Genomic DNA, 55,643 nt, shown 5'->3' on the forward strand with positions numbered 1-55,643 from the left:
TGGCAACCGCCCAGATTGTTCAGGCCAACAATAAAGAATCTGTCGGTATCCAGTGGTCGCCCGGGGCCGACGATGTTGTCCCACCAGCCGATATTTTGCGGCTGGTCCGCGTAATGGCCAGCGACATGATGATGGCCGGAGAGCGCGTGGCAGACCAGAATGGCATTCGACTTTGCCACATTTAGCGTGCCATACGTCTCATATACCAAGTCGTAGGCCGGCAAAACTCCACCGCTACGCAAATGCAACGGCTGATCGAAGTGAGCGCGCTGTGATTCGACGGCGCCGACGGATTGTCCTGGCATGCTGTTCCTGAATACAAAAACCCAGTTGGCCTTAAACGTGAACTCGTCGGGCGAACTGGGTGGTTCCCGTTTTAGCTGAATTTATTTGGCGCCCGCAATCAGAGCTCAAATCGGCGCGGCTGGAGTGTTTCCAGCGTCGGGAGACGATACCGAGCAGGGCGCAAAAAGTCAATGTGGTGATCTACTTATGCAATAGGTGGTAGCGTGCTCAACATTTGATAAAATCCCGACAAAACAAATTTCTAGAAAGCTTCGGCCACAATGCTGGATCAACGGCGGCATCAACGGATTCGTTTCGGCAACTTGCCTAAAGTCAGAATTGGCTTCGGGGGGGCGATTGGCGAAGGGCTAATCGAGAATCTATCCTTGTCCGGGCTGATGGTGCGGACGGAGATGCCGCTCGAAATTTCGCACAACATCGGTTGTGAATTTCGGGTTTTTGGCTCGCCGTTGATTGACGTTCCGGCAGCGGTTGTCAGCCGGGTCGGCAATATGTTCGGCGTTCGCTTCCAAACCGGGCCGATCAATCAGATTCTTATAGATGATGCCATCAACGCCGCCCTGGCATCCGGGAATGCCTCGATTCTCGGCGTTCGCGAGTTAGGGGGGAAAAAAATCATGCGCATTACTGGCGGCCTTGGCAACTCCTTGCGCAATGATTTCATGCATGCCTTGACGAGGGTGGGGGTCGACGAAATTGATCTCGAGGGCGTTACCGTGGTCGATCAGGCAGGGTTGGCCCTGTGTCTGGTGGCTTGTAACAGGCATGGAGTGAAGCTCGGCGCGCAGTCAGAGTGTTTTTCTGAGGCCTGGAAGCTGGCCTTGGCGGTGCCCGGTGAGATCGAAAAAATGGAGACACCGGGCTTGTGACCCGTAAAACAGACAATTTACCAAGCGCCTCGTTGGCTATCGTGCTGGCAGGGGTGTGGATGACCGGCAATGCCTGGTCGGCGGATGAGGATGCTTATTTCAGCGAGTTGCCGATCGTGGCTTCGGTCAGTCGCTTGCCGCAGAAATTGGCCGACGTACCTGCTGCGGTAACGGTTGTCGACCGCGACATGATCAAGGCCTCCGGGGCGCGGGATCTGAACGATATTTTCCGTTTAGTGCCAGGTTTCCAGACTTATCCAAACAACACCGAGGCCGCGCGGGCTACCTACCACGGTTTGGGTGATGGCGATTACGCGCCACGGGTACAGGTACTCATTGATGGGCGTTCAATGCTGTCGCCTCTATTCGGGAGCGGTGTCAATTGGGTCACGTTGCCGGTCGCGCTGGAGGATATTGAGCGGATTGAGGTCGTGCGCGGCACTAATGCTGTTTCCTATGGCAGCAATGCCTTTCTTGGTGTTATCAATATCATTACGGTTGATCCTGCGCTGGTTCGGGGAACTTCTGTGTCCACCGGTTACGGCAACCAGAATGTCCGCGACTACACATTCAGGACAGGCGGCAAGATAGGCGAGATTGGGGATTTTCGTTTTACCTATCGGCATCAGAATGATGATGGGCTAACCGACCGGCATAACTGGATTGACTCTTATAGGACTCGATTGTTCGATTTTCGTGCGGATTTTGTCCTGAGTGAAAGAGATAGTCTGCAATTCAGCGCGGGGCAAATCGAAGGTGTTACGCAGAGTGGCCGACTGGACAAGGCGACATTGTTGCCGGACCCGACGAATCCCTTTCGTGACGTAAAGCAAACCGACAGTTACGCGCAACTATTGTGGCGTAGGGTCCTGTCGAGCGATTCGGACATTCAGTTACGCTATTCGTATGTGAATGACGAGTCTACTGACGCATTTATTGTTGCTTTGCCGTTTTTGGCGCCCGTAAACGTCAATCAGTCTGGCGATCAGGGAACGCGGCATGAAATCGAGTTGCAGCATAGCTTGCATGCTTTCGAGACTGCGCGATTGGTCTGGGGGGGTAGTTGGAGAGCTGACGCGCTGCGCTCGGAGTGGACGCTGCGTGATCAGGGAACGGTGCGGCGTGATGTTGGACGAATTTTCGGCAATGTCGAATGGAAACCGGTGAAGTGGTTTACCGGTAACGTTGGCCTTGCCGGTGAGAGTGACTCGTTGGCTGGGGCGCATGTTTCTCCCCGGATCAGTTCCAATTTCCACTTCAATAGCCAGAATACGGTGCGCCTCGGCGTTTCGCGTGCCTATCGGACCGGAAGTATCCAGAACTATCGCGGGCACGAGGAAACGCCGATCCCGAATGCGGGCCCGTACCGCCCCTACTATGAGTTCATCTATCGAGGAACTCCGGATATGGCGGCGGAACGGCTCGATACCTTGGAGGTCGGCTATCTCGGTGACTGGCGCGACTGGCGGTCCAGTCTGGACGTCCGGCTATTCAGTGAGAGGGTTTCAAATCGTCTGTACAGGATGGATTTGGGCGCCAGCGATCAGGATGTCCCAAAATCGACGGTGCCGATTCAGGATGTCAGGATTGCAGGTCTGGAGTACCAGTTCAAATGGCAACCTTTTGAGTCGACTCGGCTGGTGTTGAATCAGACATTTGCGCGAATCACCAGTGATTTTCTGGCGTCGGCGCTGGCGTACCCGAATTCCGACTTGTCGTCTTCCGCGAAGCGGCTTGATGTGGCTGAGTTCACTGAAAACTCTATGCCCAGCCGTGCAACGTCGTTGATGTGGATGCAGAAATTGCCGCTGGGCCTCGAATTTTCCCTGATGGGCTACGCGCAGCAGGCCATGCAGTGGTCGAGCAATACCGTATCGCTCAAGTACCGTCGGCTGGATGCACGCCTGGGTTACCAGTTTCGCGTTGGGGTAATCGGCGGAGAACTCGCTCTGACCATTCAGAATCTGAACGGTGCGCACAACGAGTACAAATCGCCAAAACCCACCGATAGCCAGCTTGATGGACGCATCGTCGAGCGTCGTCAGTGGGTCAGCCTGCGCCTCGATTTTTGATTGAATTTCCCGGCTAGGCAGAGCGCATGACTGCGCCCTCGAGCCAGACGTCAAAGGGTTCGCTGGGGGCGATGGCCTTGCCTTCGGCAAAATCCACTCCCAGACTGCGAAGTTGTTCCAGCGTCTCCAGATCGTCAACACCGTCGGCGATCGTGTGGATGTTCTGATCTGTGGTGATTTCTTGAACGGCCCTTAAAAGTGCCGTGGAGGCTCGATTTCCACCCAGTTCGCGGGTCAGGCTCCGGCTGAGTTTGACGTAGCTCGGCGTGATGCTGCGCAAGTGGGTGAATGATGACAAGCCACCACCGAAATCGTCCAGGCCAATCTGGCAGCCGAGGGCACGCATCTGGCGGGAAAACTCCATGGCGTGGCTGGTCTGGAGCGTCAGCGTGTCCTCGGAAAATATGAAGCACAGCCGGTTTCCCGGCAGGTTGCGGCTGCTCAGGCTGCGCGTGATGAACTCGACCGTTTCGCGGTTACCAACTGAGGCGCGGGAAAGAGGGACAAGGCAGTGCAGCAATTTATGCTGATTCTTGGCGCGCGACAGTGCTGCGATGGCAGTTTCGATCAGGCGTTGGTCAATGGCTGGTGCTAAATCGTAGCGCTCTGCCGCATCGCTTAGTGCAGAGAGTGTCACCGGCGGTTGACCGGGCTCGTTGAGCCGTGCTGTCAATTCGACGAGATGGTTGACTGATGGATGTTGCAGGGCGCGCAAGGGCATGGCTTCGACAAGGAGTCTGTCATCGGCCAGGGCGCTGGCAATGCGGCTGGCCCAGTTGGCAGTTTCCTGGCGGCGATCCGGGGTGAGTTGTGCCTCCTGCTCGCAAACGCGGTTACGACCGCTTTCCTTGGCTCGATGGCAGGCGGCGTCGCCGGCAGCGAGCACTTCATTGATGTTGCGAACCTTGCGGTTGACTGTGGTCAGCCCGATACTGGCGCCGATCGCGAAGACCTTGTCTTGCCATATAAAGCGATAGGCAGCGGCGAGGCCACAGATATCCTCTGCCACCTGGTTGGCGCGTGGGCCGCTGCAGTTGGCCAGCATGATGCTGAATTCGTCGCCGCCGAGGCGGGCCAGGGTATCTTCTTCGCGCAAACGACCCTGGAAGAGCAGGGCCATCTGACGTAGCAATTCGTCACCGGCCAGATAGCCGCAATTGTCGTTGACCTGCTTGAAGCGGTCGAGGTCGATGAAAAGTACGGCGAATTCATCGCCGCCGGCCTGAACACTGGCCAGTGCCTTCTCCAACCGATGTTCGAATTCACGACGGTTGAGCAAGCCGGTAAGCGCATCGTGCCGCGCCTGGAAGGCAAGCTGGGCCGTCGCTTCCTCGATGCGGGATTGCATCGAAAAATGAACTTCCTCGATATGCGTAGCCATCTCGTTGAAACCGTTTTCGAGAATGCCGATTTCGCCGCTCGATGTTGCGGGCACGCGGATATCCAGTCGGCCTGAGGACATTCCGTGAATGGCCTGGACCAGACGCATCACTGGCCGGGCGAGATTGTCGGCCATGGCGATGGCAAGTGCGGCCAGTATGAGCAGTCCGGATAGTACGATCATCAACCCGCGCAGCAGCAGTTGGCGTTGCCGGTTGGCCAGTTCGGTCTTGTCGAATTCGACAAAAACGTGGCCGATGATTTCCGGAGAAATGACCTTGCTGTCGGCACTTGACTCGAACAGTACGTCGGATTCGCTGATCGAGCGTTTGACTGGGGCGCCAAAGGCAATCCAGAGGTCGTTTTCACCGACCTGCATGGGTTCGCTCATGGTTCGCCGCAGTTCCTCGGCGGCCAGCGAAACGCGTCCGCTGACGGCAATGGTGCGGCCTTTCTGGTTGACGATGACGGCGGCCTTGACCCCCGACTCCTGGACGGTAGCCTGGGCGAGCCCGTGCAGGCTTTCGAGCTGCCCGGCGATAATCCCGTATTCGCTGACTGGTGCCAGATAGCGGACCGTGGCCATGCCTTTGGCACGCAATTCGCCTTCCAGCGTGCGGATGCCGCTGTAGGTGAAATAACCGACCAGCACGATGGCGATCAGCATGCTGGGCAGTAGCGTCAGCAGCAGCAGGCGATGGCGGAGGGTAAGGTGACTCATCGGCCCTCCCTGTCGGCGACCATGGCGCGCCGGATGGCGGCCTCATCGGTAATGTTGAGACCAAGTGACTGAGCGACATTGCTGTTGATGGCAATGGCGAACTGACTCGGTCCACTGGGGGTGGGCAGACTGGTGCCGTGCGCCACGATCATCTCTGCCGTCTGGCGGGCAATCTGGGCAGGTGTGCTGTGCAGCGCGGCGAGGGCGCCAGCGTTGACGAAGGCCGGGGAGTAGCCGATGACCGGTCGCTGGTAACGGAAGGCGGTAATCAGAATCGGTTTGATGTTGTTGCGATGGTAAATCTTGCTGTCGGGAACCGCGATCAGGACATTGGTGCGGCTGAGCAGGGAGTTCAATGCTGGCAGCAACGTGCTGTCGGTATCGGCGTCTTCGCTATCCAGAATCAGTCCGGCGCTGCTGAGCGCTTGGCGGTACTGTCCGGCGACATTTCTCGTTTCGCTGCTGAACAGCATTCCGACACGTTTCTGGCCGGGGAGCAGATGATTGATAAAGGCTGCCTGGCGGGCTGGCGGCTGGTCAAGATAGATTGCTGTGCTGCGGCCGGGCCGGCGAAATTCGGCAAGAATCTTTTCATAACTTTGCCGCGGCAGCAGGGTGGCGATGATCGGCGGGTTGTCGCTGCGGCCGAGCGTCTTGCGCAAGGCTTCGCTGCCGACAGTAACGACCAGATCCACCTGTCCGGTCAGTATCGGGAGAAGATTGGCCTGGTGTCTGGCCGAAATGCTCCAGTTTGTCCCGGCTAGTGCTTCTTCCAGCGTACCGGAAAAATCGGAATAGGCGCCTCCCTGGTCGCTCAGGACGAGCGCAACAGTTCCGCCCCAAGCCGGCAGGGCAAGGGAAAACAGGGAAATGAGGGCAAGCAGGAAAAACCTTGGCATTGCCCGAATATTGCCTTAGCGACTATGCCAAAGCAATTGTGGTTTTGCACAATTCAGTGATTTTTGATGAAATTTCGCAGCTCCTCCGTGATATTTGTCACGGGCATGGCAAAAGCGAATTTCTTGACGACTGCGCCATCCGGTCCGAGCAGGATCATGCCGGCGGAATGGTCGACCGCGTAGCGATCGGGAGGGGTGCCCGGTTCGCGAACTTTTGCGTAGCGGATCTTGAAATTGTCGGCGGCACGGCGGACCAGGGCCGGTGAGGCGGTCAGGCCAAGAATGCGCTGGTCGAAGAACTCGGTGTAGGTTTTCAGTATCTTGCCGGTGTCGCGTTCCGGGTCAACCGAGATGAAGATGGGCTGGACACGGCTGGCGTCCTCACCCAGTTGTTTGAGGATTTCAGCCATCTCGACAAGCGTGGTCGGGCAGATGTCCGGGCAGTAGGTGTAGCCGAAGGCGATGAGCTGGAAGCGGCCGCGGAAATCCTCGCTGGTGACGGAGCGGCCGTTCGGATCCTGCAACAGGTAGCGCGGGTTGATTTCCTGATTCGCGTCATTGAGCAGTTCGAGGCTATGGCTGGCTTGGGCGAAAGCCGGACTGGCACAAAGCAGGGCGAGGAGTAATACGCCGCGGCGGATCATTTGGCTGTGGTGAAACTCGCCTGAAGTCTCTTTTCGGCGGCGGCCATATTGCTGGCCAGTGATGCCGCATCGGGACAGGTGGCGCCCTTGCCTTGTTCCAGATAGGCCGCGTTGGTGGCGTTTTCGAAAGCTTCGCCGTAGCCGCGGGTCTTCGGGGCAATGGTGATCACGGCGTTGCGGGCGCGGGCGACCAGGGCAGGTTGCTGGCAGGCGAGGGCGATGCCGTTGAGGCGGCCGATGGCTTCGACGGCGGCAGTGCCTTCGTCGGCGGCCTGGCCGATGTTGGCGATGGCGCAGAGGGTCAGGGCGAGTAGCGGGGCGGCGATCTTCATGGCGCGAATCCTCAAGGTTGAAGGACGATTATAGGGAAGGCGCCGCGGACGACCTTTTCACAGATCAAAAATGGCGAGTAATTGTGGCAGGCCTTCGCTGATCGCCACCGGACCGGGGGTCAGGATGATGGCCGATTTGATTTCATGCATGTTTTTCCGGTTGACCGCAGGAATGGCCTCCCAGCCTGGCCGCGCGGCGACGCGTTCGGGGCGGAAGTGCTTGCCGCACCAGGAGCCGATGATGATGTCCGGGGCGCCGGCGATGACGTCTTCCGGTGTCGGCCGGCGATCCTTGGCGAGCGGCGAGCGGGCCTGTTCGGCGAAAATGTCTTCGCCGCCGGCAATTTCGATCAGTTCGGAGGCCCAGCGGATGCCGCTAATCAGCGGTTCGTCCCATTCCTCGAAATAGACACGCGGCTTTTTGCCGGTCTTGGCGAAGCGTTCGGCGGCGATGGCGCGGGTCTTGGTTATCTCTGCTTCCAGCCCGGCGACGATCTCCAGCGCCTTGGCTTCGGCACCGACCAGCCGGCCGACCGTTTCGACCATGCCGAGAATGTCCTCGACACTGCGCGTATTGAAGGCGTAAACGGGCACGCCGGCCTTGATCAGATCGCGTGAAATCTCGCTTTGCAGGTCGGAGAAGGTCAGCACGAGATCGGGCTGCGTCGCCAGAATCTTGTCGATGTCGCCGCTCGTGAAGGCGAAGACCTTGGGTTTTTCCTTGCGCGCTTCGGGCGGGCGCACGGTGTAACCGGAAATGCCGACGATGCGGTCCTGCTCGCCGAGGGCGTAGAGCACTTCAACCGTTTCGGTGGTCAGGCAGACGATGCGTTGCGGCGTGCGGCTCATTTGGCAGGCCTCCGGCTGCGCGCAACATCGAGATGGGCGCACAGTTTTTCGGTGCCGTCGAGGATGCGCGGCGTGTGGCGCTGCATGATGTCGGGGTTGATGTGGAAGAGGTTGTCGCGTTTGACGGCGGTCATCCGCGTCCATTTGTCCCAGTCGTGCAGCCATTCCGGCTTGGCGTCGCCCATGCCGGTGGCGACGATGGCTTCCGGATCGGCTTCAAGCACGGCTTCGACGGTGACGTTGGGCGCCATTTGCTTGAGGTGGCCGAAGACGTTTTCGCCGCCGCAGATCTTGATGGCATCGCTGATGATCTGCGGGCCGCCGACGGTCATCAACGGCGTTTTCCAGATCTGGTAGAAGACGCGCACTTGCGGCTTGCCGGCATTGGTTGTGCGTAGGCTGTCGAGGCGCTTGCGGAAGCGCTCGGCCGTGGCGTTGGCGGCGCTCTCAGTGCCAGCCAGCTGACCTATGCGCTCGATCTGGTTGGCGATGTTGTCGATGGTGTTCGGCTGCGAAACATAGACCGTCAGGCCGAGCGCCCGGAGTTTGTCGACCTGCGTCATGTTGTTGCCGCTTTCCCAGGCCAGCACGAGGTCGGGCTTGAGGGCGGCGACGGCTTCGAGGTCGATGCGCGAATAGCCGCCGACGCGCGGCACTGTCTTCGCTTCCGGCGGGTAGTCGCTGTAATCGACGGTGCCCACCAGCTTGGGGCCGGCGCCTGCCGCGTAGAGGCTTTCAGCGGCGTGCGGGGCAAGGGTGACGATGCGTTTGGCCGGCGCCTTGAGGCGGACTTCCTGGCCGGTGTCGTCCTTGACGACGAGATCGGCGTGGGCGGCGGTTGAAATGAGCATTGCCACGGTCAACCGGAAAAAAAGGCCAAATTTCAAATGTTTCTCCAGGCGGAAAGGGCGTCGGCTAGGCGCTGCCAACCGGCTTCGTCGCCGGGCAGGCCGAAACGGAGCAGCGGTTGTTGGTCGTAATGGCGGGTCAGGATGCCCTGGCGGGCGAGGGCTTCGTGCAATTCGGCCGATTGGGCGCTGGTCAGGGTGGCGAATAAGGCCGTCGATTTGACCTCGCCGAGTGGCGCCAGCAGTTGGTGCAGACGTTCCCCGGCGGCGATCAGTCGGGGCCGGGCGGCGGCTTGCCAGGCGGTATCCTGCAGCGCCAGCCGGGTGACTTCGCGGGCTGGGCCGCTCACCGTCCATGGTCCCATCGCCTCGTTCATCCGGTTCAGGATGTCGGGCGCGGCGAAGACGAAACCGACACGTGCCCCGGCCAGCCCGAAGAACTTGCCGATCGAACGCAGCACGATGAGGTTGGGCGCTTCCTCGGTGCCGGCCAACGGCGTCAGGCTCTCTGCCGGCGTCGGGTCCATGAAGGCTTCGTCGATGATCAGCCAGCCGCCACGTTTTTTGAGCTGCTGGGCGGCATCGATGGCGATCTCGCGCGGGTGGCGATCAGCCGTCGGGTTGTTCGGGTTGCAGAGCAGTACGTAGGGCGTCGCGACGGCCAGCGCGCGCGGCAGCATGGCGTTCTGCAGGAAACGCACCTTGTGCCCGGCGCGCTGCCAGGCTTGGGGGTGCTCGCTGTAAATCGGCGAAATGCAGGCCACCATGGCCCGCGGCAGCAGGGCCGGTAGCCAGTGGATGGCGGCTTGCGAACCGGCGACGGCCAACAGGTTGGCGTTGCCGTAATAGGCCGCGGCAGCGGCTTCCAGACCATCGTTTTCCTCGGGCAGACGCTGCCAGGAATCGGCCGAGAGCGGTGGTACCGGCCAACCTGCCGGGTTGATGCCAGTCGACAGATCCAGCCAGTTTTCCAGCGGGATGTTGTAGTGCGCCGCGGCTTTGCGCAGGCCGCCACCGTGTTCAAGCATTGACGAATCCAATCACGAAAAAGGTGGCCAGCCACAGCCACAGGCTGCGCTGGATCAGGCTGATCGCCCGGCTGAGGTCGGCGGCGACGGGCGCCGGGCCAGCGCCGAGCGGCGGGCGGATTTCTTCCTGGCCATGATAAATCGCCGCGCCGCCGAGCAGCACGCCGAGGCTGCCGGCGCCGGCCGACATGACCGGACCGGCATTCGGGCTGTCCCAGCCCGGCGCCTGCGCCCGCCAGCAGGCCAGCGCGTTGCGCGTCTGGCCGAGCACGGCGTAGGTCAGGGCGGTCAGGCGGGCGGGAATGAAATTCAAGGCATCGTCAAAGCGCGCGGCGAAGCGCCCGAACAGGTTGAAACGCTCGGTGCGGTAGCCCCACATCGCGTCGAGCGTGTTGGCCAGCCGGAACAGCACGGCGCCCGGCCCGCCGAGCAGGGCGAACCAGAATAGCGTACCGAAGATGGCATCGTTGCCGTTCTCCAGCACCGATTCGACGCCGGCCTTGGCGACGCCGGATTCGTCGAGCGCAGAAGTTTCGCGCGAAACGATCCAGCCGACGCGTTGCCGGGCCTCGTCGAGCCGGCCTTCCTGCAAGGGTTTGGCGATGGCCTCGGCATGCTCGCACAGGCTCTGCGCACCGATGGCGAAATAGAGCAGGACGACATCGACGGCAAACGGCGCCAGCGGCCGCAACCAGAACGCCAGCGCCACCCACGGCCCGACGGCGAGCAGCCAGGCCAGCACGCCGCCGGCCAGCGAGCGCCGGTTGAGCCGTTTTTCGATGGCCGAGGCCAGATTGCCGAAGCCGACCAGCGGGTGAAAGTGCGAGACCTCGCCAAGCAGGCGGTCGAGCAAAACCGCGCTCAGGGCAGCCAGCGGCATGGCGTAGGCGTCAAACGTGAGCGTCATGCCGGGAATACGCCCTTTTCCTGAATGTCGGACTGCATTTTGGCCAATGCCACGGTCAACGGGAAATTTTGCCCAAAATCGGAGTCGCCCCACTGCTCGAAATAGACCAGATCGTTGATCGGCAGACGCGGCAGCCAGCCCGCCTTTTCCAGCTCCGGCTTGTTGTTGAAATGGCTGACGTAGCCGATACACAAATAGGCAATCGGCACGATGTGGTGCGGAATGCCGAGCGCGTCCTGCAGCGCTTTCTCGTGAAAGATGCTCACCCAGCCGACGCCCAGCCCCTCGGCCCGCGCCGCCAGCCAGAGGTTCTGCACGGCGCACACGCTGCTGTAGAGGTCCATGGTCGGCATGTGCGTGCGGCCGAGCACCACCGGCCCGCTGCGAGAACGGTCGCAGGTGATGCACAGATTGATCGGTGCTTCGAGAATGCCCTGCAACTTGAGCTGGCTGTAAATCTCGCGCTTCTCGTTCGGGAACATCAGCGCCGCTTCGTTGTTGGCCTCGGCAAAAACGTTATGGACGCGTTGCTTCACCGCATCCGATTTCACCAGCAAAAAATTCCACGGCTGCATGAAACCGACCGACGGCGCATGATGCGCCGCCATCAGCACGCGGGCGAGCAAATCGTCGGGCACCGGCGTCGGCAAAAACTGGCCGCGCACATCGCGCCGACTGAAAATGGCCTGATAAACCGCCGCCCGATCGACGTCGGAAAAAGCTTGCGCCTGCGGCGCGGATGGGTTTTCCATGGAGTCCCCTTCTGGAAAAACAAAGGCTGCCGTCCACGCAGCCCGCAATCATCTCCCGGCCGGTCTTCTGACTTGGGTTCTTCCGGAATGCACGCCTTCCCGCGTTTGCTCGCAGTGGCCATTGTGCATCCGTCCCCCTCACAGCGTTGGGCACGTGGCGGGATCACACCGCCTTCCCGATTCTCCGTTTCGGCGCTTTCACAAAATGCCCCCGACTTTGTCGATTACGCCTCGCCGTGCAGATGCACTGTCTTCGGCTCGTCTTCGCGTCAGGGACAATTTGTGAAAGCGCCGCAAACGGCACCGAGAGATCTAAAGGGCGAAGGATAGCAGGTGGGGGTGGGGTAAGGCGATGGAGGGCGGTTCAGCCACGCAACCGTCGGACAAGAAATATGGCAAGTGCTGTAATTCCCGCGCTCAGGAACGTCAAGCCAAAATACGGCAGTCGACGGACAACTCTGGAAAATGACCTATCCTGGTCCAAGGCTTCAAATGAAATGCCGTAATGAAGGCAAACCAAATACGCAATGAGTGTTATCACCAGCCCAACCACTACAAATGCGTAGCCGGGCATTGCGGAGGCGTAAGTTTCCTTCCTGCGCACCAGCAATGTGATCGGCAATACCAGGCCAATCAACATGGCGAATCCAACGTAGGTCAGATTGAGTCGGATGGAAATGAGCGCGGTGATGATCGCAATCGGGAAGAAGGTAAGCCGTTCCATTGATGTGGGGCCAATTGATTTTGTCTGGTGCTGGCGCCTTAAGTCTAATGGCATTTAATGCCTCGCGTACGGATTACGCAAGGTCCGGACAGTGCACTAATCCGGGATAATCCCAGCTTTCATTTTTGACACGATCCATGCCCTGTTCCTTCCTCATGGTCCAAGGGACCACTTCCGATGCCGGCAAGACGACGCTGGTTGCCGCCTTGTGCCGCATCCTGCAGCGTCGGGGCGTGCGTGTCGCGCCGTTCAAGCCGCAGAACATGGCGCTGAATTCGGCGGTGACGGTGGATGGTGGCGAGATCGGGCGGGCGCAGGCGTTGCAGGCGCTGGCTTGCGGGCTGGCGCCGCATACCGATTTCAATCCGGTGTTGTTGAAGCCGACGACGGACAAGAAGGCGCAGGTCATCATTCATGGTAAGGTGGCTTTCGACCTTGATGCCAAGGCCTATCACGAGTACAAGCCGCGGGCGATGGGGGCGGTACTCGAGTCGTGGGCGCGGCTAACGGCGGCTTACGACTGCGTGGTGGTCGAGGGGGCCGGGTCGCCGGCCGAGATCAATTTGCGCGACCGCGACATCGCCAACATGGGTTTTGCCGAGGCGGTCGATTGCCCGGTGATCATCGTTGCCGACATCGATCGGGGCGGGGTTTTCGCCCATCTCGTCGGCACGCTGGAGCTGCTGTCGCCGACCGAGCAGGCGCGGGTCAAGGGCTTCGTCATCAACCGTTTTCGCGGCGACATCGCGCTGCTTGAATCGGGCCTGACCTGGCTGGAAGAGCGGACCGGCAAGCCGGTTCTCGGTGTTTTGCCTTATTTGCACGGCCTGATGCTCGATGCCGAGGACGCCATCGCGACTGCCACGGTCGACCGGGAAAAAACGCCAAAATTGAAAGTCATCGCGCCGGCTTACCCGCGTGTTTCCAACCACAACGACCTTGACCCATTACGCCTGCACCCGGAAGTCGATTTCCGCTGGATCGGCCCGGGCGAAACGGCGCCGGCGGCCGACCTGATCGTTCTGCCCGGTTCCAAGGCTGTCCGTGCCGATATCGACTGGCTGCGCGAAAAGGGCTGGGCGGCGGCCATTCACAAGCATCTGCGTTATGGCGGCAAGGTGGTCGGCCTATGCGGCGGCTACCAGATGCTGGGCCAATTGATCCACGATCCGCAGGGGCTGGAAGGCCAGCCGGGCAGCACGCCGGGGCTGGGCGTGCTGGATGTGGAAACGACGCTCGAAGCCGAGAAGCAGCTACGAAATGTGAGTGGTCACTTGTCGCTTCCCGGCCAGCCAGCGATGACAGGCTACGAGATTCACCTCGGCGTGACGCGCGGCACCGGCTTGGCGCAAAGCGCCGTTCAGCTGGCGGATGGCGTGCCCGACGGTGCCATTTCCCCCGACAACCAGGTCTTCGCAACCTATTGTCACGGCGTTTTCGATCACCCGGAAGCGCTGACCGCCTTGCTCGCCTGGGCCGGCATGCAGGAAACCGAGCAGGTCGATTTCGCCGCCCGGCGCGAGGCCGATCTTGAACGTCTGGCCGACTCGGTCGAGGCCGCGCTGGATTGGAAAAAAATGGCCGATCTGCTTCCGGGCGGCTTTGAATCTCAGCCCGTCGAACGCAGCGTATAAGCCAGGCAAAGCCGTAGCGGGATAGCGGCGGCGGTGAACAGGTCGGTCAGTTCGCTGGTGCTCAGGGTGGCCGGCATGACGCTGACCCGACCGTTGCCAACCTCGAAAACCGGGGTTTCGAGCAGCGACCGGCGGGCGGACTCGAGGGCGCTGATCGTCTCGCCATCCAGATTGGTGCTGGCCAGCACGAGAAAATGAATGGCCGGGGCCGGGGCGCCGCTCAGCGGATCGTTGTCGGGCGTGCGCGGCAACGGTGTGCTGCGCACGCGGGTATCTTCTTCGATGCGCCAGGGCCAGATGTAAAGGCCCGCGGTGTCATCCGGCCGGCTGATGCGGACGGGCAGGGTGGCGTGTTTGGCGATGACTTCGCGCAAGGCGGTGAGGCGGGTGAAAAGGGGCATGGCGTTCTCCTGAACGTGCCGGGTGGCTGGTCAGGCTAGCACAGCGCAGCGTGGTTAGCCGGGCTGTTTGAGGCTCAGCGGCAATCCGGCGGCGACCAGCGTGACCTGATCGCAAACAGCCGCTACGCGCTGGTTGAGGCGACCCTGTTCGTCGGCGAACAACCGCGAGACGGGGTGCATGGGGACGATGCCCCAGCCGACTTCGTTGGAGACGAGGATGATGTGACCGGGCAATTGCGGCAGCAGGTCGATCAGCGCGGCGGTTTCTTCGCGGAACAGCGGGCAGTCGATCGCCTCGCCGGCTTCGGCCTGCGTCGCGGCTTTGCCGGCGAAGAGCAGGTTGGATAGCCACAGGGTCAGGCAATCGACCAGCAAGCAGGTGTCCGGGGCCGCCAGTTCGCGCAGGCGGGTGGCGAGGTACAGGGTTTCTTCAGTACAGCCCCACTCGGCCGGCCGGCGTTCGCGGTGGTGGGCGACGCGGCGGGCCATTTCGCCGTCGAGGGCCTGGGCGGTGGCGAGGTAGACGACTTTCAGGCCGCGTTTTTCGGCCGATTCGCGGGCGCGTTGTTCAGCCAAGAGGCTCTTGCCCGAGCGTGCGCCACCGAGGATCAGTTCTTTCATGGGCATGCATTGTCGGCGAACCGGCCGGTATAATCCACCCCGATTCGACGAAACGGAACCCGGTGCGAGTTAATTCTCAATTCCGGGGCGGGCCCGCCGCTGTAATCGGGGACGGATGCTGCAACAGGCCACTGGTGAAAACCGGGAAGGCGCAGCGCTCCGGCTGATCCGAAAGCCAGAAGACGTGTCGAATCCTCTTGGGAAGCCTGTGGACAGGGTTTCGCGGCAGCGTTTTGGCGAATTCGCCAGACGTCGTCGCGAGGCCCTCTTTCTTTTGGAGAATCGGATGCATTCGTTGGACTTCAAGATCACCGCCCCGGACCGGGGAATCGAAAATTCGCTCAAAAATCGCGTTGACCGCAAGACCAAGCCGCTCGGCGCGCTCGGTCTGCTCGAACGCACGGCCATCCAGATCGGCCTGATCCAGCAAAGGCTCGATCCGGAGTTCGGTCAGCCGCACCTGCTGGTTTTCGCCGGTGACCACGGCGCGGCCAGTGCTGGTGTCTCGGCCTACCCGCAGGATGTGACCTGGCAGATGGTCGAAAACTTCCTGGCTGGCGGCGCCGCGATCAACGTTTTCGCCCGCCAGAACGGCCTGCATCTGGCCATCATCGACGCCGGCGTGGCGCACGATTTCGGCAAACGTGCGGGGCTGATCGACGCCAAGATCGCCGCCGGCACGGCCAATTACATTGAAGAGCCGGCGATGACCGCCGAGCAATGCGCCCAGGCCATCGCCCGAGGTGCCGAAATCAGCCGCAATCTGTCGGCCAATGGCTGCAATGTCGTCGGCTTCGGCGAAATGGGTATCGGCAATACCGCCGCCGCCTCGCTGATCACCCACTGCCTGACCGGCCTGCCGCTCGCCGACTGCATCGGTCGCGGTACCGGGCTCGATGATGCCGGGCTGGCGCGCAAACAGGCGCTGCTCGAAAAGGCGCTCAACCGCTATCGCGCCGTCGGCGGCAGCAACGAGCCGCTGGCCGTGCTGGCCGAATTCGGCGGCTTCGAAATCGCCATGATGGTCGGCGCCATGCTCGGCGCTGCCGAAGCGAAGATGACCTTGCTCATCGATGGCTTCATCGTGGGCTCGGCGGCCCTGACCGCCACCCGGCTGGTCCCGGCGCTGGCCGAATACAGCGTGTTCTGCCACCGCTCGGCCGAAGCCGGCCACGCCGCCCAGTTGGCGGCGCTCGGTGCCGAACCCTTGCTCGACCTCGGCCTACGCCTCGGCGAAGGGACCGGTGCCGCGCTGGCCTTCCCGCTCGTTCAGGCCTCGGTCAATTTCCTCAATGAGATGGCCAGTTTTGAGTCAGCTGGCGTATCTGACAAAGCATGATCCGCCGCGAGCTGGCTACCTTCTTCGCCGCTCTCGGCTACTTCACCCGGCTGCCGGTGCCCGGCTGGGTCGGCTATTCGCCTGACGGGCTGGCCCGGGCGGCGCGCTATTTGCCGGCCATCGGCTTGCTCGTTGGCGGCGTCGGAGCGCTGGTTTTTTGGCTGGCCGGCCAAGTCTGGGTGCAGCCGGTGGCCGTCGTGCTTAGCATGATCGCCACCATCGCCCTGACTGGCGCCTTCCACGAGGACGGGTTGGGCGACACTGCTGACGGCCTCGGCGGTGGCTGGGACAAGGCGAAAATCCTGGCGATCATGAAGGATTCGCGGGTCGGCAGCTATGGCGTGATCGCCATCGTTCTCGCTCTGCTCGGCAAGTTCGCCTTGCTGTCGACGCTGCCGGCCGGGCAGGTGGTGGCGGCGCTCATCGCCGGCCACGCGGTTTCCCGCTTCTGCGCTATCAGCCTGATGGCAACCATGGATTACGCCCGTGACGACGAGACCAGCAAGGCCCGCCCGGTCGCCGCCCGGCTTGGCCTTGGCCCGCTCCTCTTTGCGCTGGTTTTCGCCGGCCTGCCGTTACTGCTCCTTGTGCCTGAGCCGGCGATGACCGCCATCGCCCTGGCCGCATTGGCCACCCTCTGGCTCGTCGCCAAATGTCGCCGCTGGCTTGGCGGCTATACAGGCGACTGCCTGGGGGCCGTGCAGCAACTGGCCGAAATCGCTTTCTACCTCGGCTTGGCTGCGTTTTTTTAGCGCCGCTACAGGGAAATGTGGCATTCCCAAGGTCAACCAGAAAAATTGCCCAAAATTGAAAGGCAGCCGGTGGCTGTCCATCGGCTGATTTGCCGTTAAGCTTCCGGCATCGCACTAGCGTCCGAACCCATGGAAAAACCCCACGCCCCCTCCACCGAAAAGAACCGCGAGCCGATTCTCGCCGTGCTCCGCGAGGTCTTTGCCGACCGCCGCCTGGTTCTGGAAGTCGGCAGCGGCACCGGCCAGCACGCCATCCATTTTGGCGCGCAACTGCCGCATCTGACCTGGCAAACCTCGGACCGTCCGGATTTCCTCCCCGGCATCCGCGCCTGGCTAGCCGAAGCCGCCCTGCCCAATGTCCTGCCGCCCTGCGAATTCGACGTCCTCGACCAATGGCCGAATGGCCGCTACGACGCGGTGTACAGCGCCAACACGCTGCACATCATGTCCTGGGAGGCTGTCGAGGCGTTTTTCGCCGGGCTGCCCACCGTTCTGGCGCCGGGCGGCCTGCTCTTCATTTACGGCCCATTCATGGTCGACGGCCGCCACATCAGTGAGAGCAACGCCGCTTTCGACCAGTCATTACGCGAAAAGGCGCCGCATCAGGGCGTCCGCGATGTGAGCGCAGTCGATGCGCTGGCCCGGCAAAGCGGGCTGGAACTGGTCGAGCAACGGGCAATGCCGTCGAACAATTTTGTCCTGCTCTGGCGAATGAGTGAAGCATGCGCCTCCACCTGATCCGCCACCCGAAGCCGACCATCGAACCGCGCATTTGCTACGGTCAACTGGAAATTTTGGCCAAAATTGAAATGGTCGAGGTCGCCCGCCTGCGCGCCGAATTGCCGCCCGGTCTGCCGCTGTGGAGCAGTCCGTTGCTGCGCTGCCGGCAACTGGCTGAACAGCTTCACCCGCAGCCGATCATCGACGACCGCTTGGCCGAAATGAACTTCGGTGACTGGGAAGGTCGACCGTGGGATGACATTCCGCGCCACGAGCTCGATGCCTGGGCCGCCGACATCGCTGGCTACGCGCCGCCCGGTGGCGAATCGCCCGCCGCTTTGCAACAGCGGGCGCTGGCTTTTGTGGCCGGGCTGGACGTTCCGGAAGCGGTCATCGTCACCCATGCTGGCATCATCCGCACCTTGCTCGCCCACTGGCAGAACCTGCCGCCAGCGCGCTGGAGCGAGTTGCAAATCGGTTTTTCGACAGTGACCACCGTGTCCCTCTCGCGCGACAGCGCCGACCTGATCCGCCTGAATCGGTAGAATGTCGACTTTCGTTTCTGACGACAGCCATCTGTGACTCAAAACTCAAGCTCGGCCTATTCCAACAGCCAGATTTATCGCCGCCTGCTGACCTGGGTCCGGCCGCACTGGCGCGTTTTTGCCCTGGGCGTGCTCGGCATGGTGATGACCGCGGCGACCGAGCCGCTGTTCCCAGCGCTCATGAAGCATCTGCTCGACAGCGGGTTCGTTGCCAAGGACGAGACCGACATCATCCTGATTCCCGCCGCAATGATCGGCATCTTCATCATCCGTGGCGTATCCACCTACGCCAGCGGCTACTCGATGGCCTGGGTCGCCGCCAAGGTCGTGCTCGATCTGCGGCAAGCCATGTTCCGGCGCCTGCTCTCACTGCCGACCAAGTTCTATGACGACCAGTCCACCGGTACCCTGATTTCCAAAGTGGCCTACGACGTGACCAACGTCACCCAGGCCGCCACCGGTGTGCTCACCACCGTCATCCGGGATACCCTGACCATCCTCGGCCTGCTCGGCTTCCTGCTTTATCTCGACTGGAAACTGACGATGATTGCCCTGACCGTCGGCCCGATCATCCTTGGCGTCATCAAGATTTTCAGCAAACGCCTGCGGGCGGCCAGCCGTTCCGGCTATTCGGCCATGGGCCTGATCACCCACATCCTCGAAGAAGCCGTCGGCGCACACAAGGTCGTCAAGATTTTCGGTGGCCAAAAATACGAGGCCGCACGTTTCGACGGGGCGACCAATGTCTACCGCCGGGCAACCATGCGCGAAGCCGCCGCCGCTGCTGCCACCGTGCCGCTGACCCAAGTCGCCGCCGCGACCTCGGTGGCCATCATCACCTACATCGCCTTGCGCCAGTCGGCCGGGCCAAACGGCACCACGGTCGGCGAGTTCCTCTCCTTCGTCACGGCCTTGCTCATGCTGCTCGCCCCGGTCAAGCGCCTGACCGACGTCAGCAACCCATTGCAACGCGGTCTGGCCGCTGCCGAAAGCGTCTTCCAGGTGCTCGACGAATTGCCGGAAGACGACACCGGCGGCGTTGAACTGCAGCGCGCCAGCGGCCACCTGCAGTTTGATCAGGTCAATTTCAGTTACCCGGGCACCAGCCGTCCGGCACTCGAAGACATCAATCTGGAAATTATGCCGGGCCAGACAGTCGCTCTGGTCGGCGCCTCGGGTAGCGGCAAGACGACCATGGCGGCGCTGATTCCGCGCTTCTATCACCTGACCACCGGCCGCCTGCTGCTCGACGGCCACCATGTCGACGAACTCAAGCTCGAAAGCCTGCGCAACAACATCGCGCTGGTCAGTCAGGATGTCGTGCTGTTCAACGACACCGTCCGCGCCAACATCGCCTACGGTTTCGCCGGCCAATCCACCGAGGAAGAAATCATCGCCGCCGCCAAGGCCGCCAATGCCTGGGAATTCATCGGGCAGATGGACAAGGGCCTGGATACCGAAGTCGGCGAAAATGGCGTCAAACTCTCCGGCGGCCAGCGCCAGCGCCTCGCCATCGCCCGCGCCTTCCTCAAAAACGCCCCGATCCTGATCCTCGACGAGGCCACCTCCGCCCTCGATACCGAATCCGAACGCCTGATCCAGGCCGCCCTCGACACCCTGATCGTCGGCCGCACCACCATCGTTATCGCTCACCGCCTGTCGACCATCGAACGCGCTGATCTGATCGTCGTGCTCGATCAAGGGCGGATAGTCGAACGCGGTCGTCATGGCGAATTGCTGGCGCAGGATGGCGTTTATGCCAAGTTGCAGCGTCTGCAACGCGAATCCGACTTGGTGTCCGATAATTTGGTGGTGACGAATGCCCCTGCCTGTCGAGAATAAGGTCCGGATTCTGGCATGGCTGGCCTTTCTGGTCGGTTTTGGACTGCCGATTTCAACAGCGTTCGACAACCTAGCTGCTGGCGCCTTGTTGCTTGGCTGGGCAGTCACCGGAAACTGGAAGCAACGCTGGCAACGGTTACGTTCCAATCCAGCCAGCTACGCCGTAGGCTGCCTGCTGCTACTGGCAGCAGTCGGTATGGCCTGGAGCCAGGGCGGCCCGAAGGAAAACCTGCGCTATTTCGAAAAATATGCGGCATTGTTCCTGACCTTGTGCCTTTTTACGCTGCCATTCGACCGATCACTCCGGCAAATGGCATTGCGCGGATTCGCCTGCGCAGCCTTTGTCACCGCCATCGTCTCATTCGGCTTTAAATTCGGGATTGTGCCGCCCTCGTGGTTTCCGCAGCGCTTGCCGAGTAATCCGGCTGTTTTCAAATTGCATATCACGCATGGTTTCTTTGTCGCCATAGGCGGCTACTTCCTAATGATCGAGGCGATGAATTCGACCGACCGGCGCTGGAGATTCGGTTTTGGTCTGGCCGCTCTGCTCACAGCAGGCAATGCCTTGGTTATTGAGGGTCGCACTGGCTACGTGGTGCTCGCCGCATTGTTTGCCTACCTGTTCATCCAGCGTTTCCGCTGGCGCGGTGCTGTGGTGTCGGTGTTGCTGCTGGCCACCGCGGTACTGGTTGCTCAGCAATTCCCGGATTCGGCAGCAATGCGCCGCATGGCGACCGGAGTGGAGGAACTGAAGGCTTGGCAGCGGGGAGAAAAAGTCGAGGAAAGTTCGTCGATGGGCGTGCGAATGCAGTTCGCGACGACGAGTCTCAATCTGATCTCGGCACATCCGCTCCTCGGAGTCGGTACGGGTGGCTTTGAGGTGGCCTATCGGGCAGTGACGCCGGAAGGCAATGTCTTTACCAACAACCCGCACAACCAATACTTGTTGACGACGGTTCAGCTCGGCCTCGTTGGTTTGGTCGTTTTGCTGGCACTTTTCATCGTGTTGTGGCGAGTTAGTGGTCACTTCGACTTCACGGATAGATTGCTGGCGCGAGGGGTCCTGCTCGCCTATCTGGTCGGTAACTTGTTCAATTCTTTTTTGTATGACCACTCGGAGGCGCGATTCTTTGCGTGGGCCGTTGGCTTGATATTCTGTGGCACGGTTTTTCGCGCAAAAGCAGTTAAGTATTAGCGTGGGAGTGAATCGGTAAGTTGGCTTCGTGCCGCTTCGACCACTTGTTCCACAGTAATGTCCTGCAGGCATTTGCTATCGCTGTCCAGATGCCTGTCGCAGCCTTCAAACAGGCAGGGCACGCAGTCGCCGGGGCCTTGAATCAGCCGGACATTTCCCTGTTGTTTGCTGCCGACAAATGGCCATGGGCTTTCGCCAGCCGGCCAGTCCTTCGGCCATGGCCCCCATTTGACCGGGTTCGACGGGCCGAACAGGGCGATGGTCGGTATGCCGGTGGCGGCGGCGAGATGGGTGACGGCCGTGTCGGGGCCGACGAACAGGCGGGCACCCTTGAGCAATTCCGCCGTCTCGGCCAGTGACAGCAGTCCGGTCAGGCAGCGACAGCCTTCCGGAACCTTGCTGGCGATGTCTCGAACATAGGCGGCTTCAGTCGGATCGCCGCTGCCGGTCAATAGCACCTCAGTACCCTGTTGCCTGAGCCAGGAAATCAGGGTGATCCACTTGTCGCTATCCCACATCTTGTAGCGGAATTTTGGGTTGGGGTGGATGACGACGTAACTTGTGATCCCGGTCAGGCCGAGTTGTTCCAGCCGCTGGCGCCAGTTCTCCGCAGGGACTTGCGGGGTTTCGACCTGTCCGATGGCCGGCAAGCCTAGCGCTTCGACCAGCCGCAGCCCCATGGTCACGGTGTGCGTTTGCAGATTGTCGAACGGCACGGCGATTTTCAGCAGGTGCCGCTTGAGCCATGAGGCTTCTTCGGCCGTCGTGAAGCCGACTGCATTGCTGGCCGCCGCCCAGGCGAAAATGCGCGCCCGGTCGCTGGGGATGGCGGCGAACGCCAGATCGTAGCGACGCCATATCTTGCCCAGTTGCGTGAGTTTCTCGCGCAGGCCGGCGCGCTGTGGAAAGGCCAGCACCTGATGGACGTCGGGGTTGCCTTCGAGCACGCCTTGCGTGCCGGGCAGGACGAGAAAATCGAGTTGGGCGTCGGGCCAAGCTGCTTTGACGGAACGAGCGAGCGGCGTGGCGAGCAGGACATCGCCGATGCGTTGGGTGCAAACGACCAGAACGCGTTTGGGCGGGGCAGGGAACGAAATAGGGGGGCGGTGCAAGGGTGTTGTCGGTGTGTTTTTCGCTAGTCCCCTATAATACATGCCCGTTCGCATCGCTCCGGCGGTTCCAGGCCGAGCTCCTTGACGAGAAAGAAGAAAAATCGAGATGAGTAGCACCGTTCAGCCAAAAATCACCGCCTACATCATCGCTTTCAACGAAGCGCAGAAAATCGCGGCGGCGGTGAATAGTGTCCTGTGGGCTGACGAAATCATCGTCGCCGATTCGGGTAGCACCGATGGCATGGTGGAAATTGCCGAGAGCCTTGGTGCGCGCGTCGTGCAGGTGCCGTTCAAGGGCTTTGGCGATCTGCGCAATCAGGCGATTGCGGCCTGTACGCACGACTGGATTTTCAGTCTCGATGCCGACGAGCGGTGCACGCCGGAGGCGCGCGACGAAATCCTGCGCGTCATCGCCGATCCGGCCAGCCTCGACATGTATTTCATGCCGCGCCGTAACTTCTTTATGGGGCGGTGGATCAAGCATTCCGGCTGGTATCCGAACTACCGCCAGCCGCAGCTTTTCCGGCGGGGCAAGATGAGCTACACGATGGAGCCGGTGCACGAGGGTTACGTATCGCACAGCGAGCGGCCGGTCGGGCATCTGCAGAACCCGATCTGGCAGGTGCCGTTCAAGAACCTGCACGAAGTCGTGCACAAGGCCAACCGCTATTCGACCCTCGGCGCCGAAAAGCTCACCCTGCGCGGGCGCAAGGGCAGCATGGGCAAGGCGCTGACGCACGGTCTGTGGTCCTTCATCAAGCACTATATTTTCAAGCGCGGTTTTCTCGATGGCTGGCCTGGTTTCATCATCGCCTTCGGGAATTTCGAGGGGACTTTCTACCGCTATGCCAAGGGCTACGAGATGGATCAGGCCTGGAAGGTGCCGGAAACACCACCGCTGCACCGGCCCTGAGGCCCTATGTCGCCGTGCCTGATTTCCATTGTCGTTACCACCTATAACCGGCCGGATGCGTTACGGGCGGTACTGGCTTCGCTTGCAGCGCAGACTGATGCCGCATTCGAAGTGCTGGTGGCCGACGATGGCTCACGGCAGGAGACGGCGGCGGCAGTGGCCGAGGCGGCGGTCAATTTTCCGGTTCCGCTGGTCCATCTGTGGCAGTCCGATGACGGGTTTCGTGCCGCCGCTGCTCGCAATCTGGCAGTCGCGGCAAGCCGGGGCGATTACCTCGTCTTCGTCGATGGCGACTGCGTGCTGCGCCCCGATTTTGTCGCCCGGCATCGGGCGCTGGCCGAGCCGGCCTGGTTCGTGGCCGGAAACCGGGTGTTGCTGTCTGAGGGGTTCACGAAGAAGGTGCTGCAATCGCCGATGATCGAGCTGCACGGCGACAGTCGTCTGAGCTGGCTGGGCCGCCGGTTTTCCGGGGCAATCAATCGCTGGTTGCCGCTCTGCTTCGTGCCGGGGAACGGCTGGCGCAAACGCCAACCGCAGCGCTGGCAAGGCGCGCGGACCTGCAACCTGGCGATGTGGCGATCCGATTTCGACGCCATCAACGGTTTCGATGAGGCTTTTCAGGGCTGGGGCCACGAGGATGCCGACCTTGCCATCCGCCTCATGCATGCTGGCGTGCAACGCAAGGATGGTCGCTTCGCGACGGCCGTCCTGCATCTCTGGCACCATGAGAACGACCGGAGCAATCTGGCCGAAAACGAGCGGCGGCTGGCGGAGATTCTGGCAGCCGACCGGCGGCGGGCAGCGGTCGGGATCGATACCTACAACCCCGAACGGGTCAGCGCCGCGGCGATTCAGAAATTCGGCGAAATTTCCGGTTGACCGTGGGATTTACCCAAAAGCCTTAGTGCGCCGCTTCCCAGTTCGGCCCGACGCCGACTTCGACGACCAGCGGCACCTTGAGTTCGGCGACCTGGTTCATCAGGCGGGGCAGGTGGGTGCGGATTTCCATGAGTTCGTCGTCTGGCACTTCGAGCAGCAGTTCGTCGTGCACCTGCAGAACCAGCTTTGATTTCAGCTCCGATTTTTCCAGCCAGTTCTGCACCGCGATCATCGCCAGCTTGATCAGGTCGGCGGCCGTGCCCTGCATCGGCGCATTGATCGCGGCGCGCTCGGCGCCTTGGCGGCGATTGCCGTTGCTCGAACGGATTTCGGGGAACCACAGGCGGCGGCCGAAGGCGGTTTCGACGTAGCCTTTTTGCCGCGCCATCTCGCGGGCCTCTTCCATGTAGCGGGCGACGCCGGGGTAGCGGGCAAAATAGCGGTCGATGTAGGTCTGTGCCACGCTGCGTTCCAGGCCGAGCTGGCGTGCCAGGCCGAAGGCGCTCATGCCGTAGATCAGGCCGAAATTGATGCTCTTGGCGACGCGGCGCTGGTCGGGGCCGACTTCGAGCGGTGTGACGCCAAAGATTTCGCCGGCCGTGGCGCGGTGCACGTCCTCGCCGTGGGCGAATGCGTGGAGCAGGCCTTCGTCGCCCGAGAGGTGGGCCATGATGCGCAATTCGATTTGCGAGTAGTCGGCCGAGACGATGCTGCTGCCCGGCGGCGCAATGAAGGCGGTACGGATTTTCCGGCCTTCCTCGCTGCGCACCGGGATGTTCTGCAGGTTGGGGTCGGTTGAGGCAAGACGACCGGTGACAACGGATGCCTGAGAGAAGTGAGTATGCACTCTCCCGGTTTGCGGATTGACCATGCGCGGCAGCTTGTCGGTGTAAGTGCCCTTGAGTTTGGACAGGCTGCGGTGTTCGAGCAGCAGCTTGGGCAGCGGGTAGTCGAGGGCCAGTTCGGAGAGCACTTCCTCGTCGGTGGACGGTCCGCCGGTCGGGGTTTTTTTCTTGACCGGCAGGCCCAGTTTTTCAAACAGGATGTCGGCTAGCTGCTTGGGTGAGGCGAGATTGAAGGGCTGGCCGGCCAGTTCGTAAGCCTGCGCTTCGAGAGCCATGATCTTCTGGCCCATCTCGTGGCTCTGGCGGGACAGCACATCGGCGTCGATCAGGATGCCGTTGCGCTCGATCTGCCAGATGACCTGACGGGCCGGCATTTCGATGTCGTGATAGATGCGCGACAAGCCGGGCTCGTCGGCAAATTGCGGGTGCAGGACGTTGTGCACGCGCAGGGTGACGTCGGCGTCCTCGGCGGCGTAGGTGGCGGCACGCTCGATATCGACCTGGTCGAAGCTGATCTGTTTGGCGCCCTTGCCGCACAGGTCTTCGTAGGCAATGGTGTCGAGGCTGAGGTGGCGCGTGCATAGCTGGCCGAGGTCGTGGCCCTTGTCGGACTCGATGACGTAGCTTTGCAGCATGGTGTCGTGGGCGATGCCGGCCAGCGCGATGCCGTGATTGGCGAAAACGTGCTGGTCGTACTTGGCGTTTTGCAGCACCTTTTTGCGGTCGACGGCCTCAAGCCAGGGTTTGAGCTTGGCCAGCAACTCGTCGCGCGGTAACTGGTCGGCGACGCCGGGGGCGGTATGGGCGAGCGGGATGTAGCAAGCTTCGCCGGGCGTGACCGAGAGCGAAATGCCGACAATGCGCGCCGCAAAGGAGTCGAGGCTGGTCGTTTCGGTATCGAGCGCCGTCAGCTCGGCCGCTTCGATTTTGGCCAGCCAGGCACCGAATTGCGGCCAACTCAGGACGGTTTCGTAGGTGACGTCGATTTTGCCTTGGAGCGCGGGCGCCGTTGCATCGGAAACCGTGCGTGCCGGCATGTCGGCCGCCGCTTCCGGACCGTCGATATCGGCGAGCCACGAGCGGAACTGGTAGCGGGTGTAGAGCTCGCGTAGCGTGGCGATATCGGGCGGCGTCGCGTTCAGCGTCGCCGGTGCCGGCAGGTTGGAGAGATCGCAGGCGACGGTGACCAGCTTTTTCCCCAGCGGCAAAAACCCGAGGTGGTCGCGCAGGTTCTGGCCGACGACGCCGCCGATTTCGTCGGCATGGGCGACGATTTCATCGAGCGAGCCGTATTGGGCCAGCCATTTGAGCGCAGTCTTCGGGCCGCATTTGGCGACGCCCGGTACGCCGTCGACGGTATCGCCGACCAGCGCCAGATAATCGACGATCTTGTCCGGCGGCACGCCGAACTTGGCTTCGACGCCAGCTTCGTCGAGCAGTTCGTTGCTCATCGTGTTGTACCAGCGGACGAGCGGATTGACCAGTTGGGTCAGATCCTTGTCGCCGGTCGAAATCAGCGTATTGATGCCGTCCGCCGCAGCATTCTTGGCCAGCGTGCCGATCACGTCATCGGCTTCGACGCCGTCGACCATGAGCAGCGGCCAGCCGGCGGCCTTGATGGCGGCGTGCAGCGGCTCGATCTGGCCGACCATTTCGGGCGGCATCGGCGGCCGGTGGGCCTTGTATTCCGGGTACCAGTCGTCGCGGAAGGTCTTGCCCTTGGCATCGAAGACGACGGCCTTGTAGTCTGCCTTGTAGTCGCTCTCGAGACGACGTAGCATGTTCAGAACGCCGTAGATGGCGCCTGTCGGCTCGCCAGCCTTGTTGCGCAAGTCGGGCAGGGCGTGGAAAGCGCGATAAAGATAGGACGAACCGTCCACCAACAATAAGAGAGGCATAAATTGACCGAGAGCGACAAGCTGGTAATGGGCGTCGAGACCGAGGCCCTGCTCAAAAACGCGACGGCCCGCGAGTCCTGGCGGATTTTCGGCATTATGTCAGAGTTCGTCGAGGCAACTGAGCGTCTGGCCGCGATCAAGCCGGCCGTGACCATGTTCGGCAGCGCCCGCGTTCGGCCGGAATCCCCGTATTACGAATTGACTGAACGAACTGCCCGCCTGTTGTCGGACTCCGGTTTTTCCGTCATTTCCGGCGGCGGCCCGGGGATCATGGAGGCGGCCAACAAGGGCGCCTTCTTCGGCAAATCGCCGTCGGTCGGTCTCAACATTCAGTTGCCGCACGAGCAGCAGAACAATCCCTACCAGGATATCTCGCAGACCTTCCGCCACTTCTTTGCCCGCAAGTACATGTTCGTCCGCTTCGCCAGCGCCTACGTCGTCATGCCGGGCGGTTTCGGCACGCTCGATGAGCTCATGGAGGCGCTGACCCTGATCCAGACCGGCAAGGCCCGCAAGATTCCGCTGATCCTCGTCTGCTCGGCTTTCTGGGGCGGCATGATCGACTGGTTCAAGGACCGGCTGGTCGCCGAAGGCATGGTCGAAGCCGAAGACATCAATCTCATTCAATTGATCGACGAGCCGGAAAAAGTGGTCGAAGCCATCTTCAAGCATTACGAGGCTCGTCCTTTCGGCCCCTTGCCGAACGAACACGAGATGCTGCTCAACCTGTAAAATCGAAGCATCGTCATCGAGGATTTCATCATGCGCCGCCTTCTTCCCCTCCTGCTTCTAGCCGCCTTGCCTGCCTGGGCGCAGAAAGGCGATCTTCAGCCCCTGCCAGCCGTGCCGCCGCCACCGCCGGGCATGGAAGCCTTCGACGAAGCCCTTGAGCCGCAAGTGACCATCGTCAAGCGCGAGACCGAAACCCGCGAGGAATACCGCATGAAGGGCAAGCTCTACATGATCAAGGTCACACCGGCTGTCGGCCCTGCCTACTACCTCGTCGACAACCAGGGCGACGGCCAGTTTGTTCAGGCCGACATTACCCATCCGGTGACCAAGCCACCGATGTGGATCATTCATAGCTGGTAAATCTTGTCCGTCTATACCAAGGTCGGGCGCGAAGAACTCACCGCCTGGCTACAGCCGCTCGGGCTGGGTGAGCTGATCGACTACGCCGGTATCGCCGCCGGCATGCAGAACTCCAACTACTTTGTGACGACGGCCAGCGGCCGTTTTGTGCTAACACTGTTCGAGCGCATCGATACCGCTGCACTCGATTTTTATCTGGCCCTGCAGGATCGGCTGGCGCAAAGCGGGATTCCCAGCCCGCGGCCAGTGGCCGACGGCGAAGGGCGCCGTTGGCGCTGGCTGGCCGGCAAGCCAGCCGCGTTGCTGACCTGTTTGCCGGGTGCGGCGCTGGAGTCGCCGGATGCCGGGCAGTGTCGCGCCGTCGGCGACCTGCTGGCCCGCTTGCACCTCGCCGCGGCAAATTTGCCGAATCCCCTGCCCAACCCCTGCGGCACCGCCTGGCGACAAGCTGTCGGCGAAACCTTGTTGCCTTTGCTCGCGCCGGATGAGCGTGATCTGCTGGCCGACGAGCTGGCCTTTCAGGCGGCTCAGGACTATTCAGCGCTGCCGCGCGGCGTCATCCATGCCGACCTGTTCCGTGACAACGTGCTGTGGGACGCCGCCGGTCAACTGTCCGGCGTGCTCGATTTCTATTTTGCCGGCGAGGATGCCCTGCTCTTCGATCTGGCCGTCGTCGCCAACGACTGGTGTGCCAACGACGAGGCCCTGGCCGCGCTGATAGCCGGTTACGCCAGCCGGCGTCCGCTGAGCGAGGCGGAACGCGTTGCCTGGCCGGCCATGCGGCGCGCCGCCGCCTTGCGCTTCTGGCTGCTCCGGCTCGAGGTTCGACACCAGCCGCGTCAGGGCGAAGTGGTAACGATCAAGAATCCGGACGACTTTCGGCACCTGCTGGCACGTTTTCGCCTTGCCCCGGAAGCGCTGCCCCGTTAGCATCCGCGCATGAGTGAAACTCCTGTTTTTCCGATGGCCCCGACCCGGTTTACCGGCGCGAGCCGCGAAGTCGACCCCGGTGCCTGCTTTGACTGGCTGCGTCAGGGCTGGGCCATGTTTCTGGTCAATCCCGGCGTGTGGATTGGCAGTACCGTTCTGCTCCTCGTCATGTTGATGGCGATTTCCATCGTGCCGCTGTTCGGGCAGATCGCCGCGCACCTGCTGGTGCCCCTTTTCGGCGCCGGCATGATCAAGCTGTGCAAGCGCTTGAATGATGGTGAAGAGCCTGAAATTGCCGATCTGTTCGCCGGTTTTCGCCACAATGCGGGGCAACTGGTCATGGTCGGCGTGTTTTTTGCCATGGGCATTTTCGGCATCGCCTTCCTGGCCTTCATGCTGGTCAGCGGCGGCGTGCTCGGCGGAGTGGTCACCGGCAAGGTTGCCGGTTTCGGCATAGCGCTCGGCGGCGTCATGCTGGCCGGTCTGCTCGTCATGGTGCTCTCGGTGCCAATCATCATGGCCACCTGGTTTGCTCCGGCGCTGGTGTTCTTCCACGACATGCAGCCGCTCGACGCGATGAAGGCGAGCTTTGCGGCCGGTGCCAAGAATTTTCTGCCGATGGCCATCTTCGGCATTTTCCTGGTCGTCGCGCTGTTCTTCGCCATGCTCCCCGTCGGCATGGGCCTGCTCCTGCTCCTGCCCGTCGCTTCTGGCGCAGTTTTCGCCTCCTACCGCGACATTTTCGTGGGAAGCTGACCATGCGCGCCCAGACACTTCCCTCCGTCGCAGGTTGGGGCTGGATTCTGTCCGGTTTCGCCATTTTTCGGCGCAGCCCGATCGTGCTCGGCATGCTCGTCCTGACCTACTGGTTCACGGTGATCTTTCTCAATGTACTGCCGTTCGTCGGTGCCCTGGCCGCCTCGCTGGTCATCCCCGGTCTCTCGGTCGGCCTCATGCAGGCCGCTCGGCAGGTCGAACGCGGCCTGCCGATCGGCATCCAGACCCTGTTTGGCAGCATGAAGGAAAATGCCCGCACCCTGCTTGCCCTCGGCGCCCTCTATTTGTGCTGCACGCTCGGTGTTCTCGGCCTGTCCACCCTGCTCGATGGCGGCGACATGTTCAAATTCATGATGGCCAATAGCCGCGCCGAACGGGCTGCCGTCGAAGACGCCGATTTCATCGCGCCGGCGCTGTTCGTCATGGTCATGATGACCCCGGTCATGATGGCCTACTGGTTTGCCCCGGTGCTTGCCGCCTGGCACCGGCTGACCCTTGGCCGGGCCTTGTTCTTCAGCTTTGTCGCCTGCTGGATGAACTGGCGAGCTTTCCTGGTCTATGGTTTCGGCCTGGTGCTGGTTGGCGGTGTTTTGCCCGGTGTCCTTCTCGGCGTGCTGCTGCTGATCTTCCCCGGCGCCGCCAATTTCATAGCCGCCGTCGTCACCATGCCGATGGTGCTGGTCATCGCGCCGACCATCTTCGCCAGTTTCTACGCCTGTTATCGCGACATTTTCGGCATTTCCGAAATTGTCTGAGCCGCTTGGCCTCTTCGGGGGCACCTTCGACCCGGTGCATTTTGGCCATCTCCGGCTGGCCGAAGAGGCCATCGCCCACCTTGGCCTCGGTGGTGTGCGCTGGATCCCGGCCGGCCAGCCGCCGCATCGCGGCACGCCGCAGGTGACTGCGCAGCAGCGTCTGGAGATGGTGCTACGGTCAACCGGAAATAATGCCCGATTTTCAATTGATGCCAGCGAGGTTGAAGCCGCGGCGCCGAGCTACACGGTGCATACGCTCGAACGCCTGCGCCGTGAACTCGGCGCCGACCAGTCGCTCGTCCTGCTCGTCGGTGCCGATGCTTTTGCCGGACTGGCTACCTGGCATCGTTGGCGCGATATTTTTGCCCTGGCCCATGTCGCCGTCTCCCATCGCCCCGGTTTTCCGGTCGAAGCGAGCAACCTGCCACATGAGCTGGCGACCGAATTCAACGACCGCCGGCTGACCGATGTTGGCGGGCTGAAACTCGCTCCGGCCGGGGCGATTGCTACTTTTGCCATGACCCAGCTCGCCATCTCGGCAACACAGATCCGCAAGCTGCTGGCCAACGGCCAGTCGGCGCGTTATTTGCTGCCGGATACCGTTCTCGACTATATTCACCTTCACCAACTCTATAAAAGTACCTGATGGACATCCGCAAGCTGCAAAAAATCATCGTTTCCGCCCTTGAAGACATCAAAGGCAAGGATATCGAAGTCATCAACACCGCCAAACTGACGTCGATGTTCGATCGCATCGTCATCGCCACCGGCGATTCCAACCGGCAGGTCAAGTCGTTGGCCCAGAATGTTGTGGAAAAGGTCAAGGAAGCTGGCGGCGAGATTGTCTCGACCGAGGGCGAAGACGGCGGCGAATGGGTGCTGGTCGATCTCGGCGACATCGTCGTGCACGTCATGCAACCGAACGTGCGCCAGTACTACAACCTTGAAGAACTGTGGTCGGCCACGCCGGCCCAGCGTCGCAAGGCCGTGGAGCAGGCCAGGGAAGGATGAAACTGGCCGTACTTGCCGTCGGCCATCGCCAGCCTGGCTGGGTGAACGAAGGCTGCGCCGAGTACCTGAAACGCATGCCGCGCGAACTGCCGGCCAGCGTTACTGAAATCAAGCCTGAACCGCGCGGTTCGAAAACCCGCGAACAACTGCTGGCCGCCGAAAAGGGCCGCATCCGCGACGCCCTGCCGGGCAGTTGCCGGATTGTCGTGCTCGACGAAAAAGGCGACGACCTGACCACGCTCAAACTGGCCAAGCGGCTTGAGGTGTGGATGCAGGACGGCCGCGATGTGGCGCTGCTGATTGGTGGGGCGGACGGGCTCGACGAGGAGTTCAAGCAACACGCCGACGACAAGCTGCGCCTGTCGAGCCTGACGCTGCCCCATGGCATGGCTCGCCTGATATTGTGCGAGCAGCTTTATCGTGCTGTCAGTGTTCTCAAAAACCATCCATACCACCGGGAGGGATGATGCGTTTGTATCTTGCTTCGCGTAGTCCGCGCCGTCGCGAGTTGTTGCACCAGATCGGCATCGATTTCGATACCGTTGTTTTTCGCGACGGCATGCGCGCCGACAGCGAAACCGATGAAACGCCGATGGCGGGCGAGTCGCCGGTGGTCTATGTCGAGCGCGTGGCGCGCGCCAAGGCGATGCATGGCTTGCGGATCGTCGAGGAGCGCCGCCTGCCGATGCGCCCCGTGCTGGCCGCCGACACGACGCTGGAACTTGATGGCGAAATCATCGGCAAGCCGGTCGACATGGCCGATGCTGCCGCCATTCTGCGTCGCCTGTCGGGGCGGACGCATCGCGTGCTGACCGGCGTCGCCATCGACCATCAGCGGCGTACCGAATATCTGCTGTCGACCAGCGAAGTGCGCTTCCGCCAGATCGATGACGAGGAAATCCGCCACTACGTGATCAGTGGCGAGCCAATGGACAAGGCCGGTGCCTATGGCATTCAGGGTCGGGCCGGGCTGTTCGTCGAGCACCTCTCGGGCAGCTACACCGGGGTCATGGGGCTGCCGGTCTGCGAAACGGGCGAACTGCTCAAGAAGCTCGGTTTCCGCCCGCTTTAAGTGGCGCCGGCGTAGTCAATGATGGCGTGCGCTGCCTGCGTGATGCCATCCGTTTCCGGTAGCGGCGACGGTGATTGCGCGAGAACGTTTTCAAGGGCTGCCGCGAGCTGCCCACATTCCAGTATTGCTGCCCCGATCTCGAAACAGCGGCTGTTTGCCGTCAGCCAATCGATCAGACAATCCTGCTCCGGCCAGTTTTCGCGCCGCTGGTAGATGACCGGCGTGCCATTGCAGGCGGCTTCGGTGAAGGTGCCATAGCCGGGCTTGGTGATGATGGCATCGACCGAGCAGAGCAGGTCGGTGAAGGTCAGGCCGAAGGATTCGCTGGTAATGGCGTCAGCGTGCCGGCAGTCCCAGTCGGTCGGTACCAGCCAGCGCACGCCGGGTAGGCGCGGCCAGTTTTCCACCGGTAGACGATGGGTAATGCCGCCCATGGCAATCAGGATGGTTTTGTCGCCGTTCAGGCCGAGGTCGTGGCGCGTGCCAAGGGCGGCGATCGGTCCGACGGTCTGCACATTGGCCAGCGCATCCATCGCCATGCCCGGCGTGACGCGCAGGAAGGCTTGCGCCGAGCGGTAGGCGGTGAGCATCTCGGCGTGAATTTTTTTGGCCCAGGGCTGATCGGCGAAATAATGGTCGAACAGGTCGGCCCAGTTGAGCGAGCACAGGCTGAGCGCCGGAATCCCGGCGGCTGCAGCGCCGGCCAATGGCAGGTAGCTGACGTTGGTGAGGACGAGGTCGGGCTTCAGGTTGGCCAGAAAGAGGGTTTCATCGGCAACGCGGGCTGGCCAGTCGGCGTGCGCCTGACGGTAGGCGGTGGCGCTGGCGGCCAGGTCGACGCGGGTGGCGTCGATCATCACGTAGCCGAAATCGGTTGCGCTGGCGATCAGCGTGTAGGGCACCTTGATCCGTTGCTGCAGCTTGGCGGCGGGCAGGGCGCTGCGGATGGTCAGCCGGAAATTCGGGGCATTTTTGGCCACGGCATTGAGTACCGGCGCCGTGATGGCGAGGTGACCGAAGCCGTGGCTGGAGATGTCGACAAACAGATGCATGCGGGCTGCTTTGCGCGGCTACCGGGCGTTGCCACGGTCAACCGGAAATTTTGGCCAAAATTGAAATGGTCCGGATGCCTTGTCGGGGCGTCCGGACTCGCTGAGAAGGCCGAACTCAGCGATTCTTGAAAGTCGGCTTGCGCTTCTCGGCGAAGGCGGTCATGCCTTCCTTCTGGTCTTCGAGGGCGAAAGCCGAATGGAAGACGCGGCGCTCGAAGAGCAGACCTTCGTTGAGCGACGATTCGAAGGCGCGGTTGACTGATTCCTTGATCATCATGACCACCGGCAGCGAGAAGCTGGCGATGGCGGCGGCGGCTTTCAGCGTTTCTTCCAGCAACTGATCGGCCGGAATGACACGGGCGACCAGGCCTGACTTTTCCGCTTCGGCCGCATCCATCATCCGTCCGGTCAGGCACATGTCCATCGCCTTGGCCTTGCCGACGGCGCGCGGCAGTCTTTGTGTTCCACCGGCCCCGGGCAGGGTGCCGAGCTTGATTTCGGGCTGGCCGAATTTGGCCGTATCGGCGGCGAAAATCATGTCGCACATCATCGCCATCTCGCAGCCGCCGCCCAGCGCAAAACCGGCCACGGCCGCAATGACCGGCTTGCGCGTCGTCTTGATGCGCTCCCAATTGCGGGTGATGAAATCCGTCTTGTAGGCGTGCATATAATCGAAATCCTTCATGAAGCCGATATCGGCCCCGGCGGCGAAGGCCTTTTCATTGCCGGTGATGACGATGCAGCCGATGTTCTCGTCGGCCTCGTAGGCGTCGATGGCGGCGCCGATGCCGTCCACCACATCGTTGTTCAGCGCATTCATCGCTTCCGGCCGGTTGATGCGGATCAGGCCGACTTTGCCGATGGTTTCGGTGAGGACTACTTGGGTCATGTCTTGTCTCCAGATTTATTAGTGGGTCAGGGCAATCCAGGCCATGCCGAGCCATTCGTGCAGGGCGTAATAAGAAATTTGCAGGGCCTTGGACTGTGGCAGGAAGTCTCCCAGTAGCCAGTCGCCATCCGGGTGGCTGAAAAAAGCGGTCGGTGCCGGGATGACTTCCAGCCCGGCCTGTTCGAAAAGCAGTTGGGCGCGGGGCATGTGGAAGGCGTGGGTGACGAGGAGAATGCGGTGAACGCCGGCCGCCTTCAGGATGGGGGCCGAGAGGGCAGCGTTGCCGGCGGTATCGAGCGATTCGTCCTCCAGCCAGCGGACCTTGACGCCGAATTCTTCGTACAGGATGCGGGTCATGACTTCGGCTTCGGAGCGCTCGTCGTTCAGAAACTGGCCGCCGGTGACCAGCACGGGCAGCTCGTAGCGCCGGGCCAGCGTGGCGCCGTAACGGGTGCGAATCAGCGTGCGCTCGTTGGCGGTATCGCCGCCGTATTCGCTGGCGTTGGTGGCCAGGCCGCTGCCGAGGATGACGATGGCGCCGGCCTCGGGCTTGGGGGCATCCGGTGCCACGGCAAGGGTTTGGTCTTCCAGCGTGGCGATCAGCATATTGGCGACGGCCGGCATGCACTGCGCGACTGTCAGCAGCGTGGCCGCCACGGCCAGCCCGAAAGCCCAGCGCCGACGCCGGAAAATGCCAGCCGCGCAGAGCAGCGCCAGGCCGTTACCGGGCGGCAGAAGCAGCGTACTGAACAGCAGTTTCAGAATCCAGGCGAAGGACATGTTTGCGGTGGGTCGGTTGGTTCAGGGCGTCGAGTTTGTCCGTGTCATGGGCTGGCGTCAATCGGTGCGCTGAAGTGTCCGGTCGATGACAGTTGCCAGCGGGCAAATCCTGCTATCTTTGCCGATCAATACAGAACAAGACCGAGGAGACAGAATGACCTACGTGATCGATCCGCAACCCTTGTGGACGCCCAACCCGGACACCGTTGGGAAAACGCGAATGGCGCAGTTGATCAAGGCCAAGGGCAAGGCCAACTATGCCGAGCTGTGGCAATGGTCAGTCGATCAGCCTGAGGACTTCTGGTCGGAACTTTGGGATTTCTGCGGTGCGGTCGGTGAAAAAGGCGCGAAAATCGTTGTCGACCGCAGCAAGATGCCGGGCGCCCAATGGTTTCCCGAAGCCTCTTTGAACTATGCGGAAAACCTGCTGCAACAGCGCGACGACAGCGAGGCGCTGGTTTTCTGGGGCGAGGACAAGGTCAAGCGACGGATGAGCCGGGCCGAGCTGGTCGCCGAAGTCGCCCGCTTCCAGCAATTTCTCATCGATGCCGGGGTCGGCGAGGGTGACCGTGTTGCCGGCTACCTGCCCAACTTGCCCGAGACGCTGGTCGCCATGCTTGCGGCGACGGCGCTCGGCGCCATCTGGTCGTCCGCCTCGCCGGATTTCGGCGTGCAGGGCGTGCTCGACCGCTTCGGCCAGATCGAGCCGAAAGTCCTGATCTGCGTCGATGGCTACTGGTACAACGGCAAGCCGGTCGATTGCCTGGCCAAGAATGCCGAAGTCGTGAGCAAAATGCCGTCGCTGCTCAAGGTCGTCGTCGTCCCCTACCTCAACGCTACGCCGGATGTGAGCAACATCGCCCATGCCGTGGTCTGGAATGACATTCCCACGGTCAACCCGAAAAAAGAGCCAATTTTCAAAAGAGTCGGCTTCGCACACCCGCTCTACATCATGTTCTCGAGCGGCACGACCGGCGTGCCGAAATGCATTGTCCATTGCCATGGCGGCGTGCTGCTCCAGCATTTGAAAGAGCACCAGCTGCATAGCGACGTGCGCCCCGGCGACCGCCTGTTCTACTTCACGACCTGCGGCTGGATGATGTGGAACTGGCTGGTTTCCGGCCTGGCCTGCGGCGCCACGCTGCTGCTCTACGACGGCTCGCCATTCGCCGCTGGCGGCACGGTGCTCTTCGACTACGCCGCGGCCGAGAAAATGACCCACTTCGGCACCTCGGCCAAGTTCATCGATGCCGCCGCCAAGTCAGGGCTTACTCCCGGCAAGACGCACGATCTGAAAGCCCTGCGCGCCATGTTCTCGACCGGCAGCCCGCTGTCGCCGGAAGGCTTCGACTGGGTCTATCGCGAAATCAAGCAGGACATCCTGCTCGCCTCGATTTCCGGCGGCACCGACATCGTTTCCTGCTTCGTCCTCGGCAATCCCGTGCTGCCCGTCTATCGCGGCGAAATTCAGTGCCGCGGCCTGGGTATGGCGGTCGATGTTGTCGACGATATCGGCCAATCGGTGCGTGGGCAAAAAGGCGAGCTGGTGTGCACGGGGTCATTCCCGGTCATGCCGGTCGGCTTCTGGAATGACGCCGATGGCAGGAAATACCACGCCGCCTACTTCGAGCGTTTCGACAATATCTGGTGCCACGGCGATTTTTCCGAACTCACCGCGCACGATGGCATGATCATCTACGGCCGCTCCGACGCCACATTGAACCCCGGCGGCGTGCGCATCGGCACGGCCGAAATCTACCGCCAGGTCGAGCAGTTGCCGGAAATCCTTGAGGCGCTGGTTATCGGCCAGGACTGGCCGCCGGGCCGCAACGACGACGTGCGCGTCGTGCTCTTCGTCAAGCTGCAGGAAGGCCGCCAGCTTGATACGGCACTCATCGAGCGCATCAAGAAACAGATCCGCGACAACACCACGCCGCGCCACGTGCCGGCGCAGGTTGTCCAAGTTCAGGACATTCCGCGCACCAAGTCAGGCAAGATCGTCGAACTGGCCGTGCGCAACGTGGTGCATGAGCAGCCGGTGAAAAATGTCGAGGCCCTGGCCAACCCGGAGGCGCTGGAGTTCTTTCGCGGCCGGCCGGAACTGGCCGGTTAGGCGCGGCCGAGCACGGCGCGGCGGGCCAGTCGTCCGGCGCGCTGCGCCAGTTGCAGCAAACCGATCCACAGTCCGTTGATGGCGGCCGTGATGCGCTGACTGGCCGTCGGGCTTTCGACCCAGTGGTAGAACAGCGTCGCCGCGATCAGGCTGGCGGTCCAGGCCAGAACCAGGCCGATCATGGCCGAGGAGTGGGACTCCAGGCCAAGTTTCGCATAGAGCCCGTTGGCCAGTAGCAGGACCGGGAAATGCACCAGGAAGAGCGAATACGAGATCTGGCCGAGGAAGGCCAGCGGCCGGGCATTCGGCCATTGTTCGAGGAGGCCGGAGCGGCGGCCGAAACCAAGCAACAGGGCGATCGCCAGGGCCAGTCCGATGCGCAGCCGGAAATCGATGACCAGCGCCGCAATGGTGATGGTAACGATGACCCCTAGCCAGGCCGACAGTTGTCGGCGGTCAGAAGCCCACCACGCAGCGGCGCCGAGGCCGTAGGAACCGAAAAAGTAGATTGCCCAGTTGTCCCAGCTGGCATCGCGATTGAACCAGAACAGCGAGGCGAGGGCAGTGAGTAGAACAAGGGCCGGGGCAACGATGTCGCGGCGGCCGGCCCAGAGCAGCACGGCCATCAGCGCGAAAAGCTGGAAGTCGATGGCGATGTACCAAACGCCGGCCGACAGGGCGTCGAAGCCGAGCAGGCTATGCAGCAGGAAGGCGTGGGCCAGCCATTGCGACAAGGTGGCACGGGCGGGAACGACCTCGTCATCCAGCCACTGATCGGCGACGGCGGCGGCAATGATGGCCAGGCCGATGGCGGCGAGATAAGGCACGACGAGCCGGAGATAGCGCTTCCAGATCAGCGGCAGTGGCGAAACGGCGAGCGCCTGGCCTTGTGATGACAGGCCGCGGGCGGCAAGAAAACCGGCGATGACCAGGAAGACCTGAACGGCCATGCGGCCGTATTCAAAGAACCAGCCAAAAAGTCCTGGCAAGGTTTCGCGGGCCGCCGCAGCGAGCGGGCCGTAAGACGAGAAATGGTTGAGCAGGACGAGGAGCGCTGCGACTGCCTTGAGGGCGTCGATCAGCGGCATGCGGTTGGAAACTTTGCTCATGGCCTTGAGTGTACACTGATTGTTGCAGTGCACAATACTTAACCCCGTTTGTTTTGTAAGGTCTAATTACACAAAACGCGCGACGAACGAATTGGTGTACATGATGGGTAAATTAATCCACACCCGATGGCCGCTGCCGGGGGCGACACTGACCGATTCACCTTTCCGGTTTTCCATGCGGGTCAGCGTCAGGACATGGTTGCCCGAGGGATGCACACATTCCAGACGGTCGCCAACGGAGAATCGGTTTTTGACCTCGATTTCCATGAGGCCGCGGGCGGTATCGAAAGCGACGGCATCGCCGACGTAGAGGCTGCGATCCGATTCGGAGCTGCCGCGCAGGTAGTTCTGGTACTCGGCATCGTGATGACGCTGCAGGAAACCATCGGTGTAGCCACGGTTGGCCAGACCTTCGAGCTCGCGGAGCAGGGCAGGGTCGAGCGGCTTGCCGGCGACGGCGTCGTCGATGGCCTGGCGGTAAGCCTGGCTGGTGCGCGCGACGTAATACGGGCTCTTGGTGCGACCTTCGATCTTCAGCGAATCGACGCCGATTTCGACCAAACGGTGCACATGCTCGATGGCGCGCAGATCCTTGGAGTTCAGGATGTAGGTGCCGTGCTCGTCTTCCTCGATCGGCATGAGTTCGCCCGGACGCTGCTTTTCTTCGAGCAGGTACTCGATTTCATTTTTGGCCAATTTTTCCGGTTGACCGTGGGAACTGCCATCGGAAGTACTCAGTTTGTAATCCCAGCGGCAGGAATTGGTGCAGCTGCCCTGATTCGGATCGCGGTGATTGAAGTAGCCGGAGAGCAGGCAGCGGCCCGAGTAGGCGATGCACAGTGCGCCATGGACGAAGACTTCCAGCTCGATGTCCGGGCAGCGCTGGCGGATTTCGGCGACTTCGTCGAGCGATAGTTCACGCGACAGGATGATGCGCTGGACGCCCATTTTTTGCCAGAAACGAACCGAGGCCCAATTCACCGTGTTGGCTTGCACCGACAGGTGGATGACCTGTTCCGGCCAGGTTTCGCGCACCATGTCGATGAGGCCGGGGTCGGACATGATCAGGGCGTCGGGCTTGAGCGCGATGACCGGCGCCATGTCGGCCAGATAGGTCGGCAGCTTGGCGTTGTGCGGAATGATGTTGCTGACGACGAAAAACTGCTTGCCGCGGGCGTGCGCTTCGTTGATCCCGTCGCCCAGTTTTTCGATGCTGCCGAACTCGTTGTTGCGCACGCGCAGGCTGTAGCGGGGCTGGCCGGCGTAGATGGCGTCGGCGCCGAAATCGAAGGCGGTGCGCATCATGTCGAGCGAGCCGGCGGGGGCGAGGAGTTCAGGAGCTTTGGGCATAGTAGAATGCAGCGAAACCGCGCATTGTAGAGACTATGTCTGAAGAAATCCTGATCAATTTCACACCGCAGGAAACCCGCGTTGCCGTCATGCAACAGGGGGTCGTCCAGGAACTCCACATCGAGCGCACGGCGAGCCGCGGCCTGGTTGGCAACGTTTATCTCGGACGCGTCTGCCGCATCCTGCCCGGCATGCAGTCCGCCTTCATTGAGGTTGGCCTGGACCGCACTGCTTTTCTGCATGTTGCCGACATCTGGCAACCCCGTGAAACGGCGACCGAAAGGCCGATCGAGAAAATTCTGCATGAAGGGCAAAGTGTCCTCGTCCAGGTCGTCAAGGACCCGATCGGCACCAAGGGAGCCCGCCTGTCGACCCAGGTTTCGATTGCCGGCCGCATGCTCGTCCATTTACCGCAGGAAAAGCACATCGGCATCTCGCAGCGCATCGAATCCGAAGCCGAGCGCGAGTCGCTGCGTGAAAAGATCAATCGCCTCGTGCCGGCCGAAGAGCCGGGGGGCTTCATCGTCAGAACCATGGCCGAGAATGCCAGCGACGAAGAGTTCGCCACCGATATCGCCTACCTGCGCAAGACCTGGGCCGATATTCGTGAAAAGGCCCGCACCTTCGGGCCGCCCACGCTGCTATACCAGGAACTGTCGCTCGGTCAGCGCGTTCTGCGTGACTTCGTCAATCCGGACACGACGCGCATCGTCATCGACTCGCGGGAGAATTTTCAGAAACTGACTGCCTTCGCCCAGGAATACACGCCGGCGGTGATCCCGTTGCTCGAGCACTACACCGGCCAGCGCCCGCTGTTCGACCTGCACGGCGTCGAGGACGAGATCCAGAAAGCCCTGGCCCGCCGCGTCGACCTAAAGTCGGGCGGCTACCTGATCATGGATCAGACCGAGGCGATGACGACCATCGACGTCAATACCGGCGGCTTCGTCGGCGTGCGCAATTTCGACGACACCATTTTCAAGACCAACCTCGAGGCGGCCGTCACCATCGCCCGTCAGCTACGCCTGAGGAACCTCGGCGGCATCATCATTGTCGACTTCATCGACATGGAGAACGAGGAGCACAAGAAGGCCGTGCTCGATGAATTCAACAAGGCCTTGGCCCGCGATCACACCCGGCTGACAGTCAATGGCTTCACCCAGCTCGGCTTGGTCGAAATGACCCGCAAGCGGACGCGCGAATCGCTTGCGCACGTCCTTTGCCAGCCTTGCCCGACTTGCGGCGGACGTGGTGAAGTGAAGACGGCGCGTACCGTGGCCTACGAAATCCTCCGCGAACTGCTGCGCGAGGCCCGCCAGTTCAACGCCCGCGAATACCGCATCCTGGCCGGCCCAGCCGTGGTCAACCTCTTCCTCGACGAAGAGTCTCAGGCCCTGGCCATGCTCTCCGACTTCATCGGCAAATCCGTTTCCCTGCAATCCGAACCCAGTTATTCGCCCGAGCAGTACGACATTGTTTTGATGTAGCGTGATTTTCGTTGATCCGCGATCATCGTTTGTAGAAGTTATCGTTAATAATCAATGTTTTTTTGTTTGTGCTGTTGATCTGAGGTGATCCTCGTATAATCGAAGCTATCAACTTTTGGGTAGCTAGATGGGTAGCTGGAGCGGTAGCTACCCAGGCATTTCGAGGAGCCACCTTGGCCAAGATTCAAACCAACCTTCTGACCGATATCCAGATTCGCAAATGGATACGCGCAGGCGCTCCGATTGCAAAGTCTGATGGCGGAGGACTGACCTTTACCTTGTCGTCTGTTGGTGCTGCCGTCTGGGTACTTCGATTTAGGCATGCCGGCAGGCGCCAGGAGGTCACGCTGGGTCGTTACCCGGATTTGTCCCTTGCAGCTGCACGGTTGATGGCAGCTAAAAAGCGCCTTGCCTTGGTTGAGGGTGTTAATCCGGCAGATGAAGTGCGCAAGGCAAAAAGTCACCGAGATTGGACTATTCGGGAACTGATTCGCGACTACAAGGAATTGGTTTTGAGTACGCTGGCCGAGAGTACCCAGCGGAGCTATGGCAGAAATCTCAAGCGCATTGAAAACGGCATGGGTGCCATGTCTGTTCAGTCGGTTGCTCCTGCAGATATCGTTGCACAAATCGAGCGGGTCAAGGCTGGCTGGGTTGAGTTGTTCACCCTTTGGTGTGCCTTGCGCGGCATCTTCAAACACGCGGCAGGCAAAAAACTGATCGTGGCGTCTCCTTGTGCAGGCATTCAACTGGAAGCGATCATTGGTAAGCGTCCGGAGAAGCGCACTAGATTGATGCTCACCGACGACGAAATCGCGGTGCTCATGAATGCCGATATGAACCTGGAGAACCTGCTTTCGGTCCGGATTCTCTTGGCGACAGGTGTCCGCATTTCTGAACTGAACAACGCCTTGAAGGCCAATGTGCACCTTGAAGAGAAACGTTGGCACATCCCCAAAACCAAGACGGGGAATGCAATTGATATTCCGCTCTCGAAAGCTGTTGCGGAGTGGTTTGAAACCTTGATCGACGTAGCAGGCAACTCGGATTACGTTCTGCCGGCTCGATCAAGAGCACGCATGGCTCGCTACGACGGTGATGCTGCGGTTTCGAAAGATGCGATGCGCGAGGCTATCGACTACTGGATCGATCAGCACTCACCCAAGATAAGACGCTTCACGCCGCATGACTTGCGAAGCACGATGAAAAGTCACCTGAGAAAACTGGGGGTGCCTCGTGAAGTGTCAGAAATGTGCTTGAATCACAAGCTGCCGGGGGTTGAGGGTATTTACGATCAACATACCTACTATGACGAGCGAAGGGGTGCGTTGGAAAAGTGGAGCGACTTCCTGACAAGTTTTACGCTTGAGGGAATGCGTAAGAAACAAACAGTCAATGGCGTGACTATGGATTTTTCAAATGGGTAAGCATCGGATGTCTTCCGAGAATGCGAAACAGGCCATTCCTGAAGAGTTTGACCTGATTAAATATCATTTCAACGGAGATATTGAGCTTTGGATGGCCGCGTTGGCTCGCAGGGTTGCGTTAAGGCAGGACGTTGAAAAAATCGCCAGCTGGCGTGAGTCAAAGGACGCTTCCTCGGGGGATCAGGCGGTAATCAATCGCGCGTGGGAGGCACACGTCCAAAGTAAAGTGCTGGCTCTTATTGATGCTCCAATGCCAGTTAGGAAAAATGGTTATTTCAAATTCGGAGGCATAGAGCAAGCTAGAACTCCGGAACTGAAAAGCTGCAATTTCAATGGAATGCAGCGTTGGTATATCCAACGCGACGAGTTTGGAGCTGACCCGTTTCTCGTCGGGTCCAATAAGTTAGTTGAGCGTGAGTCCTACTTGCAGCATCGCGCGCCGATTAGTGACCGGGTGTTGATTGATGAATATCGATCGGCGACAAAACTCCAAGATAGAAGCTACAGGAGCATCTTCGATAGAGAGCTATCGAAGTTGGAGAAGGGGAAGTCAGAAATATCTTTGGCGGGAATGTTCGGTGTGCAGCTGGGCGAAGGATTGGAGCTTACGCCGGAATCGGATACAGAGGCTCGATTCGTCGAATCCTATCAAGTGTGGCAGGTAGATATGCAAATGCCTTATTTTTCTGGTGAGTTCGGGCTGAAAGTCAATCTTCTTCATGACGATGAGGTGCTAAAAAGCGCTTTTTCAGATTGGCTGGCGAAAACTAGAGAATTTGCGAAATTTCCTGCCGCCAAACGACAGGATGTCACGCCGGAGACATTAATAAATTGGACTCGGATGCAAGTTTTGCCCTACATGGATTTGTGGTTGTTCCAAGAAGCATTTGACATCAGGTTTCCTAAGAGTGTCATCGGTCGCTGTCTCTACAGCGCGGACATCGACGCAAATAAGGGGATGAATTACGAGTCAAGAGTCAGGGATGCTCACGACAGAGCGATGGAGCTTACACAAATCTCAGTCTTCTTTTCTCTGCGCCAAAAAAAGTCAGCGGATTAACCGTACAGAACAGAATCACTTTGCATTTGATCGGATTTGAATTGCATATATAGAACCTGAAGACTAGGCCAACCTGGCCTTCAATCATCGAGTTTCCACCCAAAGAGAGCCCGCTACCTACAGAGGTGGCGGGCTCTTTCTATTTCAGGAGAAGAAATCATGCGTAATACCTGTCCCGTCTGCCATTCGACCAATATCCATCGTCTGCACACTGCCCGAAGGATCGGCAGCACGGTCGGTGCAGTTGGTGGTGCCGCAACCGGCGCCGGTGGTGCTCTGTCCGGTGCACAAACCGGTGCAGCCGTTGGTGCCGTCGGTGGTCCTGCCGGCATGCTGCTCGGCAGTCTCGCGGGAGCGATCCTCGGAGGTCTGCTCGGTGGTGCCGCTGGTTCGATCGCCGGCGGCAAAGTCGGCGATGTCGTCGACGAGAAGGTTCTCGGCAATCTGCAGTGCGGTGATTGCGGCCACGTCTTCAGCGACCGCTGACCTACCGTTATCCCCATTCACCTTTCAAGGAGCCTCAAATGGCACACCAAGTTCAACAGATGGCGTACGTCGGGGAAACACCCTGGCATGGCCTCGGCAACGAACTCATGCCGCAGCAGCCGCTCGAAGTCTGGGCGGAACAGTCCGGGATGTCCTTCCAGATTCTGGAAACCCCGGTCCGATTCATGGCGGAATCAGCCGGTCCGCTCGGTTCCATCAAAACCTTCACCGATCAGAAAGTTCTGTATCGCTCAGACACGCAGGATGCCCTATCGGTCGTCTCGAATCGTTACCAGGTCGTCCAGCCCAGTGAGGTTCTGGAGTTCTACCGTGACCTCACACAAGTTGCAGGCTATGAACTGGAAACCGCCGGGGTGTTGAAAGGTGGAAAAAAGTTTTGGGCACTGGCACGAACCGGTCAGTCATCAGCGTTGAAGGGTAACGATGTCGTCCAGGGTTACTTGCTACTCGCAACTTCCTGTGACGGTACGCTGGCCACGACGGCGACACCAACCACGGTTCGGGTGGTCTGCAACAACACGCTGACCATTGCCGTGAATGGTGCCGTCTCAGCCATCAAGGTACCGCACAACACCCGATTCGATGCACAGGCGGTGAAGCAACAGCTCGGGATCGCGGTCTCTCAGTGGGATGGCTTCCTGTATCGCATGAGAACGCTGGCAGAACGGAAGGTCAAAAGCCACGAGGCCATGGCCTATTTTCTCCGCGTACTCTGCGAAGTCGATACCTACAGTTCTGACCTGTCGAATCTATCCAACGAGCGCGCGCTGTTGAAGGTGCAATCGCTCTACGACGGCCAGGGTCGTGGTGCCGAGCTGGAAGCAGCCAAAGGAACGGCTTGGGGATTACTCAATGCTGTCACCGAGTACGTCGATCACGAGCGTCGTGCTCGCAGTCCTGAGTACCGCCTTGACTCCGCCTGGTTCGGTCAAGGTGCCGCCATCAAGCAGCGCGCACTGGATACGGCATTAAAACTGGTGGCGTAGTTCGCTTCTCGCTTCCTCAACCTTTCCCCCTCGAGTGCCCGGTTCGGTGTTTGCCGACCGGGCTTTTTGTCGTTTGACGATCGTGAACCGATTCCCGTTCTGGCATTCCTACCCGCATTCTGGAGAACATCATGGCACTACCTTCAGTCCCCCTATCACCCACCCCACCGACACGACCGGCATTGCGGCTGGTCAGCACCAAGGCCTTGCCTCGGGAAGATTGGCTCAATGTCCGCCGGCAAGGTATCGGCAGTTCCGATGCTGCTGCCGCTGTCGGTCTCAATCCCTATAAATCCCAACTTGAACTCTGGCTGGAAAAAACCGGCCGGGATGGCCTGTTACCGAAGACAGATCCCCTCGACGAGGAAAGTCCTACTTACTGGGGGAACATCCTTGAACCGATTGTGGCTGCGCACTACACAAGGCGTTCAGGCAATCGCGTGCGTCGGATCAATGCGGTCCTTCAGCATCCCGATCCTCGGCTGCATTGGATGTTGGCCAATATTGACCGGGAGGTCATCGGCGCACCGGACGTTCAGATCCTCGAATGCAAAACCGCCGGGATCAACGGCAGTCGACTCTGGAAAGAAGGTGTGCCTGAATATGTTCAGTTGCAGGTTCAGCATCAACTGGTCGTGACCGGTAAGGTTGCAGCGGATGTGGCGGTTCTTCTTGGTGGTCAGCATTTGGAGGTCCATCGCATTCATCGGGATGAGGCGCTGATCGCTCGCCTGATTCAGTTGGAAGCAGCGTTCTGGCGTTATGTCGAAACCGATACGCCACCACCGGCCGATGGTTCGGAATCGGCGGAACAAGCGCTGCGTTGCCTCTACCCGCAGGACAAGGGAATCGTAGTCGACTTCAGTACCGACCGTAATTTGTCAGCGACCTTTGCCGACTGGATCAGCGTCCGACAGACCTTGGCTGAAACCGAGAAGCTGGAAGCGAAGTTGAAGCAAGCCCTGCAACAGGCCATGGGCGAAGCATCACGCGCCATCTTCGACACGGGCGAGGTGACCTGGAAGAAAGCGAAAGATAGCGTGGTGCTCGATACCGCGCGGCTGCTGGCTGATCAGCCGGATTTGCTCAAAACCTACGGAATGCAGCGCCAAGGATCGCGGCGATTTGTGCTCGCTTGAGTCACCCCCGAAAAGCAAACGTAGCAATACCCAACCCATCAACTCCTCATCGGCAACCGGACATGCATCCGGTGCCGGTGGGGAGAATTTTTTATTTGAGAGGAACAATCATGTTGAAAGGTCTAGTTATCACCCCGCCGGTACTCGGACGGATATCGATTGGCAAGGTCGTCGAGAAAGCCGGCAAACGTCTTCCGGAGAAAGACGACCAGTTCACCATTACCAGCCAGGTACAGAGTGCGGAGGGCTGGCTGCCACATCCGTTTGATGAGGGATTCCGGAAAGCGCAGGGCGGTAAGATTCGTTCGATTCCGATCCGCTTGCTCTTCAATGATCCCGATCTGAATTTCCGGGCTGAATATGCTCTGTTTGATCGTAGGACTGGTCGGCCGGTCTGTGTCGGCAATGGTGAAACCTGCAAGCGACGGACGGAGTCGGGGGTTCAGTCATTGCCTTGTCCTTCTCCTGAAGGTTGTACGCTGGCGCAGAACGGTGCATGCAAACCCTATGGCCGGTTGAATGTGCAGATCGGTGACGATGATCCGCTCGGGAATTTTGTCTTTCGGACGACAGGGTTCAACAGCATCCGGACCTTGTCGGCGCGGCTGGCCTACTTTCAGGCGATCTCAGGCAATCGACTGGCGTACTTGCCGCTGGAATTGCGGCTGAGAGGGAAGTCGACTCGGCAGAGCATGGGTACACCGATCTATTACGTCGATCTGACGGTGCGTAGCGGTGTTTCTGTTGAGGATGCACTGGCCGAGGCGAAACGGTTGGAGGAGGATCGCCAGGAAGCCGGGTTTGATCAGGTTGCGCTGGAAGCGGCTGCTCGGCAGGGGTTCTCCAATGGTGCGTTTGAGGAAAGCGACGACGAAGGGGAATTGGTGGTTGAGGAGTTTTATCCGGAGGGGAATAGTGTGCCGGGTGTCCCTGTCCTAGCTTCGGAGAAATCGACTGCGCCGAGCCTGGCGGAAAAGCTGGAAAATCGAATGGTGAGACTGGGGAGTGATGTAGAGTAGATCTCAGTGCGTTGCCAGTTCGATCATTTTTCTTGCTATCCACTGGGAGAACGAAGGAACGAAACCCGAGGCGCATTTGCGCTTCGGGTTTCGTTTTGCCTTCTTTTTTTGAGCGGCAGCGAAGCGTTTCAACTGCCGGTGTTCGGCCTTAGCCGCCGGTCACCACTGAGGCGAGCAACGGCTGGTTTACACAGAAGCCCGGACACTCCCAAAACTGTATTGGCTGATGCCCAACATCTCTGGCTGTTTTTCACGATAACGTCAGTTATCGTGAGTAACTTTCGAGCGACCGTTGTTCGAAAAGCTGTCTTTGAGCCGCGAGTCTGGATCAGTATGCAATGTGTCAGTTACACCCGTTACAACCACGTCCGGAAGAGTTGTTTAGTGCCACCCCGCTACTGTGGCAGATTTTGCGCGCATGCCCCAACGTGAAGGTTGTTATTTCCAGTTCATGGCGCACAACGCGGAATCTCGCCGAGTTGCGTTATTTGGTCACTGCCGGTGGCGGTGAAGACCTCGCGGAACGCATTATTGGCGTCACCCCATTCATCTCCCGTGATCCCGATGATCACAATCGGTGCAGGGAGATCGAAATTCTTCAATGGCTTGGGGCTAATGAGACCCTTTGGCACATCTCGGCAAGACCCGTCCGATGGCTAGTTCTGGACGATCTGGCTTACTGGTTTTCAATACCATGCTGGTCACTCTATTTGGTTGATTACCGCACAGGTCTACTTCCCGCAGACGTTCCCCGAGTCATCGCTCGGTGCAGACTTCTTAATTTCGCTCCGTTCAGACTCAGTGCAGCGTCACAGTTGTCACAGTAAGCACCTGGCAATCCTGACCAAGGGGTATACGTACCCACAGTACCCACCATCAAGCGTATTGGACACTATTGAAGTCGCCATCAAGCGGGGTCGTGTGATTCAGCCTGTTCATTAGAATATGCTTCTGGATAATACATTTTCACAATAACACCGTCTGAGCGCAACGCATGACAACCATCGAAGGGCAATTTGCTGCTCTCATCTGCACGTAGTTCACTCCCATCAACGTTCGCAGGCTCGCCCCAGAGTGCTTGAAACGCGGTGGTTGAAATTGACGGCAACAATTCAGTCAAGTGAGTACACCCTGACGTTCCGCGAAAATTACGTTTTGCGCTCTTAATGAAACCTGGGCCTATCTGCTGGCCGATCAGTAGTAATTTGTAGTGTTCAGTGATTGCACCGCAAATGGAAAATGGGCTATGAACCGTTTCCGCCACGACATCGTGAATCTGCAAACCCCGGTCGACAGTTAATCTCAACGTCATTTCATGTACCGGTTCATCAGGTCCAATGCCACCACGCTCCTGAAGAAATATCCCTTCGGGCTTGGTATCCACCAGCGTTCCCTCTATATCTATAAGGCCATCAGTACGCTGGTAGGCTACGCAAGTTATCTCTCGCACATGAATCGTTTTCCGGGAAACAAAAGCCTTATCTTTGATTGTATTAATCATCATTTCTAAACCTCGTGAATATCGACGAACCTTAATCCCAATCTGATCTTCCTCGATTTATCTGCGGATTTACTGACCAGCAGAATTTGAGAGGAAGTCTTCCTGTTTAACCCTACATCACGTCCAGGGGCGCATAGCAAACTCAACTATGGCCCGCATACGAACAGAAAATCACGATAGGGCCACAGCCAGCTGCGGCACTGCCTCAAATAGATCGCCGACCAGGCCGTAGTCGGCAACCTGGAAGATCGGCGCATCGGGATCCTTGTTGATCGCGACGATCACCTTCGAATCCTTCATCCCTGCCAAGTGCTGGATCGCGCCCGAAATACCGACCGCGATGTAGAGCTGAGGCGCAACAACCTTGCCGGTCTGGCCGACCTGGTAATCGTTGGGCACGAAGCCGGCATCGACCGCGGCGCGGCTGGCGCCAAGCGCGGCCCCGAGCTTGTCAGCAAGCGGATCCAACAGCTGGTGATAGGCCTCGCCACTCCCCAGGCCGCGGCCGCCAGAAACGATGATCTTGGCGGCGCCGAGTTCGGGACGGGCGGACTTGGTGAGTTCACGGTTAATCAGCGCGCACTGGGCAGTGTCGGCCGCTGCGACGTTCGTCTCGATTTCGGCGTTGTTGCCGGCGTCCACCGCGTCGAAGGCGGTCGTGCGCACGGTGATGACCTTGACAGGGTCGATGCTCTGGACCGTAGCCAGCGCATTGCCAGCGTAGATCGGCCGGACGAAGGTGTCGGCCGCTTCGACGCCGACGATCTCGGAAATCTGTGCGACATCGAGTAACGCTGCTACCCGCGGCAACAGGTTCTTGCCGAAGGTGGTGGCCGGGGCCAGCACATGGCAGTAGCCGGTAGCCGCATTTTTCACCAAGTCGACAACCAGAGCAGTGAGGTTCTCAGCAGTCTGGCCAACGTAGTGTCCGGCGTCGACCACCTTGACCTTAGCCACGCCTTGCAGCGTCGCGGCTTGCTGGGCGGCTGCCGAGCAGGCACTTCCGGCGACCAGCAGGTGGATTTCGCCACCGATCTTCTGCGCGGCAGCGACGGTGTTGAGGGTGGCGGCCTTGAGGCTGCCGTGATCGTGTTCGGCGATGACGAGGATAGTCATTTAGATCACCTTCGCTTCAGTCTTAAGTTTGTTTACCAGTTCGGCGACATCGGCGACCAGGACGCCGGCCAAGCGCTTGGCCGGTTCGACGACCTTCAGCGTGATCAGCCGCGGGCCCACGTCGACGCCGAGGTCGGCCGGCTTGACAGTGTCGAACGGTTTCTTCTTGGCCTTCATAATGTTGGGTAGGGTCGCGTAGCGCGGCTCGTTCAAGCGCAGATCGGTGGTGACCACAGCCGGCAGGCTGATCGCCAGGGTTTCCAAGCCGCCGTCGATTTCGCGGGTTACGGTGGCCTTGCCGTCGGCTATGACGACCTTGGAGGCGAATGTCGCCTGCGGCCAGCCGGCCAAGGCGGCGAGCATCTGGCCGGTCTGGTTGGAATCGTCGTCGATCGCTTGCTTACCGCAGATCACCAGTTGCGGACCTTCTTTATCGCAGAGCGCCTTCAGCAGCTTGGCGACGGCCAGCGGCTGCAGATCGGCATCGGACTCGACCAGAATCGCACGGTCGGCGCCGATTGCCAGCGCCGTGCGCAGCGTCTCCTGGCTGGAGGGTACGCCGCAGGAGACAGCGATCACTTCTGTCGCTATGCCTGCTTCCTTCAGGCGTACCGCTTCCTCAACGGCGATTTCGTCGAAGGGATTCATGGACATCTTTACGTTGGCTAGATTCACACCAGAGCCATCGCTTTTCACCTGAACTTTGACGTTGTAATCCACAACCCTTTTCACAGGGACTAAAACTTTCAATTTAATCTCCTTGATTATCTCGAAGACAAACTAGCCGCAACTATCACAGTTACCTGCCATCGCCACCGGAGTCGCCACGATCGGCGCAGGTATTAGCATGCTGACTGGCTAATACCCTGTGGCGCGCCGATTTTTCAATGGTTGTTAGAACGCGAAGTTCACGCCAGCAACAACTCCTGAGGGGTCAAAGCCCGGCTTCGTTACATTTCCGACTAAGTTGCCGCCGTCAGCGAGGCTATACGTTGCATTCGCGTTGTTCTGCATCTTCCCATATGACACATACAGCTTTGCGTCCTTGAGAAGGTCGTACCAATAGCTCACGCCAACGAGATTCGCACTCTTGTTGAGAATAGACTCGTCGACTAGCTTGGTATAAGTTGCTGAGAAGTTGTGCTTTCCGAAAGGGATGAGGAAGCTCAGACTCCCCGCATGAGCGCTGGAGAGTGTTTTTGATACATTTTCATAGTTGCCGCCAGAGATCGTTCCAGAAACCACGTTTCCATACAATCGTATGACACCAAAGTCATAGTTGGCTGCAAATTGCCACCCGGTCTTGTTTGCCAAACCGGATTCGCCTGCGCTCGCCCATGAAGCGTTATTCAGATTCCAAGTGGTCAGCGCTGCGTTAAATGCGTTATTTGTGTAAAAAATCCCCAGATCATAGCCCCTGCCCGCCTTGTCTGTCGTGGTAGCGGTACCCACTGCAGTCGGCGCATTGACGTTATTCTCGCTGCCCGAGGTTCCGGTGAAGTATCCATAGAAACCTTTGACCTTCGGAGTAATGTAAACAATCGAGTTGTTCAAGCGAGTCGGCATGCCTCCAATTAGAGGCGTAATGGAGCCCGAATAGCCGAAAAGGCCATCCCCCTTTGCCGCACCGGTTGCAACAGCTGCAAGGTACGACCCCGTGTATTGGCGGCCGATTGTGGCTGTACCAAAGTTTCCGCTGAGACCTGCGTACATCTGACGAGAGAAAAGCTGCGGTCCAGTGCCAGCCTGGCCACCGGACGAAGGAGAGGTATTGTTTATGCCATTCGTCACAGATGCATTGCCTGCAGTCCCAGTGTCATAGAGAAGTCCAGCTTCACCCAGAGCAACTGCCTTCAGGTCGTCATTGATTGGCTTACTAATGGTGAAGCCTAGACGCGACGATGAAAAGCCGCCTGAACCGTACGTAACCTTGCTCCCGAACCCACTGTTCATGCTTGTGACGTTCACATCAGCGATCCCGTAGAATCCGAAAGTAACGCCGCTTGCCGTCACCATAGACGAGGGCTTACCAGCAGCAGCTACCTGCGACTCCACTTTTGAGTTAATCTGCTTTTGCGATTCCTGTCCCGCCAACAATTTGTCGATTAGTTGGCGTTGTGCTGCCAACTCACGCTTAAGATCTTCTACCTCAGTTTCAGCTGACGCTGACGCCATCGCGGTAAGCCCAAATGTGGCGGATACAGCACATACAACAACGCGTCGATTCAGCAGATTTTTGCTAGATTTTTTCAATGGTCTTCCTCCATGTTGCTCATGACTTAGACGGTTTGCAGCGATGTCAAGAACCGGCGATCGCTTTAACTAGACGTGTTCTCAGATGGCACGCCCTTATCGTTCGTACCATTCGATGCTCACGTCGATTTGCTTCACCCGCTGATTCAGCTTGTGCAGTGTGAAGTTCTTGGCGCGGCTGTCGCCGCGACATCACTTAGGTAACGCAGCCTCTTGAAGAAGCTGCGCACCATTCAGCGCGGTGCCATGCGGATAGCGCCATCCACCCGGATGGCCTCGGCATTCATGTAGCCGCAAGTTGCAAGAAACTCGACGGCCTGCGCAAATTCATCGGGATCGCCCAAACGCTTGGGAAAGGGCACGGTAGCCGCCAAGGCCTGCTTGACGTTGTCTGGCAACCCCTGCAGCAACGGCGTACCGAACAAGCCCGGCATGATCGTATTGACACGAATTCCTTCGTCCATGAGATCGCGCGAGATCGGCAATGCCATGCCCACGATGGCAGCCTTGCTAGCAGCATAACTAGCCTGGCCGACCTGACCGTCCTGTGCGGCTGCCGAAGCGGTGTTGACGACAATACCGCGGTCGCCATCGGCTAACGGTGCGAGCGTCAACATGCCTGCTACCGACTTGGCGATGCAGCGGAAGGTGCCCACCAGGTTGATCTGAATAATGCGATTGAAGCGATCCGCCGCACACTGGCGGATTTCACCTGTGTTCTTGTCGCGGCTGGCAGTCTTGACTGCATCGGCAGTACCAGCGCAGTTGACCAGAATACGTTCCTGCCCAACGCTAGCACGGGCCTTGGCAAAGGCCTCGTCCACCTGCTCGTCGGATGTCACATCCACGTTGCAGTAGACGCCGCCTAGTTCAAGCGCCAGCGTTTGGCCGGCTTCTTCATTCATGTCGAAGATGGCGACCTTGACACCACGACTGGCCAGGCGCCGGGCCGTGGCGGCGCCTAGGCCAGAAGCCCCGCCAGTAATGATCGCGGCGATGTCGGAATTTAATTGCATGGCTTTTCCTTTATTGAGGATTGGTGGCCCTTACTGGCCAGTGAACTTCGGAGCGCGCTTGCTCAAGAACGCCTCCTGCCCTTCATGGTTGTCGGCCGAACGCATGGCGACAAAGAAGTTGCGCTTCTCGTGCTCTAGTCCGCTCGCGAGCGGGGTCTCGAAGCTGCACAGAGCTGCATCTTTCGCCAGCGCCACCGCCAGCGGCGAATTTGCTGCAATCCGGTCGGCCATCGCCAAGGCAGCCACCAGAGCCTGACCGTCTGCCGTCACTTCGGCGACGATGCCTGCATCGCAAGCCTTACGAGCATCGATGAAGTCGCCGGCCAACAGCATCACCATTGCCTTAGATTTGCCGATAGCTCGGATCAGGTGCTGTGTGCCCCCGGCACCGGGGATAGCGCCCAGCTTTACTTCAGGCAAGCCGAACTTGGTCGACTCGCCTGCAATCACGATGTCGCAGGCCAGTGCCAGTTCCATGCCGCCACCCAGCGCTAGCCTTTCCACTGCCGCAATTACGGGTTTGGGAAAGCTCCCCAATTCCGACCAGAAGCCGCCACCTGCCGCCGCACGTTCGCCCAACAACGATTCAGCGCGGATAGCTTCAAAGGCCGTGATGTCGGCGCCGGCGCAGAACACGCCCTCGGTGCCGGTCACGATGACTGCGCGCACTGCATCGTCGTGACGTAGTTGCGCCAGTTGGGCACGTAAGCCATCGAAGACGGCTCGGTTCAGGCTGTTTTTTGCGCGTGGGCGGTTGATGGTCAAGGTGACGATGGCACCTTCGCGGCTGACGAGCACTTCACTCTCTTCGTGCATAGCTTTCTCGCTCATCCCAGTCGTTCGATGATGGTGGTATTGGCCGTACCCGATGCCTCGCAGATGGTCTGAAGGCCATAGCGGCCACCTCGACGTTCGAGCTCGCATAGCAAGTCGGTGAGCATGCGCGCGCCGGTGGAACCTAGCGGATGGCCGATCGCTACCGAGCCGCCATTGACGTTAAGGCGCTCGTCTGGGATTCCGAATTCCTGCTGAAACATGAGCGGAACGCCGCCGAACGCCTCGTTGACTTCGAACAGATCAATGTCGTCGAGGGTCAGGCCCGATTCCTGAAGCGCCTTGCGGGTGGCGTCGAGGACGGCGGTGAACTGGATCACCGGATCGGCAGCCGCCACGGCGGTACTGACAAAGCGCGCGCGGGGCTTCAGACCGTGCTGCTCGGCATACGCACGGCTGGCGATCAGCAGTGCTGCGGCACCGTCGCTGATCTGCGACGAGTTGGCGGCAGTGGTAGCACCGTCTTCGGAAAAGACGGGCTTGAGCGCAGCCATCTTCCCGGGGTTGGGATCCGCACGCACGCCTTCGTCGGCGGCAACGACGGGGCTGTCCGGATCCAATGGGTCCATGGTAAGCCGCACCAGTTGATCATTGAAGCGGCCGGCCTGTATGGCCTCAGTGGCCCGCTGATGGCTACGCACAGCAAAGGCATCCAGAGCCTCACGCGTAAGACCGAAGCGCTTATTCATTAACTCCGAAGAGGCGCCTTGCGGCAGTAGCGGAGGATCTTGGTACCGCGCCAACTCACGCGGGCTGTACTGCGCCCCAAGTGGCGCACCGAGCTTGAACGATGGCGGCATCGGTGCCTGCGACATCGACTCCACCCCGGCACCAATAACCAGCTTGTAGGCTCCCGCCTGAATGCCATGCGCAGCAAAACTCACCGCCTGCTGGCCAGACCCGCATTGCCGATCTATCGTCACAGCCGGGACGGATTCGGGCAAGCCAGCCGCCAATACGGCGTGCCGACCCAGGTTTCCGTGCTGCTGGTCCCATTGCAACACACAGCCTACGATCACATCGTCTAGGTCGAGAGGATCAATTCCTGTGCGCTCGACTAGTTGACGCATCGTCTCGCCAAGCAGATCAACGGGGTGCCATTTCTGTAGGCATCCGCCGCGCTTCCCCACCGGGGTGCGCACCGCGCCGACGATGACTGGTTCATTGTTATTCATGCTGTTCTCCTTAGATGAATCTTGTGTTACTCGGCGTAGCGCTCTGCTTGCTCGACACGTATGCGTTTCTTGTCGAGCTTGCCGACACTGGTCTTGGGAATGTCTTCGACGAACAAGATCTGATCGGGCAACTGCCACTTGGCAAAGGCGCTGCTCAAGCGGGCAT

57 protein-coding genes and 2 riboswitches (2 of these 59 running past the window's edge) are annotated in these 55,643 nt (G+C 60.2%); of the genes, 29 read left to right on the forward strand and 28 right to left on the reverse strand.

Annotated features, from left to right (window positions below):
* Nucleotides 1–305, reverse strand: partial view of a homoserine O-succinyltransferase MetX gene (gene metX / locus AC07TV_RS15805; protein ID WP_494649325.1) — the 5' portion only. It extends 820 nt beyond the left edge of the window; 305 of the gene's 1,125 nt are visible here — the first part of the coding sequence; it begins with the start codon at nt 303–305; its stop codon lies off the left edge, out of view.
* Between the two features lie 261 nt (nt 306–566).
* On the opposite strand from metX, the gene AC07TV_RS15810 reads away from it, so the two are divergent.
* Nucleotides 567–1,175: a PilZ domain-containing protein gene (locus AC07TV_RS15810; protein ID WP_494649326.1), complete on the forward strand. Its 609-nt coding sequence runs from the start codon at nt 567–569 to the stop codon at nt 1,173–1,175.
* The gene (locus AC07TV_RS15815; protein ID WP_494649327.1) at nt 1,172–3,247 is read left to right on the forward strand and encodes a TonB-dependent receptor plug domain-containing protein; all 2,076 of its coding nucleotides are present in this window, start codon (nt 1,172–1,174) and stop codon (nt 3,245–3,247) included. Before AC07TV_RS15810 ends, AC07TV_RS15815 begins: the two co-directional genes overlap by 4 nt.
* A gap of 13 nt (nt 3,248–3,260) precedes the next feature.
* On the opposite strand, the gene AC07TV_RS15820 is transcribed toward AC07TV_RS15815, so the two are convergent.
* The 10 genes from AC07TV_RS15820 to AC07TV_RS15865 all read right to left on the reverse strand — a co-directional run bounded on the left by AC07TV_RS15820 (nt 3,261) and on the right by AC07TV_RS15865 (nt 12,331).
* On the reverse strand, nt 3,261–5,348 hold the full coding sequence (locus AC07TV_RS15820) for an EAL domain-containing protein (RefSeq protein WP_494649328.1): 2,088 nt from the start codon (nt 5,346–5,348) through the stop codon (nt 3,261–3,263).
* Nucleotides 5,345–6,247, reverse strand: a complete 903-nt coding sequence (locus tag AC07TV_RS15825; RefSeq protein ID WP_494649329.1) for an ABC transporter substrate-binding protein — start codon at nt 6,245–6,247, stop codon at nt 5,345–5,347. The genes AC07TV_RS15820 and AC07TV_RS15825 overlap by 4 nt, the downstream gene beginning before the upstream one ends.
* A gap of 53 nt (nt 6,248–6,300) precedes the next feature.
* Complete coding sequence (locus AC07TV_RS15830; RefSeq protein WP_494649330.1) at nt 6,301–6,891, reverse strand: SCO family protein; 591 nt, start codon at nt 6,889–6,891, stop codon at nt 6,301–6,303.
* Nucleotides 6,888–7,223 (reverse strand): hypothetical protein, encoded by a 336-nt coding sequence (locus AC07TV_RS15835; protein ID WP_494649331.1) that lies wholly within the window; start codon nt 7,221–7,223, stop codon nt 6,888–6,890. The genes AC07TV_RS15830 and AC07TV_RS15835 overlap by 4 nt, the downstream gene beginning before the upstream one ends.
* 57 nt (nt 7,224–7,280) lie before the next feature.
* Nucleotides 7,281–8,072, reverse strand: a complete 792-nt coding sequence (locus AC07TV_RS15840) for a cobalamin-binding protein (protein ID WP_494649332.1) — start codon at nt 8,070–8,072, stop codon at nt 7,281–7,283.
* Nucleotides 8,069–8,959, reverse strand: a complete 891-nt coding sequence (locus tag AC07TV_RS15845; protein WP_494649333.1) for a cobalamin-binding protein — start codon at nt 8,957–8,959, stop codon at nt 8,069–8,071. Before AC07TV_RS15845 ends, AC07TV_RS15840 begins: the two co-directional genes overlap by 4 nt.
* Nucleotides 8,956–9,948 carry a threonine-phosphate decarboxylase CobD gene (cobD, locus tag AC07TV_RS15850; protein ID WP_494649334.1) on the reverse strand — a complete coding sequence of 331 codons (993 nt, stop codon included), beginning with the start codon at nt 9,946–9,948 and terminating at the stop codon, nt 8,956–8,958. The genes AC07TV_RS15845 and cobD overlap by 4 nt, the downstream gene beginning before the upstream one ends.
* Nucleotides 9,941–10,855, reverse strand: coding sequence for an adenosylcobinamide-phosphate synthase CbiB (gene cbiB / locus AC07TV_RS15855; protein WP_494649335.1), 915 nt, complete (start codon nt 10,853–10,855; stop codon nt 9,941–9,943). Before cbiB ends, cobD begins: the two co-directional genes overlap by 8 nt.
* Entirely contained in the window at nt 10,852–11,607 is a 756-nt protein-coding gene (gene bluB, locus AC07TV_RS15860) for a 5,6-dimethylbenzimidazole synthase (protein ID WP_494649336.1), read from the reverse strand. Before bluB ends, cbiB begins: the two co-directional genes overlap by 4 nt.
* A gap of 40 nt (nt 11,608–11,647) precedes the next feature.
* Nucleotides 11,648–11,836, reverse strand: a riboswitch (cobalamin riboswitch).
* Nucleotides 11,837–11,971: 135 nt separating this feature from the next.
* Entirely contained in the window at nt 11,972–12,331 is a 360-nt protein-coding gene (locus AC07TV_RS15865) for a hypothetical protein (protein WP_494649337.1), read from the reverse strand.
* Nucleotides 12,332–12,468: 137 nt separating this feature from the next.
* Here AC07TV_RS15865 and AC07TV_RS15870 point away from each other — a divergent pair, with 137 nt between their 5' ends.
* Nucleotides 12,469–13,965 carry a cobyric acid synthase gene (locus tag AC07TV_RS15870; protein ID WP_494649338.1) on the forward strand — a complete coding sequence of 499 codons (1,497 nt, stop codon included), beginning with the start codon at nt 12,469–12,471 and terminating at the stop codon, nt 13,963–13,965.
* Here the strand turns inward: AC07TV_RS15870 and AC07TV_RS15875 are convergent.
* Both AC07TV_RS15875 and cobU read right to left on the reverse strand, forming a co-directional pair.
* On the reverse strand, nt 13,941–14,366 hold the full coding sequence (locus AC07TV_RS15875; protein WP_494649339.1) for a Pvc16 family protein: 426 nt from the start codon (nt 14,364–14,366) through the stop codon (nt 13,941–13,943). The genes AC07TV_RS15870 and AC07TV_RS15875 overlap by 25 nt on opposite strands.
* A gap of 54 nt (nt 14,367–14,420) precedes the next feature.
* On the reverse strand, nt 14,421–14,987 hold the full coding sequence (gene cobU / locus AC07TV_RS15880; protein WP_494649340.1) for a bifunctional adenosylcobinamide kinase/adenosylcobinamide-phosphate guanylyltransferase: 567 nt from the start codon (nt 14,985–14,987) through the stop codon (nt 14,421–14,423).
* Nucleotides 14,988–15,015: 28 nt separating this feature from the next.
* Nucleotides 15,016–15,193: riboswitch (cobalamin riboswitch) on the forward strand.
* Nucleotides 15,194–15,273: 80 nt separating this feature from the next.
* Between cobU and cobT the strand changes: the two genes are divergently transcribed.
* The 6 genes from cobT (at nt 15,274) to AC07TV_RS15910 (ending at nt 21,380) form a co-directional block, all read left to right on the forward strand.
* Nucleotides 15,274–16,326 (forward strand): nicotinate-nucleotide--dimethylbenzimidazole phosphoribosyltransferase, encoded by a 1,053-nt coding sequence (cobT, locus tag AC07TV_RS15885; RefSeq protein ID WP_494649341.1) that lies wholly within the window; start codon nt 15,274–15,276, stop codon nt 16,324–16,326.
* A complete protein-coding gene (locus AC07TV_RS15890; RefSeq protein ID WP_494649342.1) occupies nt 16,323–17,078 on the forward strand; it encodes an adenosylcobinamide-GDP ribazoletransferase in 756 nt (251 codons plus the stop codon). The genes cobT and AC07TV_RS15890 overlap by 4 nt, the downstream gene beginning before the upstream one ends.
* A 129-nt stretch (nt 17,079–17,207) precedes the next feature.
* On the forward strand, nt 17,208–17,816 hold the full coding sequence (locus AC07TV_RS15895) for a DUF938 domain-containing protein (protein WP_494649343.1): 609 nt from the start codon (nt 17,208–17,210) through the stop codon (nt 17,814–17,816).
* The gene (cobC, locus tag AC07TV_RS15900) at nt 17,801–18,343 is read left to right on the forward strand and encodes an alpha-ribazole phosphatase family protein (protein WP_494649344.1); all 543 of its coding nucleotides are present in this window, start codon (nt 17,801–17,803) and stop codon (nt 18,341–18,343) included. The genes AC07TV_RS15895 and cobC overlap by 16 nt, the downstream gene beginning before the upstream one ends.
* A gap of 33 nt (nt 18,344–18,376) precedes the next feature.
* Nucleotides 18,377–20,185 (forward strand): lipid A export permease/ATP-binding protein MsbA, encoded by a 1,809-nt coding sequence (gene msbA, locus AC07TV_RS15905; protein ID WP_494649345.1) that lies wholly within the window; start codon nt 18,377–18,379, stop codon nt 20,183–20,185.
* On the forward strand, nt 20,163–21,380 hold the full coding sequence (locus tag AC07TV_RS15910) for an O-antigen ligase family protein (RefSeq protein ID WP_494649346.1): 1,218 nt from the start codon (nt 20,163–20,165) through the stop codon (nt 21,378–21,380). The genes msbA and AC07TV_RS15910 overlap by 23 nt, the downstream gene beginning before the upstream one ends.
* Here the strand turns inward: AC07TV_RS15910 and AC07TV_RS15915 are convergent.
* Nucleotides 21,377–22,492: a glycosyltransferase family 9 protein gene (locus tag AC07TV_RS15915; protein ID WP_494649347.1), complete on the reverse strand. Its 1,116-nt coding sequence runs from the start codon at nt 22,490–22,492 to the stop codon at nt 21,377–21,379. The genes AC07TV_RS15910 and AC07TV_RS15915 overlap by 4 nt on opposite strands.
* 106 nt (nt 22,493–22,598) lie before the next feature.
* On the opposite strand from AC07TV_RS15915, the gene AC07TV_RS15920 reads away from it, so the two are divergent.
* Nucleotides 22,599–23,405, forward strand: a complete 807-nt coding sequence (locus AC07TV_RS15920; RefSeq protein WP_494649348.1) for a glycosyltransferase family 2 protein — start codon at nt 22,599–22,601, stop codon at nt 23,403–23,405.
* 6 nt (nt 23,406–23,411) lie between these two features.
* Nucleotides 23,412–24,284 carry a glycosyltransferase family 2 protein gene (locus tag AC07TV_RS15925; RefSeq protein ID WP_494649349.1) on the forward strand — a complete coding sequence of 291 codons (873 nt, stop codon included), beginning with the start codon at nt 23,412–23,414 and terminating at the stop codon, nt 24,282–24,284.
* 22 nt (nt 24,285–24,306) lie between these two features.
* Here AC07TV_RS15925 and polA read toward each other — a convergent pair whose 3' ends face one another.
* Nucleotides 24,307–27,027: a DNA polymerase I gene (polA, locus tag AC07TV_RS15930; RefSeq protein ID WP_494649350.1), complete on the reverse strand. Its 2,721-nt coding sequence runs from the start codon at nt 27,025–27,027 to the stop codon at nt 24,307–24,309.
* A 3-nt stretch (nt 27,028–27,030) separates the two neighbouring features.
* Between polA and AC07TV_RS15935 the strand changes: the two genes are divergently transcribed.
* Genes AC07TV_RS15935 through AC07TV_RS15975 form a run of 9 tightly spaced genes read left to right on the forward strand, consistent with a single transcriptional unit; the run spans nt 27,031 to nt 32,664 of the window.
* The gene (locus AC07TV_RS15935; protein ID WP_494649351.1) at nt 27,031–27,759 is read left to right on the forward strand and encodes an LOG family protein; all 729 of its coding nucleotides are present in this window, start codon (nt 27,031–27,033) and stop codon (nt 27,757–27,759) included.
* Between the two features lie 30 nt (nt 27,760–27,789).
* On the forward strand, nt 27,790–28,119 hold the full coding sequence (locus AC07TV_RS15940; RefSeq protein WP_494649352.1) for a DUF2782 domain-containing protein: 330 nt from the start codon (nt 27,790–27,792) through the stop codon (nt 28,117–28,119).
* Between the two features lie 3 nt (nt 28,120–28,122).
* A complete protein-coding gene (locus tag AC07TV_RS15945) occupies nt 28,123–29,049 on the forward strand; it encodes a homoserine kinase (protein WP_494649353.1) in 927 nt (308 codons plus the stop codon).
* Nucleotides 29,050–29,058: 9 nt separating this feature from the next.
* Nucleotides 29,059–29,805, forward strand: coding sequence for a BPSS1780 family membrane protein (locus AC07TV_RS15950; protein ID WP_494649354.1), 747 nt, complete (start codon nt 29,059–29,061; stop codon nt 29,803–29,805).
* Between the two features lie 2 nt (nt 29,806–29,807).
* Nucleotides 29,808–30,581 (forward strand): BPSS1780 family membrane protein, encoded by a 774-nt coding sequence (locus AC07TV_RS15955; RefSeq protein ID WP_494649355.1) that lies wholly within the window; start codon nt 29,808–29,810, stop codon nt 30,579–30,581.
* Nucleotides 30,574–31,227 carry a nicotinate-nucleotide adenylyltransferase gene (gene nadD / locus AC07TV_RS15960; protein WP_494649356.1) on the forward strand — a complete coding sequence of 218 codons (654 nt, stop codon included), beginning with the start codon at nt 30,574–30,576 and terminating at the stop codon, nt 31,225–31,227. The genes AC07TV_RS15955 and nadD overlap by 8 nt, the downstream gene beginning before the upstream one ends.
* A complete protein-coding gene (gene rsfS / locus AC07TV_RS15965) occupies nt 31,227–31,592 on the forward strand; it encodes a ribosome silencing factor (RefSeq protein ID WP_494649357.1) in 366 nt (121 codons plus the stop codon). Before nadD ends, rsfS begins: the two co-directional genes overlap by 1 nt.
* The gene (gene rlmH / locus AC07TV_RS15970; protein ID WP_494649358.1) at nt 31,589–32,059 is read left to right on the forward strand and encodes a 23S rRNA (pseudouridine(1915)-N(3))-methyltransferase RlmH; all 471 of its coding nucleotides are present in this window, start codon (nt 31,589–31,591) and stop codon (nt 32,057–32,059) included. Before rsfS ends, rlmH begins: the two co-directional genes overlap by 4 nt.
* On the forward strand, nt 32,059–32,664 hold the full coding sequence (locus AC07TV_RS15975) for a Maf family protein (protein ID WP_494649359.1): 606 nt from the start codon (nt 32,059–32,061) through the stop codon (nt 32,662–32,664). The genes rlmH and AC07TV_RS15975 overlap by 1 nt, the downstream gene beginning before the upstream one ends.
* On the opposite strand, the gene AC07TV_RS15980 is transcribed toward AC07TV_RS15975, so the two are convergent.
* The 3 genes from AC07TV_RS15980 to AC07TV_RS15990 form a co-directional block, all read right to left on the reverse strand.
* Complete coding sequence (locus tag AC07TV_RS15980; protein ID WP_494649360.1) at nt 32,661–33,716, reverse strand: hypothetical protein; 1,056 nt, start codon at nt 33,714–33,716, stop codon at nt 32,661–32,663. The genes AC07TV_RS15975 and AC07TV_RS15980 overlap by 4 nt on opposite strands.
* Nucleotides 33,717–33,831: 115 nt before the next feature.
* A complete protein-coding gene (locus AC07TV_RS15985; protein WP_494649361.1) occupies nt 33,832–34,605 on the reverse strand; it encodes an enoyl-CoA hydratase in 774 nt (257 codons plus the stop codon).
* 18 nt (nt 34,606–34,623) lie between these two features.
* On the reverse strand, nt 34,624–35,385 hold the full coding sequence (locus AC07TV_RS15990; RefSeq protein ID WP_494649362.1) for a YdcF family protein: 762 nt from the start codon (nt 35,383–35,385) through the stop codon (nt 34,624–34,626).
* A gap of 154 nt (nt 35,386–35,539) precedes the next feature.
* On the opposite strand from AC07TV_RS15990, the gene AC07TV_RS15995 reads away from it, so the two are divergent.
* Nucleotides 35,540–37,498: an acetoacetate--CoA ligase gene (locus tag AC07TV_RS15995; RefSeq protein WP_494649363.1), complete on the forward strand. Its 1,959-nt coding sequence runs from the start codon at nt 35,540–35,542 to the stop codon at nt 37,496–37,498.
* Here AC07TV_RS15995 and AC07TV_RS16000 read toward each other — a convergent pair.
* Both AC07TV_RS16000 and trhP read right to left on the reverse strand, forming a co-directional pair.
* Nucleotides 37,495–38,607 (reverse strand): acyltransferase family protein, encoded by a 1,113-nt coding sequence (locus tag AC07TV_RS16000; RefSeq protein WP_494649364.1) that lies wholly within the window; start codon nt 38,605–38,607, stop codon nt 37,495–37,497. The genes AC07TV_RS15995 and AC07TV_RS16000 overlap by 4 nt on opposite strands.
* 66 nt (nt 38,608–38,673) lie before the next feature.
* A complete protein-coding gene (trhP, locus tag AC07TV_RS16005) occupies nt 38,674–39,957 on the reverse strand; it encodes a prephenate-dependent tRNA uridine(34) hydroxylase TrhP (RefSeq protein ID WP_494649365.1) in 1,284 nt (427 codons plus the stop codon).
* Nucleotides 39,958–39,992: 35 nt separating this feature from the next.
* On the opposite strand from trhP, the gene rng reads away from it, so the two are divergent.
* The 8 genes from rng (at nt 39,993) to AC07TV_RS16045 (ending at nt 48,409) form a co-directional block, all read left to right on the forward strand.
* The gene (gene rng / locus AC07TV_RS16010) at nt 39,993–41,444 is read left to right on the forward strand and encodes a ribonuclease G (RefSeq protein ID WP_494649366.1); all 1,452 of its coding nucleotides are present in this window, start codon (nt 39,993–39,995) and stop codon (nt 41,442–41,444) included.
* A 173-nt stretch (nt 41,445–41,617) separates the two neighbouring features.
* Nucleotides 41,618–42,871: a tyrosine-type recombinase/integrase gene (locus AC07TV_RS16015; RefSeq protein ID WP_494649367.1), complete on the forward strand. Its 1,254-nt coding sequence runs from the start codon at nt 41,618–41,620 to the stop codon at nt 42,869–42,871.
* Complete coding sequence (locus tag AC07TV_RS16020; RefSeq protein WP_494649368.1) at nt 42,864–43,931, forward strand: DUF6387 family protein; 1,068 nt, start codon at nt 42,864–42,866, stop codon at nt 43,929–43,931. Before AC07TV_RS16015 ends, AC07TV_RS16020 begins: the two co-directional genes overlap by 8 nt.
* A 159-nt stretch (nt 43,932–44,090) precedes the next feature.
* A complete protein-coding gene (locus AC07TV_RS16025) occupies nt 44,091–44,417 on the forward strand; it encodes a hypothetical protein (RefSeq protein ID WP_494649369.1) in 327 nt (108 codons plus the stop codon).
* Nucleotides 44,418–44,455: 38 nt separating this feature from the next.
* Nucleotides 44,456–45,424 carry a DUF932 domain-containing protein gene (locus AC07TV_RS16030; RefSeq protein ID WP_494649370.1) on the forward strand — a complete coding sequence of 323 codons (969 nt, stop codon included), beginning with the start codon at nt 44,456–44,458 and terminating at the stop codon, nt 45,422–45,424.
* A 131-nt stretch (nt 45,425–45,555) separates the two neighbouring features.
* A complete protein-coding gene (locus AC07TV_RS16035) occupies nt 45,556–46,563 on the forward strand; it encodes a YqaJ viral recombinase family nuclease (protein WP_494649371.1) in 1,008 nt (335 codons plus the stop codon).
* A 110-nt stretch (nt 46,564–46,673) separates the two neighbouring features.
* Nucleotides 46,674–47,582, forward strand: coding sequence for a recombination directionality factor (locus tag AC07TV_RS16040; protein ID WP_494649372.1), 909 nt, complete (start codon nt 46,674–46,676; stop codon nt 47,580–47,582).
* A 338-nt stretch (nt 47,583–47,920) separates the two neighbouring features.
* Complete coding sequence (locus AC07TV_RS16045) at nt 47,921–48,409, forward strand: HAD domain-containing protein (RefSeq protein WP_494649373.1); 489 nt, start codon at nt 47,921–47,923, stop codon at nt 48,407–48,409.
* An 80-nt stretch (nt 48,410–48,489) separates the two neighbouring features.
* Here the strand turns inward: AC07TV_RS16045 and AC07TV_RS16050 are convergent, their stop codons facing one another.
* The 8 genes from AC07TV_RS16050 to AC07TV_RS16085 all read right to left on the reverse strand — a co-directional run.
* Nucleotides 48,490–49,086: a DUF2889 domain-containing protein gene (locus AC07TV_RS16050; RefSeq protein ID WP_494649374.1), complete on the reverse strand. Its 597-nt coding sequence runs from the start codon at nt 49,084–49,086 to the stop codon at nt 48,490–48,492.
* A gap of 168 nt (nt 49,087–49,254) precedes the next feature.
* The gene (locus AC07TV_RS16055; RefSeq protein WP_494649375.1) at nt 49,255–50,199 is read right to left on the reverse strand and encodes an electron transfer flavoprotein subunit alpha/FixB family protein; all 945 of its coding nucleotides are present in this window, start codon (nt 50,197–50,199) and stop codon (nt 49,255–49,257) included.
* On the reverse strand, nt 50,200–50,949 hold the full coding sequence (locus AC07TV_RS16060; RefSeq protein ID WP_494649376.1) for an electron transfer flavoprotein subunit beta/FixA family protein: 750 nt from the start codon (nt 50,947–50,949) through the stop codon (nt 50,200–50,202).
* Nucleotides 50,950–51,093: 144 nt separating this feature from the next.
* On the reverse strand, nt 51,094–52,452 hold the full coding sequence (locus AC07TV_RS16065) for a porin (RefSeq protein WP_494649377.1): 1,359 nt from the start codon (nt 52,450–52,452) through the stop codon (nt 51,094–51,096).
* A 233-nt stretch (nt 52,453–52,685) separates the two neighbouring features.
* Nucleotides 52,686–53,468 (reverse strand): SDR family NAD(P)-dependent oxidoreductase, encoded by a 783-nt coding sequence (locus AC07TV_RS16070; protein WP_494649378.1) that lies wholly within the window; start codon nt 53,466–53,468, stop codon nt 52,686–52,688.
* Between the two features lie 30 nt (nt 53,469–53,498).
* The gene (locus AC07TV_RS16075; RefSeq protein WP_494649379.1) at nt 53,499–54,299 is read right to left on the reverse strand and encodes an enoyl-CoA hydratase/isomerase family protein; all 801 of its coding nucleotides are present in this window, start codon (nt 54,297–54,299) and stop codon (nt 53,499–53,501) included.
* The gene (locus AC07TV_RS16080) at nt 54,296–55,477 is read right to left on the reverse strand and encodes a thiolase family protein (protein WP_494649380.1); all 1,182 of its coding nucleotides are present in this window, start codon (nt 55,475–55,477) and stop codon (nt 54,296–54,298) included. The genes AC07TV_RS16075 and AC07TV_RS16080 overlap by 4 nt, the downstream gene beginning before the upstream one ends.
* A 26-nt stretch (nt 55,478–55,503) precedes the next feature.
* On the reverse strand, nt 55,504–55,643 hold the final stretch of the coding sequence (locus AC07TV_RS16085) for a long-chain-fatty-acid--CoA ligase (protein WP_494649381.1). The gene runs 1,525 nt beyond the window's last position; the window shows 140 of its 1,665 coding nt (coding positions 1,526–1,665); its start codon lies off the right edge, out of view; its stop codon occupies nt 55,504–55,506.

This window comes from Azonexus sp. GW821-FHT04F04, assembly GCF_059420025.1.

Excerpts from the sequence above, each read along its gene's own strand:
- AC07TV_RS16045 (WP_494649373.1), top strand. The coding sequence starts at position 47,921 with ATGTGTCAGTTACACCCGTTACAACCACGTCCGGAAGAGTTGTTTAGT.
- AC07TV_RS15890 (WP_494649342.1), top strand. The coding sequence starts at position 16,323 with ATGATCCGCCGCGAGCTGGCTACCTTCTTCGCCGCTCTCGGCTACTTC.
- rng (WP_494649366.1), top strand. The coding sequence starts at position 39,993 with ATGTCTGAAGAAATCCTGATCAATTTCACACCGCAGGAAACCCGCGTT.
- AC07TV_RS16050 (WP_494649374.1), bottom strand. The coding sequence starts at position 49,086 with ATGATGATTAATACAATCAAAGATAAGGCTTTTGTTTCCCGGAAAACG.
- AC07TV_RS15950 (WP_494649354.1), top strand. The coding sequence starts at position 29,059 with ATGAGTGAAACTCCTGTTTTTCCGATGGCCCCGACCCGGTTTACCGGC.
- AC07TV_RS15830 (WP_494649330.1), bottom strand. The coding sequence starts at position 6,891 with ATGATCCGCCGCGGCGTATTACTCCTCGCCCTGCTTTGTGCCAGTCCG.
- AC07TV_RS16040 (WP_494649372.1), top strand. The coding sequence starts at position 46,674 with ATGTTGAAAGGTCTAGTTATCACCCCGCCGGTACTCGGACGGATATCG.
- AC07TV_RS15925 (WP_494649349.1), top strand. The coding sequence starts at position 23,412 with ATGTCGCCGTGCCTGATTTCCATTGTCGTTACCACCTATAACCGGCCG.
- AC07TV_RS15975 (WP_494649359.1), top strand. The coding sequence starts at position 32,059 with ATGCGTTTGTATCTTGCTTCGCGTAGTCCGCGCCGTCGCGAGTTGTTG.
- AC07TV_RS15910 (WP_494649346.1), top strand. The coding sequence starts at position 20,163 with ATGCCCCTGCCTGTCGAGAATAAGGTCCGGATTCTGGCATGGCTGGCC.
- rlmH (WP_494649358.1), top strand. The coding sequence starts at position 31,589 with ATGAAACTGGCCGTACTTGCCGTCGGCCATCGCCAGCCTGGCTGGGTG.
- AC07TV_RS16000 (WP_494649364.1), bottom strand. The coding sequence starts at position 38,607 with ATGAGCAAAGTTTCCAACCGCATGCCGCTGATCGACGCCCTCAAGGCA.
- AC07TV_RS16055 (WP_494649375.1), bottom strand. The coding sequence starts at position 50,199 with ATGACTATCCTCGTCATCGCCGAACACGATCACGGCAGCCTCAAGGCC.
- AC07TV_RS16020 (WP_494649368.1), top strand. The coding sequence starts at position 42,864 with ATGGGTAAGCATCGGATGTCTTCCGAGAATGCGAAACAGGCCATTCCT.
- AC07TV_RS15870 (WP_494649338.1), top strand. The coding sequence starts at position 12,469 with ATGCCCTGTTCCTTCCTCATGGTCCAAGGGACCACTTCCGATGCCGGC.
- cobD (WP_494649334.1), bottom strand. The coding sequence starts at position 9,948 with ATGCTTGAACACGGTGGCGGCCTGCGCAAAGCCGCGGCGCACTACAAC.
- AC07TV_RS15825 (WP_494649329.1), bottom strand. The coding sequence starts at position 6,247 with ATGCCAAGGTTTTTCCTGCTTGCCCTCATTTCCCTGTTTTCCCTTGCC.
- AC07TV_RS15920 (WP_494649348.1), top strand. The coding sequence starts at position 22,599 with ATGAGTAGCACCGTTCAGCCAAAAATCACCGCCTACATCATCGCTTTC.
- bluB (WP_494649336.1), bottom strand. The coding sequence starts at position 11,607 with ATGGAAAACCCATCCGCGCCGCAGGCGCAAGCTTTTTCCGACGTCGAT.
- AC07TV_RS16025 (WP_494649369.1), top strand. The coding sequence starts at position 44,091 with ATGCGTAATACCTGTCCCGTCTGCCATTCGACCAATATCCATCGTCTG.
- AC07TV_RS16070 (WP_494649378.1), bottom strand. The coding sequence starts at position 53,468 with ATGCAATTAAATTCCGACATCGCCGCGATCATTACTGGCGGGGCTTCT.
- AC07TV_RS15955 (WP_494649355.1), top strand. The coding sequence starts at position 29,808 with ATGCGCGCCCAGACACTTCCCTCCGTCGCAGGTTGGGGCTGGATTCTG.
- AC07TV_RS15810 (WP_494649326.1), top strand. The coding sequence starts at position 567 with ATGCTGGATCAACGGCGGCATCAACGGATTCGTTTCGGCAACTTGCCT.
- cobU (WP_494649340.1), bottom strand. The coding sequence starts at position 14,987 with ATGAAAGAACTGATCCTCGGTGGCGCACGCTCGGGCAAGAGCCTCTTG.
- AC07TV_RS15865 (WP_494649337.1), bottom strand. The coding sequence starts at position 12,331 with ATGGAACGGCTTACCTTCTTCCCGATTGCGATCATCACCGCGCTCATT.
- AC07TV_RS15835 (WP_494649331.1), bottom strand. The coding sequence starts at position 7,223 with ATGAAGATCGCCGCCCCGCTACTCGCCCTGACCCTCTGCGCCATCGCC.
- cobT (WP_494649341.1), top strand. The coding sequence starts at position 15,274 with ATGCATTCGTTGGACTTCAAGATCACCGCCCCGGACCGGGGAATCGAA.
- AC07TV_RS15875 (WP_494649339.1), bottom strand. The coding sequence starts at position 14,366 with ATGCCCCTTTTCACCCGCCTCACCGCCTTGCGCGAAGTCATCGCCAAA.
- rsfS (WP_494649357.1), top strand. The coding sequence starts at position 31,227 with ATGGACATCCGCAAGCTGCAAAAAATCATCGTTTCCGCCCTTGAAGAC.
- AC07TV_RS15980 (WP_494649360.1), bottom strand. The coding sequence starts at position 33,716 with ATGCATCTGTTTGTCGACATCTCCAGCCACGGCTTCGGTCACCTCGCC.
- cbiB (WP_494649335.1), bottom strand. The coding sequence starts at position 10,855 with ATGACGCTCACGTTTGACGCCTACGCCATGCCGCTGGCTGCCCTGAGC.
- trhP (WP_494649365.1), bottom strand. The coding sequence starts at position 39,957 with ATGCCCAAAGCTCCTGAACTCCTCGCCCCCGCCGGCTCGCTCGACATG.
- cobC (WP_494649344.1), top strand. The coding sequence starts at position 17,801 with ATGCGCCTCCACCTGATCCGCCACCCGAAGCCGACCATCGAACCGCGC.
- AC07TV_RS16075 (WP_494649379.1), bottom strand. The coding sequence starts at position 54,299 with ATGAGCGAGAAAGCTATGCACGAAGAGAGTGAAGTGCTCGTCAGCCGC.
- AC07TV_RS16035 (WP_494649371.1), top strand. The coding sequence starts at position 45,556 with ATGGCACTACCTTCAGTCCCCCTATCACCCACCCCACCGACACGACCG.
- AC07TV_RS16030 (WP_494649370.1), top strand. The coding sequence starts at position 44,456 with ATGGCACACCAAGTTCAACAGATGGCGTACGTCGGGGAAACACCCTGG.
- AC07TV_RS15990 (WP_494649362.1), bottom strand. The coding sequence starts at position 35,385 with ATGTCCTTCGCCTGGATTCTGAAACTGCTGTTCAGTACGCTGCTTCTG.
- AC07TV_RS15895 (WP_494649343.1), top strand. The coding sequence starts at position 17,208 with ATGGAAAAACCCCACGCCCCCTCCACCGAAAAGAACCGCGAGCCGATT.
- AC07TV_RS15940 (WP_494649352.1), top strand. The coding sequence starts at position 27,790 with ATGCGCCGCCTTCTTCCCCTCCTGCTTCTAGCCGCCTTGCCTGCCTGG.
- AC07TV_RS15995 (WP_494649363.1), top strand. The coding sequence starts at position 35,540 with ATGACCTACGTGATCGATCCGCAACCCTTGTGGACGCCCAACCCGGAC.
- AC07TV_RS15840 (WP_494649332.1), bottom strand. The coding sequence starts at position 8,072 with ATGAGCCGCACGCCGCAACGCATCGTCTGCCTGACCACCGAAACGGTT.
- AC07TV_RS16080 (WP_494649380.1), bottom strand. The coding sequence starts at position 55,477 with ATGAATAACAATGAACCAGTCATCGTCGGCGCGGTGCGCACCCCGGTG.
- AC07TV_RS15985 (WP_494649361.1), bottom strand. The coding sequence starts at position 34,605 with ATGACCCAAGTAGTCCTCACCGAAACCATCGGCAAAGTCGGCCTGATC.
- AC07TV_RS15820 (WP_494649328.1), bottom strand. The coding sequence starts at position 5,348 with ATGAGTCACCTTACCCTCCGCCATCGCCTGCTGCTGCTGACGCTACTG.
- polA (WP_494649350.1), bottom strand. The coding sequence starts at position 27,027 with ATGCCTCTCTTATTGTTGGTGGACGGTTCGTCCTATCTTTATCGCGCT.